This is a genomic window from Paenarthrobacter sp. 10L420 (genome assembly GCF_056395385.1).
Genome location: NZ_JBFTJK010000001.1, coordinates 228,430 through 285,309, shown reverse-complemented (window position 1 = coordinate 285,309; position 56,880 = coordinate 228,430). Strand labels below are relative to the sequence as shown.

Here is a 56,880-nt window from a genome sequence, read left to right as displayed (position 1 = left end):
GCTCGGGGTGAGTAATTTTCGGTTGCGCAGCGAGCGTGCCGTCGGTGATGGCTATTCCGCTGCGGACGAGCGAGGCGGCACCTGCATGCACTGGGTATCGTCGCTGTAGTGTCCTCTCGGAGACGTAGATTGCGCCGTCGACGCTGGAAACTTGTCGCGCTACAAGTAGTTTCGCCAGCCATGCCAACTTGACTCCCGGCTTCCCCGCGACACCAGCCTTGAGGACGTCATAGGGGTCGCCCACCACGTGCGCGAAGGTCCGGGCTCCCAAGCGGCGACCCGCGCTAACGGTGATTCCACCGATTACACCGGGGAACCGGCCCCCGTAAACAGCACTGGCGTCGGTGGAAAACCGGCGCACAAGTTTGCGTATCTGCATGAACCGGGTCACCATGCCTCTTGCTCCCTGATACGAGGGGACCGCAAGGACCTTGACACCGTCGCCTTCAACGAGGCGGCCGCTGTCCCGAGGAATGTCTTCGACCCTGGCGACAACGATGACTTCGTCAAAGCTGTTCAGCCACAGCAGATGGTTCTCGTACCAGTCCTGCGAAGCATCCGAGTAAACACGGCCATCCAAGCCTCGGTGCAAACGCGCTTCCGTGGCATAGAAGACCGTTCGTTTACTGGCAGTCATGGGGTGGGTCCGATCTCAGTCGCAACAGTGATGAGTGAGGAAGTCATGGCTTATTCTTGCTTTCTGGTCATCAAGCTGCTTGTCCGAGTGTTCTTGTCGCCAGCGTAAAAGTGGTATTGGCGGTTCCAGAGCCGCTCTCTGTCAAAGTCGCGGAACACTACAGCCTGGGCATTGAGAGCAATTGCCTTGGCCTCTTCAGGGTTTATCAAGACTATGCGTAGTGCGGTTTCAAGTGCCGACGAGTCATCGATGGGCACAATCTTCCCGCATCCCGGATGTGGAATCACATCGCGGACCCCCGTGGCATCGGTTGCCACGATTGGGGTCCCGGAAGCCGCTGCTTCCAGAAGTACGGTCGGAAGGCCTTCACGGCGGGACGGAAGGCACAGCAGGTCTAATGCCGCGTACACCGTCGCAGTATCGTCCAAGTTGCCCGTCCTGTGTACCCAGGGCTCATCGAACGCAGCTACTGTCTCTGGGCGTAGCGATTCGATCCCATCGTCCGGTCCCACCAGGACGAGGTGGACGTCATCCATGTGCTGTCTAAGTGACTGCACTGCGTCCATGAGCGCGTCGATGCCCTTGTCAGCTGTGATGCGGCCGACGAAGCCTACAACTTTGGCATCGGCAGGGATATCGTGGTCCGCGCGGAATGATGTGCGCAGCTCAGGGTCCTGTCCCTTGAGTTGATAGCTCTCGAGATCGATGCTGTTAGCAGAGCCCTTTCCGAAAACTGTGACGTCAGCCGTGAGTCCTGCCTGGATCATCTGCTCCTTCAGAGCATGGCCGACAGCCACGACGTCTGTGGAAAGCCTAATGATTGTCTTCTCGATGAGAAGCATCATCTGTTTGCTGGCGCCGGTCATGGTCTCTGATCGAAGCCCATAGACGCAGTAAATGCGCCGAGGCTTCTGCAGCACCCAGGAAGCGATTGCACCCAGCAGTGAAGCCTTCGGTGTGCCGTACACAATGACATCAGGCTGGAGCTTTCGGATGAGCCTAAAAATCCGCCAAAGTGCGCGCAGATCAGACAACACCGACGGGTCACGTTCAATCGGCAGGGCGTGCGACGATACATTGTCCTGCTCCGCGAGGGAACTCAAAAGACCGGTATCGCCTGATGCAACCGCAACGCGCAATCCCCGACGCTGCAGGTAACCCATCTGGCCGCTCAACTGGGAGCTAACCGAGATGTCAGTTGTCTGGATGAAAAAAATGTCTGTCTTGGATTTCATTCTTGAGCCCGCTCCTCTGCCGCCAAAGTACTTTCCCCCATACCTAAGGATTGGCCAGCGGACGTTTGGCTGATCCGCTGGCCAAACCACAGCACCTCGGCCCTGCGGACGACGCTATCCATTTTGGGTGAGCCGAATTTCGCAAGCCAATAACCAACCTTGAGCATCAAACGGCACAATGCAGGAGGCAGCTGAAGGGGTTCCTTGTGCCCGTGCTGGAGCACAACGTCGCGCACGGTCAGTCCTTCCCACGGTTGCACACTGACAGTCGGCACACGTTCCGGCGCGTCGCCTACGGCGAGCACGTACTCCGCTAGACCGCCAAGACTGGACACCGGTGAGGGAGCGGAACCAGGTGCGGCCACGCTGGCAAGTGGTGAACGCGCGTACCTGATCAGACTCCGCGTAGTGCTTCGGCTGGGGTCCTGAATCGACGTGGCCCGGACAATCCGGACTGTCGACGGCCTCGTGAGGGTCTGATCCATGAGCAATTGCAAGGCTCGTTCGCCTAGGGCTTTGGACTGTGAATAAGGTGAGAAGGGTTGATGATCCCACGAACCGTCAAGCACAGGCCGCCGTCCCTGCACAGCAGCACTACTTATGTGGATGTACGTCGGGACACCGGCCTGCTGTGCCGCCAGCCAGATGAGGGCTGGCAAGACCGCGTTGGCACCAAAAAGCTCCAGACTCTGGCCGCTACCTGGGGTAGCAAGTCCAGCTGCATTTACCACGACATCCTTGTCCGCAAATGAGGCGGCCAGCGCGACGATCTCCTCGACGTGCTTGGAAGCTTCCGCTATGACCTCCTGAGCAGACCACTTTGGATCAGCCACCACGCGTGGGGCGACCTGCTTCAAGACGCCGTGGCCCGCAGAGGCCAAAACGTCGACCAGAGCGCCGCCAACAAATCCACTGCCCCCGACCACAATCCAGTCAGCCATCGAGACGGCTCCTTCCCACGTCGGCGTGACGGTTGCTCGCCCAGCGTCGAATCGCTGCCGGGGTCATGAGATACCCTGCGATAAGCACCCCGGCGATGCCCAGATATAGGACTGCTGTCCAGGGCGCTGCCTGGGCGGCAAGTATTCCCAGGGCACCTGTGGCGCAGCTGCCAGCAGCGACGATGGCGGCAACCTGGAGGTGGGTCAGACCGAGGTCTTCGAGCTGATGGTAGGTGTGGCTGCGGTGGGATTCATACCAACGCTGGCCTCCGGCAATTCTGGACAGCAGCGTGTACGTTGCGTCTGCCAGGTAGATGGCTATTGGCCCAAGGATTGCGAGGAGCGGCGCTCCCGAGCAGAAAGCTGCAAAAGCCATGACAGAAACTGCTGCGCCGAGCAGGTAGCTGCCGCTGTCGCCAAGGAAGATCCGATTCCGCCCAAGATTCCAAGGCAAGAAGGCGGCATAAACGGCAGCAAGTACCAATCCGGCCGCAGTCAGCCAGGGCTGCGACGTCAGCATTCCAGTCACCGCGTAAGTCCCACCGAATACGGCACCGTTCAAGCCCGAGATTCCGTCGACGCCATCCATGAAATTCGCGACATTTATGAACCCTGTTATGAACAGTCCTCCGAGCGGGATGATCCACGGTTCCGCGCCGGAAACGGCAACCACTGCCGCCGCGGCGGAAAGCCCGATCAGCAGTTGGCTTGCCACCCGATATTTGATGGAAATTCCTTTGAAGTCCTCCAGCCAGCCGGCGCCGGCCGCTGCCGCGGACGCAAGAAGAACACAAATGACTAGTTTCGGCGCATGTCCTCCCGCCAAGATGACCAGACAACCGGTTATGAAGCCAACAAGGGTTGCAAGACCAGCCCCACGAATCGCCGGGGACGAATGCGAGGAACGGGCTGATGGGATGTCGACGACTCCCAGTCGCCGCAGCAGGGGCAGGACCACATATGGAGCAAGAAGGCTGGCCAGCAGTCCGAGACCCGCCGCCGCGAACTCAAAGCTCACGCTGGCCCCTTCGAAGCGAGTTTGTTCGTTCCCGTTTCAAAGTCATCCGCAAAGAGCTGATACCACGCTTCGACGTCGAGGTCATCGGGCTCAAGTTGAGCGGCCATAGTATGGGAGATCTTTGGATGGATCGGACGCACATCTGATTCGTTGTGGCTGACCAAGACTTCGTGGAGCTTCTCGCCTTCGCGAAGGCCTGTATATACAATTTCAATGTTCTTGCCGCTGGCTGCAATCATCCGCTCAGCGACATCCTGGATCCGGACAGGCTCACCCATATCCAGGATCAACACCTCTCCTGGGCTCCCGATGCCGCCCGCCTGCACGACAAGCTGACACGCCTCGGGGATTGTCATGAAGAACCTAGTAACTTCTGGATGTGTGATGGTCAGCGGACGACCGGCAGCAATAAGCGTCTGGAACGTCGGAAGCATAGATCCCCTGCTGCCGATGACATTACCGAAGCGCACGGATAGGTACCTTCCACCACAGTTGGCGGCGGCCCAGGCGGTAAGCTGCTCAGCCAGCCGCTTTGAGTGCCCTAGTACACTCGTCGGGTCGGCGGCCTTGTCAGTAGAAATGTTTACGAAGGTCGAAACACCAGCTTCGCGAGCCGCGTTCAGGACGTTGAGCGTGCCGAGAACGTTGGTCTTCCAAGCCTCGCCCGGGTATTGCTCCAACATTGGCAAATGCTTGAGCGCAGCCGCATGAAACACCACCTCGGGTCGCCGCTCCCGGAAAATTTCCTCCAGTGCCTGTGGGTCACGGATATCGGCCAGGACGACATCCTTGGTGTCGAGGAGCCCGTGCCCCGCGATTGATATCTGCGCGCTTTGAAGACCGGATTCATCGCGGTCCAGCATCATCAGCTCGGCCGGTTCGAACCTGACAATCTGTCGGCACAGCTCAGACCCGATGGAACCGCCGGCCCCTGTCACAAGAACACGTTTGCCTTTAAGGTAGCCGGCAATGGAGGCCACCTCCGTGTCCACGGGATGCCGTCCAATAAGGTCTTCTATGGCGATGTCACGGACGTCGGCAGGCGCGGCTCTGCCTTCCATGATCTCGCTTAGGCTCGGTAGGACCTTGACTTGAATGCCGCAGGCTGCTGCTGCATCGGAAATGGATCGAAGGAGTTCCGAATCAGCCCTGGCAATCGACACGATCAGGACTTCAACTTCGGATTCATTGACGATCTGCGAAAGCCGGCTGCTGTCGCCCAGGACAGGGACACCTGCGAGCCTAAGGTTACGCTTCAAAGGATCGTCGTCGATTAATCCGACAGGCTGGTAACCGGAATGAGCGTCGGCATACATATTCCTGATCAACAACTGGCCCATGTGACCCGCGCCGTAGATGAGCGTGCGCTTCGCGTCCGTTTGGGGCTTGAGCAGGCGATCGGAGTTCAGTCGGCGGAGATATCGTGAGGAACCCATGAGCAGGAAGGCCAGAGGCAGCGCCATGAGCGTTGCGCTGCGGGGAATTCCGAAGCTCTCGCCGAGGAAGACTACGGGAATGCCAACGAGCATGGCAACGGAAATAACGGTAACCAGCAGGGCCGCAGCTTCTTCAAAACTCGCAGAAGTGTACCGACCCCGGTAGAGCCAGAATAGCCAGCCGACGAGTAGTTGGGCGATGACCAAGGCAACACAAACGGCTAGCAGCGGAGGCAAGCTCATCTGACTGCCATCAAACTCATAGCGGAAGAAAACACCGGCAATTAGCCCGATAATCCAAGACGCGGCATCCAAGCCAAATTGAAGGCGGTGGCTGAATGGGTTCAAATGCGAACTATTTTGGGGAGCGATCTCCGTCGAAGGCGTCCCCATAAGGTCACTTACGGTGTTGATCCGGTTGTTGTGTTTCATCGACTATCCCCAATGTTGTGCAAGTCGGGACTGAGCTAGTCCCTAGAATCTTGAAGCGCTGAAAGGCTGGTGAAACCGACATTGACGACTGAAGTCTGCAGCGGGATTCGATGCGCCAGGCATTGTGAAATTTGGATGCGAGGGGCAACGAAGCGTACATTCCAGTTCTCTCGGACCGGCTACGGCTTTACGCTGCCGTGGCGCATTTCTTGCCGATTCTTGGCTTCAGTCGAACGCCTCTTGCCTTTGTCGACTTGAGGTTTGTAGTCGTAGTAGTTGTGATCACCCTTGGTTGCCGGAAGACGGTTGATGACCACGCCCAACATACGGGCACGAACCGCTTCTATATTCGTGACAGCCCTGGCCAAATCCGCCTTCTTGGTTCGACCATCAACACTCACGACCAGCAGGATGCCACTGGCGTTAGCCGCAAGGACCGCAGGGTCCGTGACTGGGAGCAAAGGTGGGGCGTCAATAATGACCACTTCATACTCAGATTCCAAGTGAGTGAGCAGCTTGTCCATGGTCGAAGACCCAAGCAACTCACTTGGGTTCGGTGCCAAACGCCCCGATGCCAAAACGTGAAGCTGGCCAGCTGGCCCCCATGTCTGAATTGCGTCCTCAAGCGCCACGCTGCCCGTAAGGACGCCAGTAAGCCCCACGGAACCTTCCAAGCCCAAGTAATTGGCGACACGCGGTCGCCGCAAATCGGCATCGATGAGAAGAACTCGCGTCCCGCTTTCAGCGAGCATAATCGCCAAATTGACAGCGGTAGACGTTTTCCCTTCGCCTGGGATCGACGAGGAAACTACGACGCTCTGGTGCCCGCCACCGAGGTTCGTGAATGACAGGTGTGTCCGCAGCTGACGGAAGCCCTCTGCCCGCGGACTATATGGGTCTCCCTGGGTTAGTACAGGGGTCTTTTCCAAAGAAGGATCGCCGACGAATGTGCCCAGAACGCCGGCGCTGACGACTCGCTCGATGTCGTCCTGGGTCCGCAGCCGTGTATTGAGAACTTCACGTACGAACGCGAAGCCAAGGCCAAGGACCAGCCCTGCAACCAAGCCTAGAATCAGGTTCATCATGGGTCGAGGTGAAGAAGGACTGATGGGTGGCTCTGCCCGTTCGAAGACGCTCAATTTCACCAGTGAAACATCCTCGACGGACGCAACGCCTTTAATTAATTCGTCCGCCGTGGAGTTGGCAATCCTCGCCGCGAGTTCAGGGTTTGCGTCGGAAGCCGTAATGTCGATCAGCACGGTTTGGGGGGGCGCAGAGGCTGCAACGCGGCCTGCCAGTTTCCTTGATCCGCCTGGCAGATTTAAGTCATCGGCAACTGCCTGAAGGACGCGGGGGCTCGTTGCGAGACTTACATAGGACGTCACCCGGTTCTGTGCGAACATGTTCCCCTGCGTTACGTCAGTTGCTGAATTGCCGCCCTTGACAGAGACGAACAATTGTGAATGCGCGTCATAGGTGGGCGTCTGGGTCAACGTTTGTCCCAATGCCACGAGAACGGCCACAGCCGTGACAAGCAGTATGGAAATCCAGCGCTTGCGGATGACATGCAGGTAAGTACGCAACTCCACGGGGTTCCCCAATATTTTCGTGAGCGATATCCAACAAGGCGGCGAACCGAGGCGATCAGTCCGCTCACCGTTATTAGATCATGCCGTATAACCGATGTTGCAACATCGGTAGACGTGCGTAGTCATATGCTTACGCTTGTTAATTTTGACGCTATCATGCATCACTCATGCAGGTTTAAATGCTCTTGCCGCACGCACGTAATTCTCAACTAAAACTGGTTGACAAACTGTTGAGAGTGGGCTTAAGCGCTTCAGGGGCTACGGAATGAGGACAGCTTCCTGTATGGGTCCACACCGGCCAGCTGCTGCTTTGAGCCATCCAACTGCGAACACCCGAACGGCCCCTGACGCCGTCATACTTGCTCATCAAACGGAACGTTGTTCCGTCCATTGGAGCTGCGCATAGCGAGGATGGACGAAGAGCGCGGTCCGTTTTAGCGCGCGCTTCTCGGAAGAAGTCCGCCCAATGGGAAACCAGTCGTGCGGCTCCTCCGCACCTCGCAACCTGATTCCCCGGTACACCCTCTAGCCTTATTCGTAGGCTGGTCAGACGTTTGTATAACTTACTCAGGCCAGGTTCCTCTCGCGAACAACTACTAGTTCTATTGATATTCAAATCCCCTCCTGTGAATTAAGATTTTGGCCTCGGTCGGCAAGGGGTCACTTGCCAATTTTTTACACTGCCGTCGTCGCGCACAGGCAGCCTACCTCAGCTGTTTTTTGATCCGCCAAGTTCGCAGGTAAATAACTGGGACCGTGGAGAAAAGGGAATTGACAAGCATGAATCAAATGAGTGGTAACGGCCAATTGGGAGCAACCCCAACAGACGGGGCAACCGTGCAAGACCCAGAACTTCAGGCCAGCCAGTCTGGCAGGGTGTCCCGCTTGGCACTGTACTTAGATCGCTTGTGCATATCTCGCTAGACCACTAAGGGATCGACTGCAATACTGCTGCGCCTCGGGCCGACCCCAGCAAGCCGACCACGTGTCGTGGGATCACTTAACGAAGGCCAAGATCGGGAGCCTAACTGCAGTAGGCGAGGTGTGACCTCCCCCTCGGCACGACCCGGGAGTTTCACGCGAGTAGGTGACGCAAATAATCCGAGTAGTCGATGCAAGTAATACAAGTATTCTCGGTTGAGCAGATGCAAGTACGGCAAGTAGTAAACGCGCATCGTGCCCAACTAACTCGAGTACTAATTACTGTTGTTAAGGACCCACATTACACACTATTTTCGGATTGTGATGGACGCCACTTCAAGAATGAAAGTTCACTGCTTGGCGGGGTTTCCGTTCACTAATTCTAGAATTGGCGAGTAAGACCTTTCTTCCCGGTTCGCCAGGTTCATCGGCAGAGGTTGTTTTTTCGAAGCAACCGCCCGAGATACTACCTCACGGGAACCACCGAATAGGGGTGTCTTCATGAGTAATGACAAAGAGCATGTGGACGGCTCGCTGACAGAACGCAATACCGGCATCGGGCGTAGGGGGATTTTTAGAATCGTCCCCTTGGCAACTGCTGTAGCCGCCAGCGAGGGTTTGTTGGTTCTTAACTCAGGCGCAGCTCATGCTGCCGGAGTCGGGTCAACAGTGTCAGTCACAACTGATCCTTCGGTCCAGTATGCACTGCGCGCTAACGAACCAGTCAACGCCAGAGACTATGGTGCGGTCGGGAACGGCATCGCCGACGATTCGGCTGCCATTAGCGCAGCACTGCGCGCGGCGGGAGGAGGTTCTGTGGTCTTACCAGTAGGGACCTATTTGATTCCGTCTGCGACCCGACTCCAGATGTCGGCGAGTTACTCATCCCTTGTTGGCGATCCCTCCGGTTCGTCCGTGCTTAGGTTTACTCACCCAAGCGGGGGTATCGATGTGGGTAATGGAACGGATTTCATCTACCAGAACCTGATACAGAATCTAGTCATCGATGGGTTCAATATTGCCCAAACCCCTTTGCGCCTACGCAAGTCCGAAGAGATGGGCATGGTCAATGTCAGGATTCACCAAGCCGTTGTTGCCGCGATCGAAACCACCGACACAAGCCTGTTTCATTCGACGCGTCTTCAACTCGCCCGGACCCCAATCGGCATCAAGACTCTCGGCTACCTAGGAACGGCTGGGCTGCACGACGGCAACTTTTATCTCCTGGACAGCATCATTTCCGTGGAAGGTACAGGCGTCGCACACTTGGTTGTGAGCGGTGTGACTTACATTGAAGGCGTCAAGGCCGGCGTCCGATTCAACCGACTGGGCGGTCCTATCTCAGTCGGTACGATCCATTTTCGTGATTGTTACGTGACCAGCAGTCTGAATGAGTTTTCACTCTTCAAGGGCGTGGCGGCAACTGGCATAAATGCTGCTGCTTTGGTGGCGACGGATCTCAATGCCTACCTGCCAAATGTGGCGACACCACCCTTCGTGGACTTCAGAGGTTTGAACAACTCCGGTTCGACATTGAGAGCACGCCTCACGGGCGGAACCTTCACGCTTACGTCACTTGGATCCGGAAAACTCGTGGCCGTCCACAAATCGCAGAACTGGTTCCAGTTTTTCGTTACCTTGGCCAGTATTACAGGTGCTGCTACGACCCAATTCGCCAACCCGTATGTCGCTGGAGGCGTGGCACTCAGCCCACTTCAACTAGTTGGCTCCGGGAGCCCGGAGAGACGCGAAATGGCACCGGTCGGCTCGACCTACCAAAATTACGGAGGCGGTGCCGGAACGACGTTCTACGTCAAGCAAACTGGAAACGGAAGCACCGGCTGGGTGGGTAAATGACAAGGGCCGTCACGAAAGCTCGGCGCGGGCAGCACCGCTTTGAACGCTCGCCTAGGTCTCGAATTTGTAAGCCCGACCGGAGCTCACGGGTGGCTGCTCCTACGCCACGATCCAATTTAGAAATGCCCTTACATCGTCAGCAAACTGTTTCGGGCACTCCCACAACACAAGTGACCCGTCTTCTCGTAAATCTTCAACCAAGCACCGTGAATACGACTGGATAGGGTTTCATGGTGCCGCGGGACCATGTGGTCACGTACGCCGTATTCACGCATCTTGTACTGACCCTCGCTGCGAAACACAAGCCGCCATCTTCCACCTGGCGCAGCGGCAGACAACGCCGTGTACGCCTTGCAGAGACCTCGCGAGGCGCTGTCACGTCAACCCCCAGGGAAGATTTCGTGGCGGCTGTTTCAAGTGATTGGCACGGGTTTGGAGCGAAAAACACGGGACAACGGAGGCGTACACAGCGGCGGCATAGCAGACGTCGTCTTTGTAGGTGCAGCGGCCGCCAAGTATTGCATTTGATTCCCGACCGACACGGCCTACTTGGCCGAAATGAGGGTGTCTACAGTGTTGAGGCCGGCGGGAGGAGCCAATAGGACTTATGAAACCTTCCTGTCCACGACAAAGGAGTAGGCAAGGGGCCCGACCGGGAATTGAATTCCCCGGTAAGGGAAATTTTGATCGTGGCGACCAGTGATCGCCGTGGCGCACTGGGTTCACCCCGCGGCGGCAACAGCGACTGCCTGCCCCGTATATGGGCCGATTCGGCTTGGCCCACAATGTCTGAATCACCGGCGTCCATGACTTCACGACGATGGCCCCCCGACGGTCTGGCCGGTGCTGCAGGTCCAGCTGTGCCTCTGCGCCCTAACGGCGGAGCATCCTGGCCTACAGCAAGCAGGGTCAGCTCAGGCTGGAATGGCATAATCGCGATCCACTAGTTCAGCTCACTTCGAAAATCTCAGACCACCGCCAGTCCGGATCGTAATCAGGGCTGGCCGTTGCTCTACCCGCTATAGAATCCGACTATCGACGTGCAATTGCGTCACGACTTCGGGGGAATCTATGTTGGCTATTTTGGATGGACCGCGCGCGCTCAGGAACATGAACCGACGACGACGCTGGGCAGCGGCTCCATCCGTCGCCCTCGGTATCGCACTGGCTTTGGGGCTGGGAACTATTGGCGCACCGGCCAGGGCTGACGTCGTCAGTGATGTCATACATCTTCAAGGGGATGCGAATTCCATCTCAGTAAACACGACGACAGACACAGCTTATGTAGTGTCGTCCGGCGCCGTTCAGAGGCTTAAGGCAGGCGGCTCAAGTAACGTGATGTTCCCGGGGGACACCCCTGGACGGCTGGCCATCAATTCAGCTACAAACAAACTTTACGTAGCAAGCACAGATAAGACCATGGAAAAGAATTCCCTGGCAGTGATTGATGAAGCAGCACAGAAATCCATGTTGATCCCGTTCGACTCGATCATTGATTCGATTGCTGTCAACGAGGGGGCAAACAAGATCTACGTCAGCACTCAGGAGCACGTGACAGTAGTCGATGGATCCACCAATACTGCCAGCGTCGTGCCCGGTTCCACAGGAGCTGGCAACATCGTCATCAATGCAGGCACGAATAAGGCTTACGCTATCTCTGACAGCAGCGTGCAGGTCATCGATGCGTCTGGACTCATCAGCTCGACGGTGTCCGTCGGCGAGGGGCTCATCCTTGGCGCGGCAGTTAACCCAAGCAAAAACAAGATCTACGTCACAACCAAAACTACGTCCGGTTTCAGCATCAAAGTCATCGATGGCGCCAGTGACACTGTCTCCACGACCATGCCATGGTCTGGCCCCCTAGAGACCTGGGCCCTCAATCCGGCTACTGACATGCTGTACATAGGCGCGACTGCTGCATCCACGGCCGGCGCGGTCCGCGTTGTCGATGGAGCAACTATGACGGAGACGGCGCAGATAGCCACCCCAACGCAGGTGAAGAAAATCGTGGCGAATCCAGCGAATAACAAGATCTACGCCTCGATGGCTGACCGCGGGACCACGGTCATCGAGGGAAGGAATAACGCCAGCAGCGCCGTCAAGGTCACCCCGTGGCTTATTGCCGCCGTAAACACGTCCAACAACAAGGTGTACACGGCTGCCTCGAACTTAGTGACAATCATTGATGGGAATGCACAGCAGCCGGTCAAGAACGACTTCAACGGTGACCGCACGACGGATATCGTCTCCAGGGACTCGACAGGGTTACTTTGGCTCTACCCCGGCAACGGCTCAGGCGGCTGGCTTCCGCGAAAGCAGATAGGACAGGGCTGGAACATCATGACTGCCATGGTCGCGCCTGGAGATTTCGATGGCGACAGCAAGGCAGATCTATTGGCCCGCGATGGAAGCGGGATTCTATGGCTTTACCCCGGCAATGGCTCGGGGGGCTGGTTCTCACGCGTCCAGGTCGGCAGTGGTTGGGACAGCATGACAGCAATTGAGAACATCGGACAGTTCGACAGTGACAGGTTTGTAGACGTAGTTGCTCGTTCCAGTGAAGGTTTGTTATTCGTTTACCGTGGCGACGGCAAGGGCGGTTGGCTGCCTCGCATGTACGTAGGTTTCGGATGGAACGCCATGTCCGAGATTAGGGGGATAGGTGACTACAATGCAGACAGCGCTCCTGACGTCGTTGCTCGCGACGCTGCAGGGGCACTGCGGCTCTACCGTGGCAGCGGGGACGGAGGCTGGCTCGCCACACAGCAAATAGGCCAAGGCTGGAACTCCATGAACTCCCTCATAGGACCTGGCGACTTCAATGGTGACGGCAGAGCCGACATCCTGGCCCGGAATGGAGCAGGCGAGCTCTGGTTGTACGCAGGCAATAGCGGTTCGGGCTGGCCCACGGCCACCAAGGTCGGAACAGGTTGGAACGGCATGACGGCGATTCTTTAATTCCTCCGTCCTGAACAGTAACGCGGCTAGCTCTTGAATGATGGGGGCTAGCCGCGCCATATGGGCTGCAGAAACGCCCCCGCATCCTCAGCAACCCGTTCCGGGCACTCCCACAACACCAAGTGGCCCGTCTTCTCGTAGATCTTCAATTGAGCTCCAGGGATACGGTTGGCAAGGGTTTTTTGGTGGTGCCGCGGCACTATGTGGTCATGTGCGCCCCACAGGATGAGCGTCGGGGCTGAGATGGTTCCGGCTTCGGTTGGCGGAACAGCCTCGTAGTAGCCCCGCAAGGAAGCCTTCCAAACGGCTGACGGCATGGCCAAACCGTCCCGCACCCTGTCCTCGATGTAGGCAGCGGGCACATTGTGCAGCAGCCTGTACCAGGACAGAGATTCCCGAACCCAGTCCTCCGAAATTGGATCAGTGAGCTCCTCCACCTCGTTCGCAAACGGTGGTTTCCCCTGGAGACTCAACGGAGATCCAACAAGAATCAGAGATGCCACGAGTTCCGGATGCGTCGCAGCGAGTTGTTGGGCCACGTATCCGCCGCTGGATGAACCCAAGACGTGAGCCCTCGCTATACCCAAGGCATCAAACATCGCGACTACATCTTCCACAACCACTGTCAGCGAATACCCGGTTTCAGGTTTGTCGGCCCCACCATGGCCGCGTAGGTCAGGCGCGGCCAGAGTCAAGGATGGCAGCGAGGCAATCAGCGGCTCAAAACTCCGCCAGGATTCACCCCACGCATGCAACAACACCAAGGGCGCGGCGCCGTCGTCGTTCGCTTCACCAAGGTTCCCCCGCACAAAGCAGGGCACGTTGATCCCGGTACGCAGGGCGAGCATCCTGACCTCGGACTCCATGCGGTCAGCGTACGCCCGAGGTGACTACTGAACGACCGTCTTGGGTGAATCCGTTGCCGTCTGGTATTCCGCGCAGCAGCCCGAGTCTTCGGAGGACTCATCGCTGACTGTTGCAGCAGGCACAGCGCAGCAAACGTCGCCACGCCATGCGTTGATTCCTTCGCGCACGGCGACGGCGGCAATCACCAGAGCTGCGCCGGCATCAGCCCACCACCAACCCAGCGTGCTGTTCAGGACCAGGCCAATGAGCAGCACAGCAGAGAGATACGTACACAACAACGTCTGCTTAGAGTCAGCTACGGCCGTCTTGGAACCGAGCTCCCGTCCGGCTCGGCGCTGCGCCCAGGACAGCACAGGCATGATCGCCAGGCTGAGGGCCGCGATCACGATGCCTGGCGTCGAGTGCTGGGCCTCTCCCCCACCGGTGAGGGATCTGATGGCATCGAACGTGACGAAGGCGGCGAGGGCGAAGAAGGAAATCGCGATGATCCGCAGGGTTAAGTGCTCGCGCCGCTCGGGGTCCTTGGCGGAGAACTGCCAGGACAATGCCACCGCGGAGGCCACCTCGATCACCGAGTCCAGCCCGAAACCAATCAGGGCCGACGAATCCGCCGCACCACCAGCCCACAGTGCCGCTGCCGCCTCGATGACGTTGTAGGTGATGGTGGCGGCAGCGAAAAGTCTGATCCTACGTGTCAGGACGGTTCTGCGTTCCGACGCTTCCTGCAGGGCTGTGCTCATGCCAGGCACGTCCCATCAGGAGCACAGCAGTTGGGGTCCACCGCCAGGACCACACCGATCAGGTCCTTGATGGCGTGACCCAGACGTGCGTCGGCCAGTTCATAGCGGGTCCTGCGCCCGTCGGGAACCCCGACCACAAGGCCGCACCCGCGCAGGCAGGTCAGGTGGTTGGACATGCTCTGGCGGGAAACGCCCAGGGAATCTGCAAGTTCGGAGGGGAAAGCCGGCGCATCAGCCAGGGCAAGGAGTACGCGTGCCCTGGTGGCGTCCGAGATCGCATAGCCGAAGCGGGCCAGCACCGGAGCGTGGGTGAGGGTTTCCATGTCGTTAAAGTACAGCCGACGCTGTATTCATGCAATCGTGTACTGAATCTCCAAACGCCAAAGCCGCAACCTCCCAGACCCGCCGGCGGCAGCTCCGCCGTCGTACGCTTTACCGACACGACAGAGGCGGAGCCACCCCGTTAGGTGGCCCCGCCTCTGGTGCGTTGGGATTATCCAGTCCTGCGCCCGTCTTTCGGGTTACCTGTTGCGTTGGTATGCAGGGCGGGTCCCTTCGCGTGCCGACCTGGAGTTGCCGGCAGTCATGTGAAACGTTGCGGTTTAGAGGATGCCGGTCGGAACCAGGAGGGCCCATGCCAGGGCGGGCGCAACCAGGACCACTCCACCGGCGTAGATCATCAGCTGCTTGTACACGCGCTGACGGTCCGAATCCTGGGCGTTGGCCACGATCAGTGCGCCGTCGGTGGAGAAGGGCGAAACGTCCACCACAGTTGCTGCGATTGCAAGGGCTGCAACCGTTCCTGATGCACTCAACGTGCTGGAGGCCAGCAGGGGCCCGGCGAGCGGGATGAACGCGGTCAGCAGCGCGGTGGACGAGGCAAAGGCTGAACCGACGCCGATGACGTAGCAGAGAACCAAAGCGATCAGCAGCGGTGCGCCGAGCGCCAAAGCCATCTCTGCAAGGGTGTCGATAACGCCCACATGCTGCAGCAGGGAGACGTAGGTGATCATGCCAGCCACCAGAAGGACGGTGGACCAGGAAACGCCGCCGATGAAGGTGCGGTGCTCCTTGATGTTGACCAGCGCCAGCAGCAGGCCGGCGGAAAGGGCAACAAAGCCAATCGGCATCCGGAAGCCCAAGGTGCAGACGAGCATGACAGCGATCAGCAGGAGCGTCAGGATCTGCTGGCCATGAGGCCGCGTGGTGCGGGGAGTTTCCAGATCCACGTTCTGGACCCCTGCGCCGTCCTTCAGCTTTCCGAAGACGGCGAACAAAGCCAGGGAGAGTGCCGAGAGAAGCAGGTTGATGGCGAAGCTCGCCGCGAAGAGTCCGCCCTGGGAAATGGGGAAGCCGTTGTCGTGTGCGATGTTGTGGACCAGGACGCCGGCAACCGAGAGTGGCGAGAATCCACCGGCGTGTGCGCCATTGATGACGAAGGCACCCATGAGGACGGGGTGGATGCGTGACTCGTAAGCGAACCCCATGGCGGCAGGCGCCAGAAGTGCGACGGCGGCTGGCGAGAACGTGCCCAGCGAGGTCAGCGCGGCAGCGATAAGGAAGAAGACCCATGGCAGCAGCATCGTCTTGCCCCTGACGAGGCGCGCACAGTTCTGCACGATGATATCGATGGTTCCATTGCGGTTTGCCATGCTGAAGAAGTACGTCACGCCGATGATCGTCAGGACGATGCTGGCCGGGAAGTCCTCCAGGATCTCCTTATCGGACATTCCCAGCATGAAATACCCGACGCCGAACGAGGCTACCAGCCCCATCACACCGATGTTCAGTGGCCACTTGGTAGCGACAACGAACATGAGGACGAGGATGACCAAGGGAATGATCTGCGTAGCGGTCAGGGTCTGCTCCGTTCCCGAGGTGGCCGCCGGGTTGAAAATGGCGCCTCCGAACATCAGAGCGGCCAGACCCAGGACAGCAATCACGGCTGCTGTTATCAGCAGGATACGGCGACTGCGGTTAGGACGTTTGGAACCAGCCTCCTGAACATCATCCACTGATGTGGAGGCGGCTTGGTAATCGGTCTTAGTCATGATCTTTTACTCCTCGTTGAGTGGGCTGATGTCACTGAGCGGCTGATGCGAAGGAAGGCTCGACGGCGCTGCCGAGGAGTTCCGGGAGATGCAGGGTGGTGGTGGCGATGGTGCGTGCCGTACGGTCCACCCCGACCAACAGGGACCCGTTGCGTTCTTCGCTCCAGGTCTCGATCACGCCCGCAGGAGTACGAAGCCGCAGGATGGATCGCGGTTCACTGCCCGTGATGCTGTTGAGGACAGTTCCTGGGGTACTTGCTGCAAGCGTCAGGGCGATGCTTCCGGTAATTGCCAGGGCCGGGTGGGGCTTGCCCATGGAGAGCATCATGACGTTGACGTCGGCAGTGTCGCCTGTGCCCGTGTCCCCTGGGCCGGGGGCTCCGACTATTGCGAGCTTGGGGATAGCGCGGGCAGCGTCCTTGACTGTTGAGGCCAGGCCCATTCGGACGGCAGCCTGCCGCCGGATCTGGTCCAGGGTGTCCAACTGCAGCTTCACTCCGGCCTGCCAACTTTCGAAGCGGGCGGTGTCCAGGCCCAACTCCTCGGCCTTGACGATCACAACCGGGGCTCCGGCGTCGACCATTGAAACTGTCCAGCGCGTCCCGCCGGCGCTTATCGTGTCCGTTGCTTCACCGGTGGGAAGCAACTTCCCGGTCGTCTTTCCGGCGGGATCCTTGAAGCCCAGGCCCACCCGGTAGCCGGGAAATACGACGCCGGGCATCTGAGCATCCGGGACGATCGGCAGGGCGCCCTCTGGGGTGGCAACGCGCTGGATGATGATCTGGCCGGTATTGGTGTTGCGCGTGACGATCCGGGTGTTGTCGCCGCTGGGCGTGACCCAGCCCTTCTCGATCGCGTACAGTCCAACAACCGCGGAGCAGTTTCCGCAGTTACTCCCCCAGTCCACGGCCGCTTCCTCGATGCCGACCTGAGCGAAGGTGAACTCGACGTCGACATCCGGGTCGGAGGGACGGCGCAGAATCATGGCTTTGCTAGTGGTGGAGGTTGATCCTCCGACGCCGTCAATCTGGCGGTGGTCCGGGCTTCCGAAAAGCCGGGGCAGCAAAGAGTCCAGGTCCTTGTGGGTTTCGTCCAGGTGTTCACCTTCGAAGACCCAGCACTTGCTGGTGCCTCCACGCATCCATTCCGCTTCAATCTTCATGGCAATCCGTCCATCTCCTCTGCCGCGCTGGGTTTCAGGGGCCTATTAGAAGAATGATTCGGATCACAAATGAAGACAATGTTGGATATTTGATGGGGTGTGTAGAGACGCTTCATTCATTGAGCTTCAGGCTGCTTCTTGCTGTGTGCCTTCTGTTTATTGGTTGTCTTCTGGGCAAAAGCTACGGGAAATCACGCAGGATTGCATAGAATGAACCAAAATCAGAGGAGAGTTAACTGATGCTTAATGATCATGGCCAGGAATTATTCGACATTCGACGGTTGGCTCTGCTGGTTGAGGTGGTGGAGCAGGGATCCATCACTGCTGCGGCCGATCTGATGCTGTACACGCCATCGGCGGTTTCCCAACAACTGAGGAAGCTTGAACAGGAAGTAGGGCAGCCGCTTCTTACCCGCCGTTCCCGTGGTGTGGTGCCGACAGAAGCCGGTCAGGTGCTTGCCGGGCACGCCCGGAAGATGGTGGGACAGATGCGCGCCGCCCGGAACGATCTGGACCAAATCGCCGGACTCCGCCGCGGATCCCTGACCGTCGGCACGTTTCCCACCCTCGCCGGATCGTTCTTACCGCTCGTGATCCGCGCCTTCAAAAAGCGATACCCGGCCATCAGCCTGTCTGTCCGCAGCGCGCGTTTTGAGGAACTGGTCTCGGACCTCGAATCCGGGGAGACCGGCCTATGCCTGCTGTGGGACTACCCTTGGAATCGCTTCCATGACGACGCCATCCGGACAACCGAGGTGTTCCAGGAAAGCACGGTAATCCTCGTCGCCAAAGGCCACCACCTCACCGACCTCGATGAAGTAAAGATGGAGGATCTGAAAAAGGAATCCTGGATCGTCCGCGCGGATGCTCATCCTGTGGTGGAAGTTCTTAAGCGCTCCGCCAACGAGGCGGGCTTCGAGCCGACGATCGGTTTCCTGGCCAACGACTACCAGGAAGCGCAGGCCATGGTCAGCGTCGGAATGGGCGTCGCAATGGTGCCCAAAACCGCCGTCGCACTCCAGCACCCCGACGTCCGGGTGCTGAGCCTCGGCGCTGCTGCCCCGCTACGCCGGGTACTCCTGGCCCAACGTCAGGACAAGGTCTACGCGCCGGCCGAGATCGCTTTCCACACCACGCTGTTGGAGATCGCCCGGGAGCATGTTGGGGATTACCTCTAGGGCTCTTCCACCAACTGCGATTCATCAAAGAGGCTGGTCAGGCCAAGGACAGGAAGAGCTTTTCCAGGTCTTTCCTGTCCATGCTTGCGTCCTTCTGGGCAATGCACTGCTCCAGACCCGTGGCAATGATGGCGAACCCTGCCCGGTCGAGGGCTTTGGACACGGCGGCGAGCTGGGTGACGACATCCCTGCAGTCCCGCCCCTCCTCCAGCATGCGGGTGACAGCGGCGAGCTGACCCTGGGCGCGCTTGAGCCGATTGATCACCGGCGTGAGTTCTGAGGGGTTGAGTTCCAAGGGTTTCTCCAATACGTGAGGGACTCCAACAATCGTATACCCCCTAGGGTGTTTTGCATACCCGTGGGGGTATAGGCAATACTGGGTGGGGTATCCATTAGACGACGTTTTGAGAGGCCAGCAATGACTTCCCCCTCCACAGCCCGGGCCGTTATCGCCCTTGCTCCAGAAACCCTGCGCACCTGGATCGAGCAGCACCAGGACCTCTTCGTGATTGACGTGCGCTCCGCTGCTGAGTTCGAATCCATGCACATCCGCGGCTCCTACAACGTGCCGCTGCCGCTGCTCGCCGAGCACGCCGACGAACTCGCCGCCCGTCTCGGATCCCGCGTGGTGCTGGTCTGCCAGTCCGAAGCCCGCGCAGAACAGGCGCGACAGCGCCTCGGCAAGTCCGGCGTCGAGGGAGCCTACGTGCTGACGGGCGGGGCGCCCGGCTTCGCTGCCGCTGGTGGGGATGTCGTCAAGGGCAAGAACCGCTGGGATCTGGAGCGCCAGGTCCGCCTCGCTGCAGGCTCCTTGGTGGTCCTGGGCCTGGTCGGGGGCAAGTTCATCTCCCCGAAGATCCGCATGCTCGCCGGCGCCATTGGAACCGGGTTGACATTCTCGGCTACGACTAATACCTGTGCCATGGGCAAAGCCCTCTCGGCCATGCCGTGGAACAAGGCCGCCACGGAGCCCACCCGCGAAAGCGCCATCCTGCAGCTTCCCCTGCAGGCCGCCGAGGGCGCCGCGGCATGATTCCGGCCCTGGCTCTGGGGCTGGTCGTCGGCATCGTCCTGGGTGTTGTGGGCGGCGGCGGGTCCATCATCGCCGTGCCAGCCCTGGTGTACGGGGTGGGCATGACCCCGGCGCAGGCGGTTCCGACGTCGCTGCTGGTGGTGGGTGTATCCTCGCTGGCTGCCCTGATGCCCAGGGGCCGGGATGGCTTGAACTGGCCTGTGATCGCACTCGTAGGGGCTGCCGGCATTCCGGCAGCCTGGGCCGGCGCGTCCTTGGGCAGGCTGCTGGACCCGAACATCCTGATGCTGGCATTTGCCGTGATTATGGTGGCAGCAGGGATCAGGATGTTCATGAAGACCCGCGAAACCGAGGGATCCTGCAGCACGGGGCCACGCCGGATGCTCCGGACCTGCGCCCCGAAGGCCGTGGGAGTGGGCCTGCTCGTCGGGTTCCTCACAGGACTGCTCGGAGTGGGCGGCGGCTTCCTCATCGCCCCCGCGCTGACCATCTTCCTGGGCCTGCGCATGAAACAGGCCGTCGGAACTTCGTTGGCGATCATCGTGATCAACTCCGCAGCAGGGTTCAGCGCCCACGCCGCCGGATACACCATCGAGTGGACCACCACCCTGGCTTTCGCAGCCCCGGCCATCCTGGGATCCGTCGTCGCGGGCCGCCTGGCGCGGCGCCTGAAAGACAGGCACATCCGCATCTCATTCGCGGTACTCATCTTCGCCGTCGCGGCGTGGGTCACCGCCGGCACTTTCACCGCCTGGACCAGCGCCGCCCCCACCTATGGGGCCGCGGCAGAACGGCACCCGGACATCACCTAACACCTACTCGACGAAGGAGAGCACCAAATGCTTATCGAGCGCATTTACGATGAAGACCTCGCCCAGGCCAGCTACCTGATCGGCTGCCAGGCCAATGGCACCGCCGTTGTTGTGGACGGCCGCCGCGACATCGCGGTCTACCAGGAACTGGCTGAGAAGAACGGCATGAAGATCGTGGCCGTCACCGAAACCCACGTCCACGCCGACTACCTGTCCGGCACCCGCGAACTGGCCGCGGCCACAGGGGCGAAAATCTACGTCTCGGGCGAAGGTGGCCCGGACTGGCAATACGAATTCGACGGCGAACGCCTCTACGACGGCGACAAGATCACCATCGGCAACATCAGCATCCAAGCTGTGCACACCCCCGGCCACACCCCCGAGCACCTGTCTTTCCTCGTGACCGACGGCGCGTTCAGCGACCAGCCCGGTTACCTGCTCTCGGGTGACTTCGTCTTCTCCGGGGACCTTGGCCGACCGGACCTGCTGGACGAGGCTGCCGGCGGCATCAACACCCGCTTCGAAGGTGCCAAGCAGCTCTTCGCGAGCCTGCGGGACAAGTTCCTTACCCTGCCGGACTACGTCCAGGTCCACCCCGGACACGGTGCGGGCAGTGCCTGCGGCAAGGCCCTCGGTGCCATCCCTTCCTCCACGGTTGGCTATGAGAGGCTCTACTCCTGGTGGGGCCCCTACCTTGCCGCCAACGACGAGCGGGGTTTCATCGACGAACTCCTTGACGGCCAGCCCGACGCCCACGCCTACTTCGGACGGATGAAGCGGGAAAACCGCGAAGGACCTGCCGTCATGGGCGAACGCACCCCGCTGCCCGAGCTCGCCGTCAGCGTCGTTGCTGCGGGTCTGGCAGAAGACACCCTGACCTTCATCGACACACGCGCCAACAGCGAGGTCCACCAAGGCACGGTAACCCGCTCCCTGAACATACCGGCAGGCAAATCCGTCGCCAGCTACGGCGCCTGGGTAGTTAACCCTGAGACGGACAAGAACCCGCTGGTGCTGCTGGCACCGGATCGGGACGCTGCACAGGACATGTGGGACCACCTGGTCCGTGTCGGCATCGACAACGTTGCCGGCTACGTCACCAGCGTCGAAAGCCTACCCACCTTCACGCCGAAGCTCATCCAGCCCCCGGAACTCGACGGATTTGACGCCGTCATGGTGCTGGATGTCCGCAACAAGACCGAGCACGCGGCTGGGCATGTCCCCGGCTCGCACCAGCTCAGCGGCGGGCGCCTCATGTGGCACCTTGACGAAATCCCGGCCGAGGGCGCCATCGTCACCTACTGCCAGAGCGGGGTCCGGAACTCCGTGGCAGCCAGCGCGCTGCGGCGGGCCGGGTACAACGTCGTCGAACTCGAGGGCAGCTACGCAGCCTGGACCGCCCAGCAGAACTCAGTCGCCACGGCCTACCAGCCATAACCCCCTCCAAGTCCGCTCGGGCCGGTCGCCCCTCCGGCCCGAGCACCTCTTGGAAGTGCTGGGGCAACCGTAGTTCTCGTAGCTATGTCTCGCATCACCTAGACCACTGGAACGGATATCCTTTGTTATGCCCATCCCGGACCGACCGTCGTCGAACATCCCCGGAGACTCTGGAGACATATCCGGAGACCTTCACGACAAGCTCACTATCCCAGAACGATACGTAGCGCCCCGGAGTCAAAAGGTCCTCTATGTCATCGCGGTTATCCTTGCGGTGGTTGGCGCGGGAACCTTCTTCCTCATCCTCGCCGAAGTAAAGCAAAAAATTGATCTGGCCACAGTGGATGAAACAGTCAGCACGTGGTTCGTGAGCCAACGCTCGCCGACGGCGACGACGATCATGGCTGTCCTCGCCACGATTTTCGGCCCAATAGTCATGCCCATCATCGTGGCGGTCGTGACGGGGATCTGGATATTAAGAGCGCGAAAGCTCTGGCGACCTCTCTTGCTGGCCGGCGCCATGCTCACAGGAGTGATCCTCGCCCAAGTCATTACGCGTTTGGTCGAACGGCCAAGACCGCCCATGGATCTCATGGTGCTCGGCGCCGACAGCACCTACTCTTTTCCGTCGGGCCACGTACTCGGCGCCTCCGACTTCCTCCTCGTCGGAGCGTTCCTCGTCTTTTCCCGCCGCCGCAAGATAGGTGCTGTCATTGCCGGCTTCAGTGCCGCCGTCGCAGGGATCGCCACCCAAGCCATCAGCAGGCTTTACCTCGGCTACCACTGGCTCACGGATGTCCTCGCTTCCGTCTCTTTGTCACTCATAGTGCTGGCCGCAGTGATTGCCTTGGATACGTGGCGCACCACCAAGGCCCTGCCCGGACCAGAGGAGATGGCTGTGAAAAAGCGCGGCTGACGCATGACACACTACTCCGCCCGGTGCTCATAGACTTCAGAACACGTTCTGAGTTAGTGTTTGTACATGAGCGCAGCAACTCGATCACGAAAGACTGTCCAGTCTTCCAAGACCCCACTGCCAGTCCAGCCTTTCAAGACCCGGACGTCGTTCCAGTCGTCTGAACTGAGCCGCTCCTCCGCAGATGTTTTTGCAGCAGCCGCAGACCACCCCGTCCGGGTAACCCGCCGTGACGGCGAGGCTCTCGTTCTTATGTCCGAGAGCGCCGATGCGGCACGCATTTCACTGCTTGAACTGGCAGCCCAGCTGGTTGCAGTCTCAACAAGCACGGAGGGAACGCTTGCCGCCCGCATGAGCGATCGCTTCCCATGGATGCTTGCTCTGAGTCCAGCTGACCGAGAGGCTTGTGCCGATGATGTCCTGGCTGCAGCTAGAGCGTCCTTCGCTACCAATCAGCCCCATCTGGCCATTACAGAACTGACCTCATGGCGTGAGACTGCCACGGCGATCGCAGCCGGCCTCGGCAAGGAACCTTTGGAGTGGCTCGACGAATCGGAAGCCGTCGAGCGTCCCTAGTACATGGCGAAGAGGGAAAAGAGCCGCAGTGATTGCCTTGGACACGTGGCGCACCACCACGACATGTTGATGACACGGGACGAATAAAATGAAGCCATGGTGACTTTCGTTCCGTGGTTCAAAGGGTGAAGAGCGCTGGCGGTCGTTTGCTCGCCGGGCTCGCGCTCGAACGGTCCGGGAACCAGCCCCTGCACCGGCAGTTGTATTCGCAGCTGCGCACGCAAATCCTGGCCGGATCGCTGCCGAACGGGACGCGTTTACCCTCAACCCGCACGCTCGTTTCCGAGCTGGGTGTATCTCGGATCACTGTAGTTACCGCTTTCGAGCAGCTCACCGCCGAAGGCTTTCTGCGCTCCCGGGCAGGAGATGGCACCTATGTCGACACGCTGTGGAGCGACAACACTCCGCCGCAGCCCACATCCCGCCCGCCGTTGTCCGAACGCGGCGCCGCCACGTCCTCCCGCGGCACGGACCTTTTCAGTGAGGCACCACGTGCATGGTCCCCGGACGCGACCGAATCATTCCTGCCGAGCCAGATCGCGTCCTCGGCTTTTCCTGCATCAACCTGGAAGCGCCTGCTGGGCCGTCACGCCGGCCGCACCGATCAATCCTTCATCGGGTACAGCGATCCCAACGGCTACCGTCCGCTTCGGGAAGCAATCGCCGATTACGTCAACGACACCAAAGGCCTGGACTGCACCGCAGACCAGATCGTGATCACCTCGGGCGCACAACAAGCATTCAACATCCTGGCTGTCCTCCTGCTGGATGCAGATGACCCAGTCATCGTCGAGGACCCAGGACACATCGCCGGCAGACTCGCCTTCCAGTCCCAAGGCTGCCTCATCCAAGGAGTCCCCGTCGACGACGAAGGGGCAGTCCTCCCGGATGATCGAGGGGACGCGCCTGCGGCCCGCCTGGCCCTCCTGACTCCGGCTCGCCAACACCCACTCGGCACCGCCATGAGCCCAGCGCGGCGCTCAGACTGGATCACCTGGGCCCAACAAAACGACAGCTGGATCGTCGAAGACGACTGCGACAGCGAGCTGCGGTACCGCGGGAAACTCCTGCCCACACTTTTCGGCCTGGACCTGAGCAGGCACGTGATCACCGTCGGCTCATTCAGCAAAGTCCTCGCCCCCTCCATCCGCCTCGGATATTGCGTCCTGCCCGAGGATCTGGTCCAACCCTTTGCGTCCGTGTCCTCGGTCATCGGTCGCGCACCCGCCGTGTTACTCCAGGCCGCTCTCGCGGACTTCCTGACAGAAGGACACATGCACGCCCACCTGCGCCGCACCCGTCGGCTGTACTCAGCGCGCCAGGATGCCCTGCTCAACGCGATTCAACACCAGCTCAGCCACAGAATCGTACCCGCCCAGGTCGACGCCGGCCTGCACGTCATGGGCTGGCTCCAGGAACAACTGGACGACATCGACGTGGCGAGGGGGCTCGCCGCCAGCGGCGTATACACCTACCCCCTGAGCGAGTACCGGCTCACCCACCAGCTTCCTCCGGCACTGCTGATCGGATTTGCCGGAACCGCCGAAGAGCACATGCCCGCCGCCGTCGGCAGGATGGCCACAGCCTGGGACCGATGGGCCGACAGCAAACACCCCTGAATGGACTTAAGCGCCAAGCGCTTAATGGCTATTTTGTGATGTCCATTACCGGCGTACAACTAATGAGTGGCAGCAGCCACCACCTTTGATACGCCTCCCAGGAGCCCACCGATGCCCCCAGCAGATGCCCGATTCCGGGCCCTCCTCAGTCCGCGCCTGAACAACGCGGAAATCGAATCCCTTCCCCGCCTGACCGATGAGCTGGCCCGCACCCTGATCCAACGGATCGACGCGGCGCCCCTGTTCGCCCATGCATACGCTCTCCTGGGCAACCTCACCTACGGCGCGTACGGGCCCCATGACGTGCTCGACTTCGCACACCGCCACGGCCTCGCCGGCGTCTGCATCCATCTCCTCGACGGGGAGGACCGAAGCCTGAGCAGGATGAACGAGGACCAGCTGCGCGGATTCGCCGAGCGGGCACGCCACCTGGGCCTGAGCATCCACCTCGAGATCAGCACAACACTTCGCGCGGACGTGGACGAGGCGGTCCGCATCGCGGAACTCCTCGGCGTCCGGCACATCCGCGTCTACTCACGTTTCGCCGGCACCCTCACGCAGGTCATGAACCTCATCGAGCAGGACCTGCAGCGGCTGGCAGCCACCGCTGATGAGCACGACCTGCACTTCTCGTTCGAACAGCACGAAGAGCTGCGCTCAAGCGAGATCGCCGAGCTCTTGAACCGCCTCGCCCATCCACGGCTCCACGCCATGTTCGATTTCGGAAACATGATCAATGCCTGCGAACGTCCCATGGACGCCCTCTCCACCCTCGCCCCGCACATCCTGCAGGCACACCTGAAAGGCGTACAAGTCCTCCCCGAAGGGGACGGCTTCGGCCACCGCGGCGTACTGCAGGGAAGCCCCGACGACGACCTCCCCGGCGCGCGGATGCTCTTCGAACTCCTGATGCTTGGCGAAACCGAGCCCCAGGTCATCGCCCTGGCCCTTGAACAGGAAAACCTCTACTACGCCCCCGCCTTCCGCCACGCCAATGAGGGCACGAACCCATACATCCCCTACCGCGACCTGAGCACGACGGGCATCCCCTCAGGCTGGACCCAGGAAGAGCTTTTGGCCGCAGAACCCGGCTGGGCCGACCACCAGGTCAACTACGTGAAAGACCTCCTCAAGTCCCTGCGCGACATCGCCGTCGCACAGCTCCACACCACAAACTCCCTGGCAGGTGCACAATGACCACGATGACCAAAACCGCCACGAAATCCGCGAAAGCCCTCAACGCGAGCAAATGGATCCGCTTCGCGCTTCTCGTCATGGCTGGCGGCACGATCTACAAGCTCGCAAACCTTAAAGACGCCTTCTACGTTCCCATGCAGGAGGCCATGAGCCTCAGCCATACAGAGATCGGCACACTGCTAAGCGTCAACTCGATCGTAGCCACAGCACTCTTCGTCGTCGGCGGCTTCCTCGCCGACCGGATCTCCACGCGAATCCTCATCCCCGCCGGCCTGATCGGCACCGGCGCGCTGGGCCTGTTCCTGAGCACCTTCCCGGGCTTCAACACCTTGCTGCTGGTCTTCGCCCTGCTCGCCATATGCTCAGACTGCCTGGTCTGGCCCGCCCTGCTAAAGAGCATCCGCCAGCTCGGCGGGTCCAAAGAACAGGGACGGCTATTCGGCCTCCTCGAAGGCGGCCGCGGCGTCGTCGATACCGCCGTGGCATTCTCGGCACTGGGAGTCTTCGTCCTGATGGGTTCCGGTTCCGGTGGATTCCGTGCGGCCATCGCCTTCTACGCCATCATCGACATCGCCGTCGGCGTCCTGCTGTTCCTGCTGCTGCGCAACAAAACAATCCAACAAACCAACGACCAACCCGCACCGGCCAAGCAGAAGGCAGGACTGGCCGAAATTTGGCGGGCAGCGAAGCAGCCGCAGCTGTGGTGGGTGAGCTTCACCGTGTTCATGGTCTACGTGGTTTACTGCGGTCTCACCTACTTCATCCCCTACCTGACCTACGTCTACGGACTGCCCGTCGCGCTCGTCGGCGCCTACGGCATCATCAACCAGTACGGACTGAAAATCCTCGGCGGTCCCATCGGCGGACTGCTCGCTGACAAAGTCTTCAAAAGTGCAAGCCGGTACATCCGGCTCGCGTTCCTGTGCCTCATCCCGGTCCTGGCCGTGCTGCTGCTACTCCCCGCCGACCCAGGCACCCAGATCCCGGCCATGATCGTCACCCTTCTGTTCTCGCTCATCGTCTTCACCATGCGCGGTGTGTTCTGGGCACCCATGGACGAAGTCGGAATCCCCGAGGAAACCAGCGGCACCGCCTTCGGGATCGCCTGCCTTGTCGGCTATGCGCCCGGGATGTTCGCATTCATGGTCTACGGCTCAATCCTCGACGCCAACCCGGGCGCCAGCGGATACCACATCGTGTTCATCGTGCTCGCGGCCCTCGCGCTCGTGGGAACACTCGTAGCCAGCGGGCTCACCCGCGCCGCCCAAACCCGAAAGGCCGCAATCAACATCTAACCTGGCCGCCGGAGCCAACCGGCCCCCGTCCTCGCCATGGCTAAGGCCCGTACCGAAGAGGTACGGGCCTTAGCGGCAACAACACCAGTTTGTGGGCGTGGGCTGGTTCTGAAGTTAGGACCTATTTGGCGATCCGACCCACAATCCCGCGGGCCACCAACCTGTCTACTCCGGGAAGATGCGTTGCCCTGATGATCCATCGACGCAGGAGGCGTTGTGTCCGGTTTTTGGGCAGGAATGATGTCGCTGCGCGCCTCCCGGCTGCCTGGGCCTCGCGAACGACGGGTCGCCAGCGTCGCTCGAATTCGCTGAGGGCCGCACTGATTCCCTCGGGTGAAGTCACGGGTCCGAGGACGTCGCCCAGGAGCGCAGCCCCCGCGATCGCGAGTGAGCCACCCTGACCGGCGAGGAGCGACACTGCGCCGCACGCGTCCCCAAGAAGAACTGTCCGTCCTTTTTGCCAGCCCGGCATGATGATCTGCGCCACGACATCGTCGTACGGATGTTCAGGGCACAGTTGCAGCACACGGTCGACCGCGTCGCTGAGTCCTGCGAATTCTTGGCGCAGCCGATCCCGCGCACTCCCGGATCCCACGAAGCCCGCCGGGTCTGCGGTATCACGGTAGACCATCAATGTCGCCACTTCGTCCGAGCGCAGATTGTAGAGCCCGGCCATCCTGTCTATGGTGTCGCTAAGGACGAACCGGTTCCGGAAGCGGTTATTCAGGAAAGGCTCGGTCACGATGAACGCGGCGGCACGCATGCCGAGAGGGCGCAGGTACTCTTCTTCGGGCCCGAACACCTGGGCACGCACGCTGGAATGGATCCCGTCCGCGCCGATGAGGACGTCGGCACTGACTGCGCCGCCCGGGGAAGCATCCATTGCGACCCGCACGCCACCGCCATCGCTCCACACTTGGGTAACCGGCGCCCCGTAGCGGATCCGGACCAAGCCGCCGTCGACGTCGTCGAGGGCAGCGAGTGCCACCCGCTCCATGTCAGGGCGCAGCAGGCTCAAGACTTTCCCGCCGGCAAGTCTGGCGAACCGGTCGTAGTCGAGGCTGGATGTGGGGCGACCTGTTGCATCGACGTACTCGGCGGCCTCGACGTGGTAGGCCACGTCTGCGAGCCTCGGGTAGAGGCCGATCCGCTCTGCCGCTTCTACCCCTGGGCCAAAGAAGTCCATCATGTACCCATCGCGGCGCGGAGCCGAGGATTTCTCGAGGAGTTCAACGTCCCAGCCAGCCAAACCGAGCTGGCGGGCAGCGACGAGCCCCGCAATGCCCGCCCCGACAACCACGGCTTTCATGTTTACCTCGAATGATCAGCTCAGCCGGGCCAAAGGTCACCCAGCAGGAGCTCCAATGTCCCTGATCGCTTATTCTTGGCCGTTCCCCCGGTCGCTGTCCAGAGCGAAAGATTCGGATTGGTCTCCAGCTGTGCTCTGCGGGCGAGGCGTGTGACGGTCTCGCAAAGGTGGCTCCTGGTAATCGCTGATAAAATGGCGGGCGCACCGTCGTCGCGCGGTGTTATGAACTGGGTTTCATTCGCATCCTGCGCAGGGCGGCTACCGCGAACACCCCGGCGAGCGGCAAGGCGACGACGACGGCGCTCAGCCACGCGCCTGTGCCCTGCCAGCCTTGGACGGCGGCGTTGAGGGCTTGGACGCCGGTCGCCGCGGCGGCGAGCAGGAAGGCCGCGGCTGCGAGCGCCGGCGCGAGGCCTGCCGGGAGTACGGCTTCGCGGGGCAGGAGTCGCCATACGAGCAGGAGGACAAGGCCCAGCACCCCGAGGACTACGCGGTATTCGACGACCTCGCCCCAGTGATGCTCGGCGGCGGCCTGGGCGCAGTCGAGCCCGGGGTAAGGCGCCTGCAGGACCGCACATCTGGCGGCCGTGTAGGCGACACCGGGCAGGTCGCCGGCTACGAAGCCCGCACCCCAGATCCGGCCGAACAGCTCCGATATGGCGCCGCTGACCCCGACGGCGATTGCGCCAATGGCCGCGAGGCCAACCACGGGGCGCAGGAACGCGCGCAGGGGCAGCCGGGCGACGTCGTGAAGTGACGGGCGCAGGACTGGCGTCACAGTGTCGACTGGGCCGAAGCGGTGGACAGCTTCGCGCTCGGCGTCCTCCGGGCTCATGCCCTGCCCGCGGAGCCGGGCGGCGCATTCGCGCAAATGCGCCTCTGTCTCGGCGAGGAGCCGGCGCCCGGCGGCGGGATCACCGTCCCGCGCGGCGATGAAGAGCTCGTCAAGGTAAGCGTCGATGGGCCCCCCTTCAGTCCCGGCGCCGTTCTCCGCGCTCACGACGCCGCTCCAAGAACACCGCGGACTGCCGCGGAGAAGCCTTTCCATTCCTCCACCATGCGGGCTAGTTCGGCGTGCCCGGCCTCGGTGAGCGCATAGACGCGCCGGCGGCCGCCGGGGTCATCTGCCCAACGGCTCGCGACGCACCTCGCCGCCTCGAGCTTGTGCAGTGCGGGATAGACCGAACCCTCCTGGAGCTCGATCCGCGCGCCGCTGCGCTCATGAATGCGTGCGATCAGCGCGTAGCCGTGTGCCTCGCCCGCACCGAGCGAGCTGAGCAGAAGAAGGTCAAGCTGTCCGTTCACTGAACTACGTCCCATACCTAGGCAGTCTAGGTATGGGACGTAGTGCTGGCAAGAGCACCCGCATTCCTATCGAAGTCAGCATCGCGTTCTATCAGTTTTGGGTGTTTCAAGATTTTCCAAGATTCTCGTTACAGTTTGTTGGCTGCCGGACATTAACAGGGCATGAGGAACGAGCATCAACAATTCCTTCGGCCAAACGATTTACTACACCACCGTCGACGGTGACTCTTTCGACAGCCTCGGCTACAAATTCCGGTGCACCACCGACCAGTTGCTCCGGTGGAACACAACCCTTACGACAGATCGGCCCATCCCCGCAGGGACCAGGGTAAGACTCATGCCCGGCGAAGTCGCAATCGAGGGCGCCCATGGCACATTCACCACCGACGCCGAAGGCGTCCCCCTGACCTACACCACCGCTCCAGGGGATACTGAGCGGCAGATCGCTTTCCGCTTCGGCGTGCCTGAAATCGCGGATCTGGAATCGGCGAACCGCCCGCTCACCGGCACCGACCGTGTCTGGTACGCCTTCTCAGACCTGCCCTCCGGAGAGTTGGCCCCAGGCCAGACAATCAGCCTCAACCTGACCAAGCCCATCCACAAATGACCCCGCAAGCTACGCCGGCGAAGCCTTCTCAATAGCAGAAGGGGGGCAAGTTGAGCGTCGAACAACCAGGTTTGCCGGGCAGACGATTTGCTGGTCGGTTAACTCCCCTTTGATCAGGCTTAGCGAGAGACGGCCGGCAAGTACGCCTTGCTCAAACGGTGTTTGATGGACGGTTGTGAGGTCCATCGTTTCTGCCATCGGGTGGTCGTCGATCCCGATGATTGACATATCCTGGGGGACGCGAAGGCCAGATCGCCGCAGGCTTTGAAGAGCGCCGTAGGCAACTTCGTCAGAAAAGGCAAATACTGCGGTGGGCAGGCGAGACAGGGTCAGAATTTTGTCCATGCCCTGGGAGCCGCCATCAAGGCCCCATGGAACGGAAACCACGAGTTCCTCATGAGCGTCAAAACCTGCCGCGGCGAGTGCACTCCGGTATCCTCGCTCGCGGCCAACATCGGCGGAGTATTGTCTGCCTTCCGGGTCAACACTGCTGATCATCGCGATCCGCCGATGTCCCAGCCCCAGCAGATGATTGACGGCGTGTCGCGCCGCCAACTCCTCATCGATCCCGACCGAAGGACGCCCAGGCGTAATGCTTCCCGCCACAATGGCGTGAACCCCCATGGCGTCAAGACGCTCCCACTCCTCCTCTGTGATGGGGAAAGCAATATTGATGATGGCATCTACTTTTCGACGCGCGGGGAGTTCCTCGAAAAACCGGCGCCTGTCTTCGGAGCTATCGAGAGGGTAGAGGAGCACATCGATACCGGCGGCCGTTAGTTCTGCAGCTACGCCGGCGATGACAGCCGAATAGAACCACTCGTTGATCATGGGAGTGATAAGCCCAACGCGTCCGGTTCGCCCGCCGGCGAGTTTCGAGGCTTCGGGTGAGACGACGTAGCCAAGTTGTTCGGACAATTGCTGGATCTTGAGGCGGGTGCGTTCGGACACGCCTTTGCCCCCTGCCAGGGCGCGCGAGACTGCGCTCACCGAAACGCCCGCCTCCCGGGCTACGTCCACCATGTTCACTGAATGTCGATCCCCATTGGCCATTCTTCAATAGTACTGGATTGAACGCATACGTTTGCGTAAATTTTGCTCAAAAACGAAGCATGTTCACTTGAACGCGAAGGCCAGCAACTCCTGGTCCCAGAAATTAACGCTTGACCGTGCAGATCTGAGCACCTATCTTTAACTCAAACGTTTGCGTAAGAGACTCAAGTCACAGCTGACGAGTCGCGTCGACGAATCGCTTCGACCAATCCCGCCCGTCGAAAACCGGCAATGATGCCCGGAAAGCAGAACAGGAAGCACCCTCTCTTGAGCACCAAAACCCCAACCATGCATGCCGACGTCGAGGACGTGTCGAGTGCAGACTGGTGGCGGCAAGCCGCCGTGTACCAGATCTATCCGCGGAGCTTCTCTGATTCCAACGGTGACGGCCTGGGCGACGTCAAAGGCATTACGGCCAAGGTCCCGTATTTGAAGTCACTCGGGATTGACGCCGTTTGGTTGAGCCCCTTCTACCCGTCGGCTCTCGCAGACGGCGGCTACGACGTGGACGATTACCGCGACGTGGACCCCAGGCTGGGCAGCCTGGCGGACTTCGATGAGATGACCGTTGCGCTCCACGCCGCGGGCATCAAGCTGATCGTGGACATCGTGCCCAACCACTCCTCTGACCGGCATGAGTGGTTCAAGGAGGCCCTCGCAGGATCCAGGGGCTCCGCCGCCCGGAACCGCTACATCTTCCGTGAAGGCAAGGGCGCGGAGGGCGAGTTGCCGCCGTCGGACTGGGAATCCCTTTTCGGCGGCCCGGCCTGGGAGCGCATTACCGAACCGGATGGCACTGCCGGGCAGTGGTACATGCATCTGTTCGCCAAGGAGCAGCCGGACTTCAACTGGGACAACCCGGACGTGCGCGAGGACTTCCTCAAGACCTTGCGCTTCTGGGCCGATCGCGGTGTTGACGGTTTCCGCATCGATGTGGCGCATGCCCTGGCCAAGGATCTGACCGAACCGCTGCCGGCAAAGGCTCAACTGGCGGCCGAGAACGAGACCGTGGACGGTAAGCACCCGTTCTGGGACCGGGACGAAGTCCACCAGATCTATGCAGAATGGCGGGCCGTGTTCAACGAGTACACCCCGCCGCGCACCGCCGTCGCCGAAGCCTGGGTGCATGCTGACCGACGCAGCCGTTATGCCAGCCCCGAGGGTCTGGGACAGGCATTCAATTTCGATCTTCTGCAGGCAGCCTTCGACGCCGGACAGTTCAGGGAGATCATCACCCGCAACCTGACCGAATCCGAGATCACCGGCGCGCCCTCCACCTGGGTGTTTTCCAACCACGACGTCGTCCGGCATGCCACCCGCTATGGGCTGCCCAAGGGCCCCGGGCGCAACGGACCCGCCCAGGCGTGGCTGATGTCCGGCGGCAACGAACCTGCCCTGGACCGTGAACTGGGCCTGCGACGGGCCAGGGCCGCATCCCTGCTGATGCTTGCCCTGCCAGGATCCGCGTACCTGTACCAGGGCGAGGAACTGGGCCTGCATGAAGTCGTCGAAATATCCGACGCCGACCGTCAGGATCCGACTTTCTTCCGCAACCCGGGCGTCGACGTCGGCCGTGACGGCTGCCGCGTCCCGCTGCCTTGGACTACCGAAGGCATCGCATTCGGATTCGGTAAAGCCACGGCGCATCTGCCGCAGCCGGAATGGTTCAGCGCCTACGCCGTGGCAACCCAGCAGGACAACCCCGGATCCACGCTTGCCCTTTACCGTGAGGCCTTGCGGCTCCGGGGCAGCCTTCAGACCGAGGAACAGCTCAAATGGATCAACCACCGAAATGATGCGGTGCTGCACTTCATCCGACCCAACGGCTGGCAGTCCATAACGAACTTCGGCGTTGAGCCGGTCGACTTGCCGGCGGGCACCGTCGTCGTCAGCAGCGGTCCCCTTGTGGATCGAAAGCTTCCCGCGGACACCACCGCGTGGATCATCTGAACCCGTTCACACCCCTCGACCCACCGGCGTCCCTGCCGGGGTTCACTTACGAAGGAGTAATCATGAAAGTAAAGCTGTCCGCCACGGCGGCACTAATAATGGCAGGCGCCCTGGCGCTCTCCGCCTGCGGCGGAAACGCCAACGGCGGGACCACAGCCGGTGGCGGCGACGCCGCAAACAGTTTGGACGGCCGCGGGCCTATCACTTACGTCCAGGGCAAGGACAACAACAACGTCGTCCGCCCCCTGATCGAGAAGTGGAACGCCGCACACCCGAACGAGAAGGTCACGTTCAAGGAGCAGACGGATCAGGCCGACCAGCAGCACGACGACCTGGTCCAGCACTTCCAGGCCAAAGATGCCGGGTATGACGTCATGACCGTCGACCTCGTCTGGACCGCGGAATTCGCCGCCAAGGGGTGGCTGCAGCCGCTCAAGGACAAGATGGCGATCGACACCGCCGGAATGCTCCCTTCCACGGTCAACGGGGCTTCCTATAAGGGAACGCTGTACGCAGCACCGGAATCTTCCGACGGCGGCATCCTGTACTACCGCAAGGACCTCGTCCCCACGCCGCCCAAGACCTGGGACGAAATGATGAGTATGTGCTCCATCGCCAAGGCCAACAACATCGGCTGCTACGCCGGTCAGTTCAGCAAGTACGAGGGCCTGACCGTCAACGCGTCTGAGGCCATCAACTCCGCGGGCGGTTCTGTGCTGGACAAAGATGGCAAGCCCAGCCTGAACACCCCCGAGGCCAAGGCCGGACTTGAGAACCTCGCCAAGGCCTACGCAGATGGCAACATCCCCACGGAAGCCATCACCTTCCAGGAGGAACAGGGACGCCAGGCCTTCCAAGACGGCAAGCTTCTCTTCCACCGCAACTGGCCCTACCTCTACAACCTGGCCACCACCGAAGGCTCCTCCAAGGTCGCGGACAAGCTCGGCATGACGGCACTACCGGGCAAAGACGGTCCCGGTGCATCCTCGCTTGGCGGCCACAATGTCGGAGTAAGCGTCTACTCCAAGAACAAGGCCACCGCAGCTGACTTCCTGAAGTTCATCACCTCGGAGGAATCCCAGAGGTTCTTCGCCACTCAAGGCTCCCTCGCCCCCGTACTCACCAAGCTGTACGAGGACAAGGAACTTGTGGCAAAACTGCCGTACCTGCCGGTCCTGAAGACTTCCATCGAGAACGCCGTTCCCCGCCCAGTCACCCCCTTCTACCCTGCCGTGACCAAGGCCATCCAGGAGAACGCCTACGCAGCCATCAAGGGCGAGAAGCCCGTGGACACTGCGCTGTCAGACATGCAGAAGTCCATCGAATCCGCCTCCGCGGGATCGTAGTTCTGCCATGACAACCCAATTAGGTCCGACGCCGGTCAAGTCACCGGCGTCGGGCGGTACCCCCAGCCATCGCGGCTCCAAGAGCGTAGGTGAGGACAACAAGATCCTCAGTCAAGGCAAGTGGGCTTCCTGGCTCCTGGCCCCCACCGTCATCGCCTTGGGCATCGTCATCGTTTACCCGATCATCAGCGCCATTGTCTTGTCCCTCCAGAAGGACGCCGGACTCGATCCCGCCACTGGACTCTTCGCCGCGGGCGGCCCGGCAGGCCTCCTGAACTACGTCAACTGGATCGCCCAGCAGTGTTCAGCCCCGGGCGGCGGGACCGTGGCCTGTCCGGCGGGAACCCTCGGCGGCCAGTTCTGGTCAGCCACTGCAACAACCTTCTTCTTCACCGTTGTCACCGTGGCCCTGGAAACCGTAATGGGCTTCTGGATGGCCATGATCATGGCCCGCACCTTCAAGGGCCGGAGCTTGGTCCGCGCCGCCGTGCTCGTGCCGTGGGCCATTCCCACGGCCGTCACGGCCAAGCTGTGGTTCTTCATCTTCGCCTTCGAAGGCATCGCCAACAAGCTGTTCAACACCACCATCCTGTGGACCGGTAGTGAATGGCCGGCAAAATGGGCGATTATCATCGCCGACGTGTGGAAGACGACGCCGTTCATGGCGCTGCTGATCCTCGCCGGCCTGCAAATGATCCCGGCCGAGGTTTACGAGGCTGCCAAGGTGGACGGTGCCACTGCCTGGCAGCGGTTCCGGATGATCACACTCCCGCTGGTGAAGCCGGCGCTTATGGTGGCCATCCTGTTCCGCACGCTGGACGCACTGCGTATGTTCGACCTCCCGTACATCCTGACCGGCGGCGCGAACAACACCACCACACTGTCCATCCTGGTGATCAACCAGATCAGGCAAGGGTTCAACTCGGCGGCAGCGCTATCGACCATCACGTTCATCATCATCTTCATCGTCGCGTTCATCTTCGTCCGCTTCCTGGGCGCGAATGTCGTCGAACAAAGCGGCGCGACCCGGAAGGGGAAGAAATGAGCACCCTGACAGCCACAACTGCCCTGAGAGCAGAACAGGACAGGGGCCGCAAGATGGCCCAGAACCGTGAGAAGTGGGCCCAGGGGCGCACCTACATCAGCGCCGCAGTCATCCTTATCTGGTGTCTGGCGCCCGCGTACTGGATGGTGGTCACGGCCTTCCGCGATGTCGGCTTCACCTACGACACCTCGATCCTTCCCACCCACGTCACCTTGGATAACTTCAACACCGCCTTCGATACCTCCTTCGGCAACCGGTTCGGTCAGGCACTGCTGAACAGTGTGTTTATCGGCGTGGTCGTCACGGCTGTCTCGTTGCTGATTGGTGTATTCGCCGCCTACGCACTGGCGCGGCTGAACTTCCGATTCAAGTACCTCGTGCTGGGCTTCATTCTGGGAGCCTCCATGTTCCCGGGCGTTGCCCTTATCACCCCGCTCTTCCAGCTTTTTACCAACATTGGCTGGATGGGCACCTACCAGGCGCTGATCATCCCGAACATCTCGTTCGTGCTGCCGCTCACCGTCTACACCATGACCTCCTTCTTCCGCGAAATGCCTTGGGAGCTGGAGGAATCGGCCCGGGTGGATGGCTGCACGCAGGGCCAGGCGTTCCGCAAAGTGATCATGCCTCTCGCGGCGCCGGCGATCTTCACCACGGCAATCCTGGCGTTCATCTCCTCCTGGAATGAATTCCTGATCGCCAGCCAGCTCTCCAGCGATGCAACCCAGCCGGTCACAGTGGCCATTGCGAACTTCGCCGGAGCGCAGCCGAACCAGATTCCCTACACCGCGATCATGGCTGCCGGAACCATCGTCACGATTCCGCTGGTGATCCTGGTCCTGGTCTTCCAGCGCAAGATCGTGGCCGGCCTCACCGCGGGCGCAGTCAAGTGACAGGTACGGAAGTGCACGCGAATCAGAACGATGGAAGGGTCCGCCGTGAACACCGGCGGATCCGCTCCGGGGAGGACTTCGACATCATCATCGGATTACTCGGGTTCTGGGCCGTCGTCCTGCTGGTCGTCACCGTCTGGATGGAGGTGACCGCCCAGCCGGCCCTCGGCTGGGCCTTGGGCCTGCTCGGCGTGCTCCTGGCCCTCTACGGCATGGTGCGGCTTCGCCGGCGTCTGCCCGCAAGGACTGCCACCCGGCAGAACTAGGAACCTGCACGGCAGAAGGTGTCGGTGTTGAGGACCCGGACTGAGCGGGGCCGCCTCGGAGCGGTGGCAGCATGAGCCGAACACTCACGCCCCTTCCTGCTGCTGGTGCACTGCCGTAAAGTCAGGCCATGAATGCTTCGGCTTCCGATCCGGATCCAGTCCTGGATCCCACCGCCGGGTTCCGCCGCCGCAGCGCCGCGATCGCCTTGCCGGTTGCCTTCGTCTGTCAACTAGTCTGCAATGCGCTCTACGCCGGCGCATCAACCTCGACCGGCCTCAGCGACACCGGCAGCTCCGCCGGTGGCCTCGAGCTGGCCGCTGCGGCTCCCGGCCCGCTGTTGGCAGCCGTCATGTTCGCCCTCGTCGGATCACTGCTGGCAGTGCTCGGGCTTCCCGCTGCGCTGCGACTGCTGCGTCCGGCCCGTCCGCGGCTGTCCTTGTGGGCGGTGGCGCTGATGGTCGCCGGTTACATCAGCTACTTCGGCATTAGCTTCGCCAACCTGGACAGGATCGCCCTGGCCACGAGCGGCGTGGATGCGGCCGCCGCCCTGGATGCATCACCCGCCGGGACGTGGGGCCAGCCGTTCTACCTGCTCTTCGCCATCGGCAATATTATTGGCACGCTACTGCTCGGCCTCGCGGTGATCCTGGCCGGCCGCGCCGTCGGGGTGCCGTGGTGGGCTGGCGCGCTCATCATCTGCTGGACCATCGGCCACGTCACCAACATCGTCGTCGGCAACGAGTGGTTCGCCGTGGCCGGTGGCGCGCTTGAGATCGTCGGGCTCACATTCGTTTCCGCGGCGGTGTGGCGGTCGACGAACGCGGACTGGGTGGCGCGCGGCTGACCCATGGTCTCCCCTCTCATTGATCCAAACTTGCCGGGTCGAATTCGCTTGGACTGAGAGACGATGGAGGAGAAGGAGGAGCCATGTCAGCACTCACGCACACCATAGAAATCGACCGTCCGCCAGATGAGGTTTTTGCGTATGCGAGCGACCCGCTGCGCTTCCCGGAGTGGCAGGCTGACGTCATGGAGGTGCACTTCGAGGGCGCGGGCAGCCGCGAGGTCGGGTCGCGGTTCACCACCACCCGCCGGATCGGCCCCAACGAGCGCACGATGACCCAGGAGATCACGGAGGTTCAGCCGCCGCATCGATTCTCCGCACACGGCGTCGAGGGCCCGATCCGCCCTCACGCGAGCATCGACGTCGAACCGCTCGACGACGGCGCGAGGTCGCGTGTGACGTTCGAGCTCGATTTCGAAGGGCACGGCTTCGGCAAGGCGCTCGTGCCCGCCGTACGTCAGCTCGCCTCGCGGGGTGCCCCAGCGAGCCACCGGCGGCTTAAGGAGCGGCTCGAGGGCCCCGGATAGCAGCCTTGAGGGAGCGGATACCTTCTTGCCGAAGGATTCTGATCGTCATAACAATGACAAGACCGTGGAGAAGGGACCACGCAACTTTGGGTGGGTCAGCTAATGGACCGGGGAAGAAGACCAAGGTCATGGCGATGGAAGCCGCGGAGAAAACGATAGCTGCGATCAGCGGCGCGGGGGTCATTGTTTTCAAATCACTCAGATTCCAGATCCCAACAAAGATGCCGGCGAGAGCAACCACGCCGAAGGCTACGCAGATGGCAACGACGGCAGCGATCCATCCGGCGGGTACGAATGTGCCGGCAGTCTGGTAGTCCTGAAATTCCCCGTTCCCCGCTACCGTGTACACGACTGTAATCCCCGCAGTTAAGAACCCTGATATCAGGTCGAAGAATCCCAGACAATAGCGCCTGAACCTTGTAGCACCGTCAGGAATAAGTGCGGGCGCTCCGCTTGTTGGCACCGTCACAACGTCGTACTGACCTGCAGAATCTGACTGATCGGTCTGCGGCTGTTCTTGTCCCATTGGCGCGCCCTCTCGCATGCAACGGGGACGTCCCCCACGTTGCCATCACGAAGTGTATCCCGGCCCCACTGACATTGCCGCGGGAAGGGCGTTATCTACGAGGACGGCTGCAATGGCGGCGGCGGTGGCGAAGGTGTCGGTGTTGAGGACCCGGCTGCGGGCTGAGGCGCCGTCCAGGAGCAGCGCCAGCTGCTCACCCAACTGCTCGGGGTTGTTGGCGCCGGCGTCGCGGGCGGTATCGATGAGCCGGGCGGCAAAGTCTTTCTTGTAGTTGCGGGCGTACTCGCGTGCCGGGTGACCGGGGTCGGGGATTTCGACGGCCGCCGCGATGAACGGGCACAGGGGCGCATGGATGTCGAAGATGGCGAGGAGCCGTTCGCGGGGTGTGAGGTCGGTGCGGTCGAAGACCTCGGGCAAGATATCGGGATCGAACTGGCGGAGGCACTCGGCAATCAGCTCGTCCTTGCCGGGGAAGTGCTGGTAAAGCGTTCGCTTGGACACCTCAGCCACCGAGCAGAGCTGGTCCATCCCCGTGCAGTTGATGCCTTGATCGCGGAACAGCTGTTGCGATGCGCTGAGGATGCGCTCCCGCGCACCTCTACCGCGGCGCATTCCCCTCGGCCCCTTCTCCAACTCCGTCATACCTCCAGCTTAGCCCAAAAACGGTACTGATCGGTGTACTTAACTTGCGCTCCATCCAATGACGTGGATACGTTAAGCACTCAGATCGGTGTACTTAGCATCGGCGCGGCAATGAATGGAGCACTCATGGGAAAGCTTGATGGCAAGATCGCTGTGATCACCGGCGGATCCACCGGCATGGCACTGGCAGGCGCAAAACTCTTCGTCGAGGAAGGAGCACACGTCTTCATCCAGGCCCGACGGCAAGAAGCGTTGGATGACGCCGTCAAACTGATCGGCCGCAACGTCACCGCCGTCCAGGGTGACGCGGCCGACTTGGACGACCTGGACCGCTTGTACGACACCGTCAAGCGGGAAAAGGGTTCGATCGATGTGCTGTGGGCAAGCGCGGGGATGGGCGAACCGGCCGCCCTCGGCGAGATAACCGAAGAACAATTCCACCGCGCTTTCTCGCTCAACGCCCGCGGCACGCTGTTCACGGTGCAGAAGGCGCTGCCGCTGATCAACGACAACGGCTCGATCTTCATGACCGGATCCAACGCCTCCCTCGGCGCCTTCCCCGGATGGAGCCTCTACGCGGGAAGCAAAGCTGTTCAGCAAGCCTGGGCCCGCGTCTGGCTCAACGAACTGCGCGACCGGAAGATCCGCGTCAACGTCCTGACCCCCGGGCAAGTGGCCACGGCCAAACAGGCAGAACTTTTCGACGACGCAACCAAGGCAGCATTCGAAGCCCTCATTCCCCGCGGAACGATGGGCCGTCCCGAAGAAATCGCCTCAGTTGCCCTGTTCCTCGCCTCCGACGACTCCAGCTACGTCAATGGCCTGGAACTGGTGGCAGACGGCGGCACCACCTCACTCTGAAACACACCTAGAGACCAAGAAAAGAGCACAACTCATGAGCAGCATCACCATTATTGGCACCGGAAACATGGCCCGCACCATCGGCACGCTCGCGGTGGCGGGCGGCAATACGGTCGAGGTCATGGGACGTGATCAGTCCAAGGCAGATCGCCTGGCCAAGGTTCTGGGCGGGGGTTCGACGGCGGGTACGTGGGGTGCCGCACCTGCCGGGGACATCGTCATCACCGCCCTGTTGTACGACGGCGTCGTTCCGGTGGTCGCCGAGTTCGGAGACGCCCTCGCGGACAAGGTCATCGTGGACATCAGCAATCCCTTCAACCCCACGTTCGACGGGCTGGCCCATAAGGACGCGACCTCAATCGCGCAGGAAGTCGCCAAAATTGCCCCTGTTGGCTCCAGCGTGGTGAAGGCATTCAACACGATCTTCCGCAATGTCCTGGAGAAGGGTCAGCCCGACGTCTTCATCGCCGGTGACAATGGGCAGGCAAAGGAGGACGTGGCGGCATTCATCAAGAGCCTCGGGCTGCGCGCTCGGGACGTCGGCGGCCTGAAAATGGCTCACTGGCTCGAAGGAATGGGCCTGGTCACGGTGGGCCTCGCTGGCAACGGGGTGGGCCACTGGGACTTCGCTCTGGGCGCCAACGAATTCACCGGCTGAACCACCTGGGCACAGGGACCTTCACCTAGTCCTGTCGGATTTGCATCATCAGTCCGAAGAGGTCCGGGAGACCGTGCTCTTCACTGATTTGACCGTTTGTGAATCGATAGATGTTCATTGCCTGCGTTTGGATGGGTTTGCCTGTCGCAGGTACGCCGAGGAAGTCTCCTCGGTGTGTGCCACGAAGGATGAATCGTGCGGCAACCGTGTTTCCTTCAATGATGGTTTCCTCCAGTGACCACTGAACGTCGGGAAACGCCTGTCGCATTATCCCGATGATTTCGAGGTAGCCGCTTGGACCCTGCACTGGCTCTGGCAGAAAGGGCACATGGAACGTTGCCGACGGTGAGATGATCTCATCACCAATCTTTTCGTCGGCTGAATTGATGAATTCAACGAATCGGTCCATGCGTCCGCGGAGCTCTTCAGTCATTTTGCTGCTTCCTTCACGTCTCTATTGGGTACGGCATATACCGCTGGTTAGCGGCTATTGATTGATGAACCCGGGTCCCGCAAGCGTGTCAGCTCGCTCGCTCGGCAGCCGCCGTCGACCGATTGGCATTTCGCAGCCGGCCCAGCAGTTCCACGAGATCATGCGTGTCCTGCTCGGTAAGCACGGGATTCAGCCGCAGATCCAGCTCGGCTTCAACAGTCTTCCTGGCCCGTTCCAGCAGCATGCGGCCGTCCGCCGTTAGCTCGATGAGGGAGGATCTGCGATCGTCCGGATTATTTCTCCGACGGCAATGTCCGGCCTTTTCAATCCGGTCAATGAGCTTGCTCGTGCCCCCGACGGTAATCGCAAGAGCCGAGGCCACATCGAAAACCCGGCACGCACCCAGGCGATCGACGACGGCCATTGGTTCAAATCTGCTCATAGGGAGGCCATGCTCTTTGCGCAATCTGCTATCGAGCGCGTCCCACAGCTCGGTTTCCAATCGGGTCAGTTCGCTGAAGAGAGGATATAGAGACCCAGTTTCGATGCCCTTGATCATGAAGAGACTCTAACACTTTGCTTCCATGGAATATAGTTCTACGGAAACAAAGAAGTGGAGTTACAAGCGGCTGCTGGGCAGAGACTACAGCTTTGCCCAGCCTCCGCAGCCTTCGGTGATGAACCTCTGGCCCCGGACCAGTTTCACCAGGGGGAATCCACTCGTCACAGCTCCCTCGGAGCTGTCAATGCTGTCTGGGCGCGTGATCTGCCAGGAGCAGGCCCGTGTGACTTCTTTTGTGGTTCGGTACGTGCCCGGCGCGATATCCTTCCCAACGATCCACGTCCCGTCTTGGATGATCCCGTCTTGGAGGGTGCTCGGACCTTGCGGAGCAGCTCCTGGAGCAGCGGCAACGGCCGAATCACGAACGGCTTCAGTCCCGGCAGCAACCACGCCGAGGAAAAGCGAGGCCGCTCCCGCGACCGCAACCACTATCGCCGCCTGTTTGCTTGGTAGCGCAACCCAAGAGGGCCTCTTGAAAATGAGCGAATAGAGACCAGTAAGCAACGCTGCCAGGCCGATGAAGATCAGGATCGATTCGCCATTCCCCGTAACAGCATTGGCCAGGGCAAGTACGGCAAGCAATGCCCCGACGATCCAAAAGGATGGACCTAAGCGCTTCCTGGAACCGCTGGACCAATTTTCCGGCGCAGGATTCTGCGGAAAGGGTGGGGGTCCGAAGCCAGGATGTTGGAATGGCTGCTGCTGGTAATACGGCTGGTACTGAAAAGGTGATTGCTGGAACGGCCCCTGCTGGAAAGGTGGCTGCTGGTACTGGTGTGGCGCCGGAGCAACAGCGGGTGCTGCAAAGGGCTGCGACGATCCATACGGAGGCGAGCCCGGCGGCGCGAAGGACTGCGGCTGTTGCAGCGGCATCGCCGGCACGTTCAACTGGCCGTAAGACGCACCATCCGTGTCATTCGTCATCAAATCCCCCACTGAAAATAACCCCCAAGGCACGTTCGTTAGCAGCTGGCCCAACTACGCATCAGACTACGACACGGAGTCCGCCTATCACGGGCTTGCCAGGACATTTTCCTGGCAAGCCTGAACGCCAATGCCCTATCGGCCGAAAGGGCGCGCTGCCTAAACTGAGGGAGCACGAAGCAACCACGGTTTGCGGGGTTGAGCGTGCTTAAGAACGGAGAGCGCCATGCTCAAGATGCTCATGTGCAAACTGAACTTGAGCCACGCCTGGCACGTGGAATCAGCAGAGGATGGCAGCGGCCGTTACAGGCGATGCGCGCGGTGCGGTAAGTACGACCGTGACTGGGACGGCAGCGGCTTTATGCACTGAACCGGCCTATGCCTTCACGTTCTCCTTGGATGCCGTTGCCGGAAGCGACAAAGTAAAAGTGCTGCCCCTTCCGGGTGTACTGGTGCACGTGATGCTGCCGCCGTGCCGTTCCACGATGGACTTTGTAATGGAAAGTCCAAGGCCCACGCCTGGGATGGCGGCCTGCCGGGCAGCACCTGTCCGGAAGAAGCGCGTGAAAATCTTGGACGTCTCCTCTGTGGTCATACCCATGCCGGTATCTTGAACCTCCAGCTGGATCCACCCGTCGTTCCGGGCGGCCCTCACGGTGACTCGTCCACCACCCGGGGAGTACTTGATGGCATTGGAAACGAGGTTATCCAGGGCCTGCCCCAACCTCAATGGATCAGCATCTGCCCACAGCGGCGAAGGTACATCGGCCACAAGCCCCACATTGGCAAAATCGGCCTGCGCGTGGGCTGAAACCAAGCTGTTTTCAACCAGGCCCGCGACGTCGGTACGCCGCAGGTGGATGCTCTCCACTGCCGCGGCTGACATGAGCAGATCGTCCACCAGAACGCGGAGCCGCTCCGCATTGCGCTCGGCGACTTCCAACCGGGTCCTCGCTCTATCCGAGAGCTCTTCATCGCCCCGGAGCACCAAGTCCAAGTTGCCAAGGATCGAGGTCAGCGGGGACCCGAATTCGTGCGAGACGTTGGCAACCAGTTCATCCTTGGCTGCGAGGGCCTGGACGACGTCGGTCACGTCGCGGAACACGATGACGGCTCCGCCAAAACCTTCGTCGACGCCGTATTTCATGCTGCGTGCGGCGGTCGAAATTGCCCGCTGTTCGGTTCCCGTACCGAACCACACCAGGTAATCCGAATACGTTTCCCCCTGGGCGGCCCGTTGAGTGGGGCTTTTTTCGGGCGGAAGCGGTGTCAGCCGATCCTGGCCAAAGATCAGGAGCTCGTCCCGTGTGGGAGCTGCTCCAGACCGGGATGGAGTCGCCACGCGATGGAATTCTTTTTGTTGGTTGTTGGTCAAAAGCGTCTCGCCCTTGGAATCGACGGCGACAATTCCGACGTCGATTGTGTCCAGGATCGTCCCAAGCAGCATTTCGCGATCCCTGCTCGCCGCGAGCAATTGCCGCAAAGCTTGGTCACGCTGCCTGACACGCTGTTGCTGGATCCTGGCATTCGAGCCGGAGAGCCGAATGGTGACTGCAACGGCAAACATCACCAGGGGCAAGACGATAACCGAGAACATGTCGGACGATGGGGGTTTTGGCAAGTGCGAAATGAACGGCGGGAGGGCAATGATGAGGGGACCAAGAAAGCTGATGATAAGGCTGGACCTGGTTCGCAGGCCTGACGCGGATAACCAGATCACAGGAAAAAGTGCAAGAACGACGAGGCCTGGCAGCGAGCCATAGGCACCATTTCGCGTGAATGCGAGGGCAACCAGATCCAGGACGGGGATGGCCAGGCTTGCGCCCGGCGCCAGACGCTCCCACGGCACTAGGAAGCAACTCAAGAAAAGCATCCCGTGCATGAAGATTCCGGTGACAAACTGCCCGTTCTGTATGAGATTTGGCCAAAGGGCAGGGGCAGAGACGAACAATCCTCCGACTACCAGGGTCAAAGGCAATTCGCAGACGGCTACCCGGGCCCTGGGCGTCAGTTTTCTAAAGATGCGGGCGGCTGTGCGGAGTAAAGGCTGCTCAGTCAAGGCAGAGTCCTTCGTTGGGGGGACACGGACCAAATATCGTTTCGCGCCGATTCCGGGAAGAGCTCGGGGCGGAGCGTAAAACCGGAACGTTGGGACGACGCATATTGCACATATTAGGTGCTATAAAACTTGAATGCTTGTATCGTACGTATTGGGTGACGCTTCCCGCTTTGCGCTGGGCTTGCGGGGATGTGCGCCGACTCGAGGGAATCAATGAACGAGCCTGGGGTTGCTGTAGTCATTGAGGATGATGAAGACGTCCGAAACTTGGTGGGCGCCATCCTAAAAGAGGCGGGTTTTGTGGTCCACTCCGCCGCCACCGGACGTGAAGGCGTCGAAGTTGTCCGACATCATCAAGCCGTGGCGGTCACATTGGATGTCGGACTTCCTGACATGGATGGTCACGAGGTTTTACGGCGAATCCGACAATTCAGTGATGCCTACGTCGTCATGCTCACTGCACGCAAAGACGAACCGGACACCCTGACCGCTTTTCTGACGGGCGCGGACGACTACGTGAAAAAGCCGTTCCTGCCCCGCGAGCTAAGGGCAAGAGTCACAGCGATGATGCGGCGGCCGCGCGTGGGCGTTGGATTGTCTTTGCCTGAGGATGCCGGCGACACTGGCTTGGCCCGTTCGAATGGACGCAATGATGCGGTCATTGAACACAATGGATTGTCGTTGAATTACAAATCCCGGACAGTTGCCCTGGATGGTTCTCCCCTGACTTTGACCAGAAGCGAATTCGATCTGCTGCTGGAGTTGCTTCGCAACCCGGAGGAAGTGCGGACAAGGGCTGACCTGGTCCGTGCTGCCCGTGGTGATTATTACGACGACGACGCTTATATCAGCGAGGCCGACGAACGGGCCGTTGAAACCCACATTGGAAATCTTCGCCGAAAACTGCGCGAAGATTCACAATCTCCGCGGTTTCTGCAGACGATCCGGGGAGTCGGCTATCGACTGGCACCGAAAAGACCGGATTAGGAAATGGGGTCCGGTTCCGGACTTTCATTCCTTAGTACGTAGCTTTTCCTTAGCTCCTTGACCGTGCGCTGACCACACTCGGCAATCTCATCAAGGAGAGGCTGGGCATTGCGTAATTCACCGTTCAGAATGTGTTCCTCAAGCAGGGCTGCAAGAACCGAAAGGCGAACGCCGCCCACCATGGCAGAAGAGGTTCTGAGGCTCAAGATCGTGTCCAGTGCCGCGGCTTCGTCGCCATGTTCGACGGCGGTGGCGAGGCTTTCGTACCGTACTCGCCAGAGCCGGGCAAAGTCGCTTGCAAACTTGCGAGCTATGCCAGGATCGCCCACCTGATCTTCCAAGAGCTGGAATTCCGCAAGGTCCAATATCGGCCGCCGATCGGCGTCGGGCTTCCACGTGGAACCCTCCGCTGGGCCGATATGGTCGGAGTCCCCACGCTCGTCGACCTCACTGAAATCTGAACTGAACATAACCCGATGCTACTTCCTGAACTCAGATTTAAACCGATCTTGCGCTAATCTTGAGCAAATCCTCAGCCCCTCCTGATTTCTTGAGTTACTTTTAATATGCAAATTAACTGCGCTGCTTCATCCACCACTGAGCGTTGTTATAGTGTTGATGACCGCTGGTCCCAGAATGGCAATAAACAGGACCGGAAAGATGAAGAATAGCAGGGGAAAGAGAATTGTTACCGGAAGCTTCATCGCTTTCTCCTCGGCGCGTTGCCGGCGCTTAACCCTCATAACCTTCGCCTGAACTTTTAACACGCGACTAATGGCAATCCCGTACGTGTCGGCCTGGATAACCGCCTGCACGAAGCTTCGGAGTTCAGGAATGTTGGTCCGTTGGGCCAACGCGAGATAGGACTCGCGGCGGCTCCGCCCAACCTGCATGTCCTGGAGTGTCCTCACGATTTCTTCCGCCAGCGGTCCCTTGCCGTTTTCTCCCGCGCGGGCCATGGCGCCTTCGAAGCCGAGGCCAGCCTCAACCGAAATGAGCATCTGGTCCATCGTGTTGGCCAGTTCCAACTGTATTTTCTTCTGCCGTTCCTGACCTTTGCTATAAAGCATCAGGTCGGGAATGAAATATCCCAGCAGGACCACAAAGATCCCCACAAGCTTGATGAGTCCGCTCTGGCTGGTGGTAGTGATAAAGAAACCGAAAATCGCGCCGAGAAGGCCAAGCGCGGGCTTGGCTGCGAGGACACGTCCAAGCGGAAGCGAGGTCGGACGGCCGGCCAGCGCCAGCAGCCTATCCAGCTTCTGGACGTAGCTACCAGGGGTCAGCCTGTATCCGAGGCGCTCCAAGCCCCCGCTCCTGTTCTGCTGCTCCACTTCAATAGCGATTTGACCCCTGGAGAGCAGCTCGCGGACTGCCCGCGGGGTCCTCCGGTCAGTTGAAAGGAGGGACCACGCGAAATAGGCGCTCGGCAACGGAACCAGCAACAAGGATAAAAGCAGGAAAGGGTGCAAGGTTCACCTCAAAATTTCAAATCGATGATCTTGCGCATCCACAGACCACCGATGGTCATCAAGATGACGGAAGCCACGATCATCACCCAACCGAGCGGATTGGTAAACATTACGTTCATATAGCCGGGGTTGACGATCATGAGCATGATGACGATTCCCACCGGAAGAGCCATCAGGATGTACGCGGAAAACTTTCCCTCTGCAGCCAGGGACTTGATGTGTCCTTTGATTTCACTGCGTTCGCGAATGGTGTCGTTCACCTGGTCCAGCACGTCTGCGAGGTTCCCACCCACCTCGCGGTTGATCTGGATCGCTTGGGCTATCCATACGAAATCCTCGCTTCGCATTCTCTCCGCCGTATCGTTCAGGGAAGCTTGCAAGTCCCGTCCCAGGCTTGTCTCCGTGATGACCCTGCGCATTTCTTCGGATGTGGGGCTGACTGATTCCGCAGCCGCGGCGTCGATGGCGCGGAGGATGCTGTGGCCAGCCCTTAGTCCACCAGAAAGCAGCTGTAGTGTGTCACCCAATTGATCCTCGAATTTGTCACGTCTTTTGCCCGCGCGGAACTTCAGGACCAGCCGGGCCACGAAGGGTGCCAGGACACTGAGGAGAATCGCGACCAGAATGCCGCCGACAACCAACCCGATCAAAGCTCCTACCACCGCGCCTGCAATCACCAAAACGACGAAGTCCGCCTGGCTCATTCGCACACCCGCGTCGTCGAGCTGTTCCCGGTTGAAAAGCCGAACGTTGCGCCGCGTCAATACACCATGAATCATGTCCGTGGCGGACCCGGTAAATCGCGTCAGATGGGAACCGGGAAGCACCTGGTAGGGCCTCCTCCGGTCCAGCGGAACCTCGGGGGTCTTAGGCAGAATGACGGCTACTCCGAACAGCACGATGGCTGACAGCATGAGGGCCAGCCCAAAGAAAAGAATCATGGCGCGCTCACGTCCTCGGCGTCGACGTCAGTGGAGCCGCAAAAAGCTCGGGCGAAACATGAATGCCCAAGTCCATGAAACGGTCGATGAACCGGGGACGGATGCCCGTAGATACCGGTCGGCCCAGAAACCTACCGTGAGCATCAACGCCGGCCGAATAGTCGAAAACAAACGCGTCCTGGAGTGTGACGATATCGCCCTCCATGCCTTGAACCTCAGTCACATGGGTAATCCGGCGGGTTCCATCGCGGAGACGCGAAATTTGGATGATGAGATTCACGGCGGACGCGAGCTGCTCGCGGATTGCCCGCAGTGGCAAGTCCATTCCAGCCATAAGAACCAGCGTTTCAAGCCTGGCCACGGCGTCTCGTGGAGAATTCGAGTGCACCGTTGAGAGTGAGCCGTCGTGCCCTGTGTTCATGGCCTGCAGCATGTCCAGCGACTCTCCCCCACGCACCTCGCCCACCACGATCCTGTCAGGCCGCATGCGGAGGGAGTTTCGGAGCAGCTCCCGGATCGTGACTTCGCCCTTGCCCTCCGTGTTTGGTGGCCGGCTCTCAAGCCTGACCACGTGCTGCTGCTGGATCTGCAGCTCCACGGCGTCCTCAATGGTCACTATGCGGTTGTCCTCAGGGATGAAAGAAGACAGGACATTCAACAAGGTGGTTTTGCCGGTTCCGGTACCGCCGGAAACAATAATGTTCAGTTTCGCTTTGACACAGGCATTCAGAAGTTCGGCGATTTCCGGGGTCAGCGTGCCAAAGTCGATCAAATTCCTGATGGTCAAAGGCACTTTGCTGAATTTTCGGATGGTCAGGGACGAGCCGCCAACAGCAAGCGGCGGAATCACGGCATTGACGCGTGAGCCGTCCTCCAACCGGGCGTCAACCAGCGGGGATGACTCATCGATCCGGCGTCCCACCTTGGAGACGATGCGTTCGATAACTCTTCTCAGATGATCTTCGGAGCTAAATCCCGAATCAGTGAGGATCAGTTTGCCGCGCCGTTCGACGTAAATCTGGTCCATCCTGTTGACCATGATCTCCGTGACTTCGGGGTCATCCAGCAGGCGTTGCAGTGGCCCGTAGCCCAGGACATCATCAGCCACGTCCGCCACAAGCCGACTGCGCTCTTCAGGAGAGAGCGGCACCTGTTCAGCGTCAATGATTCTGGTCAGCTCTTCCCGGGCAGCAGTCCGCAGCTCCTGCTCACTCAAGGCCGAGTCGTTGAACCTCGCACCGAGGCGCTCAAACAATGCCGTTGCAGCCCGTCGCTTGAGGGCAGCGAATGCGTCCACCGGCTGCTGGGCCTTTGGCATCGGAGCGTCCGGATGATCAGCCAATTTCACCGAGAGGTGAGGCTTCGACGCAACCGTGGCCTTCGTTTGAAGGTTTGGTTTGGCCTGCTGTGCGGCCTGCGCAAAGGTGGGGTTCGTCGTCGGGAGTGGCTTTGGTCCTTGCCCAAGCGCAGTCCCTGGACCGGCGGATTCTTCTTCGGCGTCACGCAGACGTTCGGACAGCTTCACTGGACTACCACCCTTCTGTGCAGTTTTCGCTGGGCCGAGGCCCGCCATGCGGGGTTGAAGCGTTCAACGAGATGGTTCAAGCCCTTGATTGCCGGGTCCTTCGCCCCCTCTTGAAGCACTGGAATTCCCCGGTTGGTGGAGAGCGCGACTGCTTTTGACCGGGGGATGCTCACGTCGACGGGGGCACCAACGGTGGATTCAACGTCCTGGACGGACAACCCGGACTTGGAATCGGCCATGTTGAGCACCACATGACGGGTTTCCGGGAGCAGATTGAGCTTGCGAAGGATATCCAGGCCGGAGCGCAGGCCCCGAACACTTGGTACATCCATCGCTGACACCCACACCGCATCGGTGCACTGCTCCAGCGCTGCGAGGCCGATTTCAGGCAGTCCAGGGGCTGTATCAACCACCACGTACTGAAACTCTTCGGCAAGTTGCTCAAGCAGCCGAGCCACCTGTTCCGGAGTAATTTCATCTGCTTCAACGGGGTTCTTAGGCGCACAAAGGGCATAGATGCTCGCCGGATGGACCGTGAGAAAGGCCTTGAGTACCAGGGAATCCTGGCTGGCCGACGGTGTGACAGCGTCGGTAACAGTGTGCTCCGGATTGAGGTAGAGCCCCGAGGCGACATCCCCGAACTGCAAATCCAGATCCACGATGACTACGCTCATCGGCGCTATCTTGCCCAGCCCCACAGCAATGTTCGTGGCGATGGTCGTCTTACCCACACCGCCCTTGGGAGAGAAGACGCCGATCACCAGTCCCTTGGGGGCGCCTGCTGGCTTAGGTTCCGAAGTCCGCTGACGGGTGGCGAACGACTGGCAGGCGCGCTCCAGGGTCACCCTGATCTCGGCCATGTCCGCCGCTGGGCTCATGATGTCGCGGATGCCGGATCGCATCGCCTGGAGGATGAAGTCCGGCTGCGGCTCCGCGACAAGAACCACGCTGAGCTCGGGTACCTGAACGTTAAGGACCGTAGCCAAGCGCATCGCTTCCTCCACCGGCACGTCCGGCCCCAGAATCAGCACCTCAAGCTGTCCCTGGTTCAGGGCGCCGAAGAGCTCGGCGGGGTCAACAGGCAGGACGCTGGTGAAGAAGGTCTGCACACTTCCGGGGAGGCCGCCGGCAACGGCTTGACGTAGCCGCTGATCAAATTCAGCACTGGGCGTTATCAGGACAAACCGGCTCACTTGTACACCTCGCTCCGTTGGATGATTCTGGGTCCGCTCTCCTGGGCGTCCACCGGTTCCTTGCTCAGCCAGATTTTGGCGAACTCGGAGGCGAAAACGATCTTGGTTGCGTCCGAGTCGCCCACTGCAACGGTCAGGAGCAGGGAACCCGTAGGCAGGGTGCTGTCCTTGGGATCAGGTGCTGTGGTCCCGGGACTGGGGGCAGGGCTGGGCTGGCTCGTAGGTGCTGGCTCGGGGGCCCGCTGCACTGCAGTCACAAGCACCTTGTGAATGGACAATTGGGTGGTTTCCTTATCGGGCTTGGACTCGATTCCACCGCTTTCCATGGAAATGAAAATCCCGACGTGGTCACCAGGAACCACCCGTCCGCCCACCACACGCACAGGCTCCACCTGGAATGAGACCTCTTGCATTCCGGGAGGCACTGCGACGTTCCCCGGAGTCTTCAGTGCCTCCGGAGCTACAAGGCGCTCGGCCACCAATGGTTCGCCCGGAACGAGGTCCACGGCAGCAACTTTTCCGGTTGAATCGCCCAGCGTCTTGAGTGCCGATGCGGGGACGGAAGACTGCGGAAGCTGCTGGGCAGCCAGGGAAGCCTTCATGGCCTCTACCGGGGTGCCGGCGGGAATCGGAGCCTTGACCATCAAGACCTCAACAGGGGCAAGATTCTGGACAGCCCGTTGATCCGCGCCCTGCGCGTAGACGAACACGAGGATCACCCCTATGACCGCCAGCAGCGCTGCTGCCGATCCTGCCAATAAGCGTGATTTCACTTAACACTCCTGTGCTTCAAAAATTGGAAAAGCTAGTTGGTCAGGCGTACTACGGTGACCCCGTTGGCATCCACCGGCCCCAACGTGTAGCCGTCTGCCAGCGACACGTATTTGACGAAGCTCCCCACGATCCCCCGGCAATTCCCGGTGCAGGACAGCGAGGAGGAAACATAGGGACTCTGGTTATGGAAAACGTCCGGAAGAGTGGTGCCGCCGCTGAACTTCCATCCCGTCACTTTGAATGCTGCAAACGAGATCAGGTGGTAAATGGCTCCGCTTCCCGTGCCGGTGACGGAATTGAAGACCGGAAGCAGCACAATGATGTCTTTTCCGGCGTTGATGGTGGCGGCCCAGTTGTTCAGGGTGGTGGAACAATTTGGCGGCGCACTGTTCCCCGGTGCGCTGCCGCCCTTGTTCAGCGCCAGGTCAATGGTGCCACCGCAGGAGCCAGGATCCTGGACAATCCATCCGAATCCACCCTCTACTGCCGCGCCTGAAGGCCCGTAGTTGCAGCTGGGGTTGGCGCCCGTGCCGTGAGCCTGCAAAAGCTGCTGGACGCCGCCAACGTAGCCCTGCACCTGGCAGATCGAAAACGTCAGGGGGAATGGAGTAGTTCCCTTACGTGGGCTGCCCCACTGTACGGTCGATGAGGTCACAACGTCCGCGGAATTCATGCCAAGGACACGACCGAAGACCAGCGAAACGGCATTTGGAGCACCACCCGCTTGCTGGGAGCCGGCGGACACGGTTACCTTCCGGTTAGTCAGATCAAGGTTTACCGAGTTGATGTTTCCAAGGCCGTCCACAGCATTCTTGTTGGCCATGTCCTTGGCGATCTGGGACGTACTCGAGCAATTCGGATCGCTGGTGCTGACGGCACACTTCTCAGCCACGGCCAGGGCGGCGGCATCGGATCCGTTCTGCGCTTGCGCCTTTTCCGAGTAGAGCTTTCCTGCATCCACAGCGAGGGCGGCAAAGCCAAGTAACGCAACCAGAATCAGAGCTATGAGGACCGCGACGGCCCCGCGTTCGCCGTCGTCGTCATTGCCCTTTATCCGCCACATACCATCACCCCTACGCCTTGCATCGGGAACGGTCCTGCGATTCCCGTGAGGGTGCTGAGTGTGTACTTGACGGTGACGGACATCTGCGCGCCGGACGTGCAGCTGGTAGCACTGAAGGTGAAGTTCGCATCTGCCAGCTTTGGGTTCAGAGTTACAGCCGCGTTTTTCGCCGCGGTCCTGGCTGCCGACTGATCATTCGCGATGGACATCACGCGCACGCCCTCGCGGGCGGCGTTCGTGAGCGAGACCTGCGCGTTGTAGGCGCGCCCGAATTCCATGATCCCCAGAACCAGGAGGATCAGGACGGGTGCGAGCAACGCGAACTCGACCGCTACGGCACCCCGTTCTGATGTCCTGTGCATGTGGATCTGCCTTCGTATCAAAAGTTGAAAGAGGAACGGGTGGGTGGGGCCACCGACCCACCCACCCGGGTACCCGCCGTGAGTCCGACTACTTTGAGCAGCTACCCGCGACGCCGGCGGCAGTAGTAGCGGTCCATGTGCCACCCTTGACGGCACAGGCTGAGCTGTTGAAGGTCTCGACGAGGTTACCGCCGAGCAGGGTTACAGCAACGATGATGACCACGGCGATGAGCGCAACCATGATGCCGTATTCGACGGCGGTAGCGCCGTTCTCTTCACGACGGGCGCGGGATGCGATGTTGGAGAGGGTGACAAACATTTGAAAACTCCTGAGCGAGTTGGGATTTGGGCTGGCCCGATACCAGCTCCCAATCAACGTAGCAACGGAGAGAGGCCCATCTCGGAGTCCTTGGGACTTCCTGTGGAAAGCCTCTGGAACCTGCGCATTTCCTGCGCTAATCCTAGGAATTCCCTTGCCTTACCCGCACAAAAAAGGCCGCGCCATCATTGGCACGGCCTTATCCTGGAGTTTTCGTCAGCCCATTGCAGGCGCAACCACGGGTGGTGCCGAGAGCTGCTTACGCGCCCACCGGGCCAACTTCTTGCCCTTGCCCTTCCACCAGTTGTCTTCATCCTTGTTGTAGTGCCAGCGGAAGATGATCATCACCAGCACGGCCATACTCATGGCCACCTGAATCCATGACCAGCTGACCGCTTCAGCGAGCGCGCTGATCCCCATCACAAGGATGGAAGGCACCGCCAACGTCCTGAAGATCGTATTAGCCACGTACCGGGGGCGTGAACTTGGCACGGACAGCGCACGCACCATATCGAAACACAGGCACACCACTACCATTATTTGCCCCACGGACATAAGGAGAAGCCCGGGCAGCGACCCCGCGAACATTGCGGCCGATTCCATTCCTGTACTCAACGTAAACCCCTCCAACAAACGTCATTTCAGATCCTCTGTGCTCCATTGAATCGGCTGCCGGAGGGGCCCGTCACGAGTAGTGGGTACTCGTTTCCGGCCAGCCCGACTACTTGGTTACTTGCCGGGTACTTGGTCCAGTACGGCCGGACTTTCCACAACGCGGGGTCAGTTACGGCCCATAAATCCCCTCGGAATGGGCCCGAAGTGACCCCGCGTTGGGCGATGTACACTCGCGGTGAGGGCGAAGCGCATGGCCAAGGATTTTCGGCACCGGTGTCAGCGAAGGGGCAGGATGTTCGGTTCAAAGAAGCAGACGCTCAACGATCTGATGGACGAGCTCAGGGCCCGACCTGAGTCGGGAGTCGCTCGGTGTCGGGCCCAACTTCCCGGGCGTCGCCGCGAATCCGCTCCTGAGCAGTGATGCCCGGAAGCGCAATGCGGAATTGCGCAATGGAGCGCTTGCGCTCGGCGTTCTCGTCGCCTGGCGGGAGGTCAACAGCAATCCACGCGTGGTCCTGATGTTCGACGTGGAGACCGCCGACGGCATATCGTTCCGCGGCATTGCAGACGAAGACCTCACGATCACCGCTCTCACCCGGCTCGCCCCAGGACAGACGTTGCCTGTGCGCTACCGGCCGGCGATCATGGATCACTACGTCGCCCTTGCCCAGGACGCGGACCCTACCCGAGTGCAGCAGCTCTCTGACGAGATCGCGAGCCGCAAACAGGCCTGACCCGAACGCATCTCCGCAACGCGGGGTCAGTTACGGCCCATAAATCCCGTCGCGACGGGCCCTAAATGACCCCGCGTTGGAGGTTTGAGCGGGACTATGCTTGGCAGCAGGGCTTGGTTTTTCAGATCTGGGGGATGGATGGTGCTTGGCTATGGGGGATAGCGTTTTCTTGCCGTTGGAGGATTACTTCAGCAGAATCGCAAGGCGCAGGGCGATTGTGTTGTGTCAGCTGCCGATGGTGGCGATAGTGACGTTGATTGTTTTCCTGGCCCTTCTCTTCAACCCCGCCAGCCTGTTGCATCCGGCGTTCTTCCTGGTCCTCTTTCTGCACATCGTGATCCTGGCGGCATGCCTCGTGCTTCCGTGGAACCGTCTCCCTTCATGGAGCTTCGTCTTCATCCCCGTGCTGGATTGTCTCGCTCTGGGCCTCTTGCGCGAGGTTGGCGGGCCCGTTCTCAGCGTCGTGGGATTGGTCATGGCCTTCCCCGTGATTTGGCTGTCGGTCAGCGCCAGGAAGGGCCACGTGGCCCTGGCCATCCTGGCACCGCTTTGCGCCACCGTGGCTTCGCCCTTGGTGTTGGGTCACGAGGTTGAACGGTCAGAGCTGATCCGCATGATTGTCTTCCCTGCCATCATGGGTGGTTTGGCCATCACCGGGCATGCTGTTGCTCGCGGGCTGATCAAACACAGCGACCGGATGGACCGAAAGGATCGCGAGTTGGTGCGGCTCCATGGTGCCACCAAAGAACATGCGCAACTCCTGGACACTGTCCTTGAAACCGTCAACGTTGGTGTCTGGGCCATGGACACAAACGGTGCTGACATTCTGACCAACCGTCGCCTTCGCGCCGACCGTTCATGGGCTCACGAGTCGACGGACGCCGTGAATCCGTTCACCGTTGGGACTGCTCACTCCAATGAGGAACGGAACAGTCCGGCCGATCTTGCTGTCCGAGGCGCCAGTTTCACCAACAGACTTGTGCGCGTAGGCGATGGCGAGAAGCAGCGCACCTTTTCCGCCGCCGCCCGCCCCCTGCTCGGCGAAGCGGGCCAGATGAAGGGTTCCATCATTGCTTTCACCGACGTCACAGCACTGGTGAAGGCGCAAACGGCCCGCGACAAGTTCGTTGCCACGATCTCCCATGAACTTCGAACTCCGCTCACGTCCATTCTCGGA

General features: G+C 60.6%; 56 protein-coding genes (2 of these 56 cut by a window edge). 24 read left to right on the top strand and 32 right to left on the bottom strand.

Features of this window, described 5'->3' with window-relative positions:
* The 6 genes from AC1DD5_RS01335 to AC1DD5_RS01310 all read right to left on the bottom strand — a co-directional run.
* Positions 1-637 carry the 5' portion of a glycosyltransferase family 4 protein gene (locus AC1DD5_RS01335; RefSeq protein ID WP_442016566.1) on the bottom strand. Its footprint begins 566 nt before the window's first position, so 637 of the gene's 1,203 nt are visible here — the first part of the coding sequence; it begins with the start codon at positions 635-637; its stop codon lies beyond the left edge, outside the window.
* Positions 638-687: 50 nt separating this feature from the next.
* Complete coding sequence (locus AC1DD5_RS01330) at positions 688-1,872, bottom strand: glycosyltransferase (protein WP_442016567.1); 1,185 nt, start codon at positions 1,870-1,872, stop codon at positions 688-690.
* Entirely contained in the window at positions 1,869-2,813 is a 945-nt protein-coding gene (locus AC1DD5_RS01325) for an NAD-dependent epimerase/dehydratase family protein (protein ID WP_442016568.1), read from the bottom strand. The genes AC1DD5_RS01330 and AC1DD5_RS01325 overlap by 4 nt, the downstream gene beginning before the upstream one ends.
* Positions 2,806-3,831, bottom strand: coding sequence for an MraY family glycosyltransferase (locus AC1DD5_RS01320; RefSeq protein WP_442016569.1), 1,026 nt, complete (start codon positions 3,829-3,831; stop codon positions 2,806-2,808). The genes AC1DD5_RS01325 and AC1DD5_RS01320 overlap by 8 nt, the downstream gene beginning before the upstream one ends.
* Positions 3,828-5,510, bottom strand: coding sequence for a polysaccharide biosynthesis protein (locus AC1DD5_RS01315; RefSeq protein WP_442016570.1), 1,683 nt, complete (start codon positions 5,508-5,510; stop codon positions 3,828-3,830). The genes AC1DD5_RS01320 and AC1DD5_RS01315 overlap by 4 nt, the downstream gene beginning before the upstream one ends.
* Before the next feature lie 368 nt (positions 5,511-5,878).
* Positions 5,879-7,288 (bottom strand): tyrosine-protein kinase domain-containing protein, encoded by a 1,410-nt coding sequence (locus AC1DD5_RS01310; RefSeq protein WP_442016571.1) that lies wholly within the window; start codon positions 7,286-7,288, stop codon positions 5,879-5,881.
* A gap of 1,443 nt (positions 7,289-8,731) precedes the next feature.
* Here AC1DD5_RS01310 and AC1DD5_RS01305 point away from each other — a divergent pair.
* Together AC1DD5_RS01305 and AC1DD5_RS01300 are read left to right on the top strand one after the other, a co-directional pair.
* A complete protein-coding gene (locus tag AC1DD5_RS01305) occupies positions 8,732-10,066 on the top strand; it encodes a glycosyl hydrolase family 28-related protein (RefSeq protein WP_442016572.1) in 1,335 nt (444 codons plus the stop codon).
* A 1,110-nt stretch (positions 10,067-11,176) separates the two neighbouring features.
* Positions 11,177-13,024, top strand: coding sequence for an FG-GAP-like repeat-containing protein (locus AC1DD5_RS01300; RefSeq protein ID WP_442016573.1), 1,848 nt, complete (start codon positions 11,177-11,179; stop codon positions 13,022-13,024).
* 47 nt (positions 13,025-13,071) lie between these two features.
* On the opposite strand, the gene AC1DD5_RS01295 is transcribed toward AC1DD5_RS01300, so the two are convergent.
* From AC1DD5_RS01295 to AC1DD5_RS01275, 5 genes are all read right to left on the bottom strand, one after another.
* On the bottom strand, positions 13,072-13,890 hold the full coding sequence (locus AC1DD5_RS01295) for an alpha/beta fold hydrolase (RefSeq protein ID WP_442016574.1): 819 nt from the start codon (positions 13,888-13,890) through the stop codon (positions 13,072-13,074).
* Positions 13,891-13,914: 24 nt separating this feature from the next.
* The gene (locus AC1DD5_RS01290) at positions 13,915-14,631 is read right to left on the bottom strand and encodes a cation efflux transmembrane domain-containing protein (protein WP_442016575.1); all 717 of its coding nucleotides are present in this window, start codon (positions 14,629-14,631) and stop codon (positions 13,915-13,917) included.
* Positions 14,628-14,954 carry an ArsR/SmtB family transcription factor gene (locus AC1DD5_RS01285; protein ID WP_442016576.1) on the bottom strand — a complete coding sequence of 109 codons (327 nt, stop codon included), beginning with the start codon at positions 14,952-14,954 and terminating at the stop codon, positions 14,628-14,630. Before AC1DD5_RS01285 ends, AC1DD5_RS01290 begins: the two co-directional genes overlap by 4 nt.
* A gap of 279 nt (positions 14,955-15,233) precedes the next feature.
* On the bottom strand, positions 15,234-16,682 hold the full coding sequence (locus tag AC1DD5_RS01280; RefSeq protein ID WP_477520415.1) for an SLC13 family permease: 1,449 nt from the start codon (positions 16,680-16,682) through the stop codon (positions 15,234-15,236).
* 31 nt (positions 16,683-16,713) lie between these two features.
* Positions 16,714-17,844 (bottom strand): PrpF domain-containing protein, encoded by a 1,131-nt coding sequence (locus AC1DD5_RS01275; protein WP_442016578.1) that lies wholly within the window; start codon positions 17,842-17,844, stop codon positions 16,714-16,716.
* Positions 17,845-18,083: 239 nt separating this feature from the next.
* Here AC1DD5_RS01275 and AC1DD5_RS01270 point away from each other — a divergent pair, with 239 nt between their 5' ends.
* Positions 18,084-19,022 carry a LysR family transcriptional regulator gene (locus AC1DD5_RS01270; RefSeq protein WP_442016579.1) on the top strand — a complete coding sequence of 313 codons (939 nt, stop codon included), beginning with the start codon at positions 18,084-18,086 and terminating at the stop codon, positions 19,020-19,022.
* Between the two features lie 37 nt (positions 19,023-19,059).
* Here the strand turns inward: AC1DD5_RS01270 and AC1DD5_RS01265 are convergent, their stop codons facing one another.
* Positions 19,060-19,317 carry a metal-sensitive transcriptional regulator gene (locus AC1DD5_RS01265; RefSeq protein WP_442016580.1) on the bottom strand — a complete coding sequence of 86 codons (258 nt, stop codon included), beginning with the start codon at positions 19,315-19,317 and terminating at the stop codon, positions 19,060-19,062.
* A 123-nt stretch (positions 19,318-19,440) separates the two neighbouring features.
* Here AC1DD5_RS01265 and AC1DD5_RS01260 point away from each other — a divergent pair, with 123 nt between their 5' ends.
* From AC1DD5_RS01260 to AC1DD5_RS01225, 8 genes are all read left to right on the top strand, one after another.
* On the top strand, positions 19,441-20,055 hold the full coding sequence (locus AC1DD5_RS01260) for a rhodanese-like domain-containing protein (RefSeq protein ID WP_442016581.1): 615 nt from the start codon (positions 19,441-19,443) through the stop codon (positions 20,053-20,055).
* Positions 20,052-20,867 carry a sulfite exporter TauE/SafE family protein gene (locus AC1DD5_RS01255; protein ID WP_442016582.1) on the top strand — a complete coding sequence of 272 codons (816 nt, stop codon included), beginning with the start codon at positions 20,052-20,054 and terminating at the stop codon, positions 20,865-20,867. The genes AC1DD5_RS01260 and AC1DD5_RS01255 overlap by 4 nt, the downstream gene beginning before the upstream one ends.
* 27 nt (positions 20,868-20,894) lie before the next feature.
* Positions 20,895-22,304 carry an MBL fold metallo-hydrolase gene (locus AC1DD5_RS01250; protein ID WP_442016583.1) on the top strand — a complete coding sequence of 470 codons (1,410 nt, stop codon included), beginning with the start codon at positions 20,895-20,897 and terminating at the stop codon, positions 22,302-22,304.
* Between the two features lie 127 nt (positions 22,305-22,431).
* Positions 22,432-23,220, top strand: coding sequence for a phosphatase PAP2 family protein (locus tag AC1DD5_RS01245; protein ID WP_442016584.1), 789 nt, complete (start codon positions 22,432-22,434; stop codon positions 23,218-23,220).
* A gap of 66 nt (positions 23,221-23,286) precedes the next feature.
* Positions 23,287-23,796 (top strand): prevent-host-death protein, encoded by a 510-nt coding sequence (locus AC1DD5_RS01240; RefSeq protein WP_442016585.1) that lies wholly within the window; start codon positions 23,287-23,289, stop codon positions 23,794-23,796.
* A gap of 125 nt (positions 23,797-23,921) precedes the next feature.
* Complete coding sequence (pdxR, locus tag AC1DD5_RS01235) at positions 23,922-25,415, top strand: MocR-like pyridoxine biosynthesis transcription factor PdxR (protein WP_442016586.1); 1,494 nt, start codon at positions 23,922-23,924, stop codon at positions 25,413-25,415.
* 111 nt (positions 25,416-25,526) lie between these two features.
* Entirely contained in the window at positions 25,527-26,612 is a 1,086-nt protein-coding gene (locus tag AC1DD5_RS01230) for a sugar phosphate isomerase/epimerase family protein (protein ID WP_442016587.1), read from the top strand.
* A 5-nt stretch (positions 26,613-26,617) separates the two neighbouring features.
* A complete protein-coding gene (locus AC1DD5_RS01225) occupies positions 26,618-27,907 on the top strand; it encodes an MFS transporter (protein WP_477520414.1) in 1,290 nt (429 codons plus the stop codon).
* Positions 27,908-28,028: 121 nt separating this feature from the next.
* Here AC1DD5_RS01225 and AC1DD5_RS01220 read toward each other — a convergent pair whose 3' ends face one another.
* From AC1DD5_RS01220 to AC1DD5_RS01210, 3 genes are all read right to left on the bottom strand, one after another.
* A complete protein-coding gene (locus AC1DD5_RS01220; protein WP_442016589.1) occupies positions 28,029-29,216 on the bottom strand; it encodes an FAD-dependent monooxygenase in 1,188 nt (395 codons plus the stop codon).
* A 220-nt stretch (positions 29,217-29,436) separates the two neighbouring features.
* Positions 29,437-30,216 carry a permease prefix domain 1-containing protein gene (locus AC1DD5_RS01215; protein ID WP_442016590.1) on the bottom strand — a complete coding sequence of 260 codons (780 nt, stop codon included), beginning with the start codon at positions 30,214-30,216 and terminating at the stop codon, positions 29,437-29,439.
* Positions 30,213-30,536, bottom strand: a complete 324-nt coding sequence (locus tag AC1DD5_RS01210) for a PadR family transcriptional regulator (RefSeq protein ID WP_442016591.1) — start codon at positions 30,534-30,536, stop codon at positions 30,213-30,215. The genes AC1DD5_RS01215 and AC1DD5_RS01210 overlap by 4 nt, the downstream gene beginning before the upstream one ends.
* A gap of 322 nt (positions 30,537-30,858) precedes the next feature.
* On the opposite strand from AC1DD5_RS01210, the gene AC1DD5_RS01205 reads away from it, so the two are divergent.
* Entirely contained in the window at positions 30,859-31,128 is a 270-nt protein-coding gene (locus AC1DD5_RS01205) for a hypothetical protein (RefSeq protein ID WP_442016592.1), read from the top strand.
* A gap of 9 nt (positions 31,129-31,137) precedes the next feature.
* On the opposite strand, the gene AC1DD5_RS01200 is transcribed toward AC1DD5_RS01205, so the two are convergent.
* Positions 31,138-32,181, bottom strand: a complete 1,044-nt coding sequence (locus AC1DD5_RS01200) for a LacI family DNA-binding transcriptional regulator (RefSeq protein ID WP_477520413.1) — start codon at positions 32,179-32,181, stop codon at positions 31,138-31,140.
* Positions 32,182-32,469: 288 nt separating this feature from the next.
* On the opposite strand from AC1DD5_RS01200, the gene AC1DD5_RS01195 reads away from it, so the two are divergent.
* The 7 genes from AC1DD5_RS01195 to AC1DD5_RS01165 all read left to right on the top strand — a co-directional run bounded on the left by AC1DD5_RS01195 (position 32,470) and on the right by AC1DD5_RS01165 (position 39,053).
* A complete protein-coding gene (locus AC1DD5_RS01195; protein ID WP_477520733.1) occupies positions 32,470-34,131 on the top strand; it encodes a glycoside hydrolase family 13 protein in 1,662 nt (553 codons plus the stop codon).
* 62 nt (positions 34,132-34,193) lie between these two features.
* Positions 34,194-35,477 carry an ABC transporter substrate-binding protein gene (locus tag AC1DD5_RS01190; RefSeq protein ID WP_442016594.1) on the top strand — a complete coding sequence of 428 codons (1,284 nt, stop codon included), beginning with the start codon at positions 34,194-34,196 and terminating at the stop codon, positions 35,475-35,477.
* A gap of 7 nt (positions 35,478-35,484) precedes the next feature.
* Complete coding sequence (locus AC1DD5_RS01185) at positions 35,485-36,522, top strand: carbohydrate ABC transporter permease (protein WP_477520412.1); 1,038 nt, start codon at positions 35,485-35,487, stop codon at positions 36,520-36,522.
* On the top strand, positions 36,519-37,415 hold the full coding sequence (locus AC1DD5_RS01180; RefSeq protein ID WP_442004637.1) for a carbohydrate ABC transporter permease: 897 nt from the start codon (positions 36,519-36,521) through the stop codon (positions 37,413-37,415). The genes AC1DD5_RS01185 and AC1DD5_RS01180 overlap by 4 nt, the downstream gene beginning before the upstream one ends.
* 11 nt (positions 37,416-37,426) lie before the next feature.
* Positions 37,427-37,681 (top strand): hypothetical protein, encoded by a 255-nt coding sequence (locus tag AC1DD5_RS01175; RefSeq protein ID WP_477520411.1) that lies wholly within the window; start codon positions 37,427-37,429, stop codon positions 37,679-37,681.
* A gap of 128 nt (positions 37,682-37,809) precedes the next feature.
* The gene (locus AC1DD5_RS01170) at positions 37,810-38,526 is read left to right on the top strand and encodes a hypothetical protein (protein ID WP_477520410.1); all 717 of its coding nucleotides are present in this window, start codon (positions 37,810-37,812) and stop codon (positions 38,524-38,526) included.
* Positions 38,527-38,609: 83 nt separating this feature from the next.
* Positions 38,610-39,053 carry an SRPBCC family protein gene (locus AC1DD5_RS01165; RefSeq protein ID WP_442016604.1) on the top strand — a complete coding sequence of 148 codons (444 nt, stop codon included), beginning with the start codon at positions 38,610-38,612 and terminating at the stop codon, positions 39,051-39,053.
* Here AC1DD5_RS01165 and AC1DD5_RS01160 read toward each other — a convergent pair.
* Together AC1DD5_RS01160 and AC1DD5_RS01155 are read right to left on the bottom strand one after the other, a co-directional pair.
* Positions 39,025-39,402, bottom strand: a complete 378-nt coding sequence (locus AC1DD5_RS01160) for a hypothetical protein (protein WP_477520409.1) — start codon at positions 39,400-39,402, stop codon at positions 39,025-39,027. The genes AC1DD5_RS01165 and AC1DD5_RS01160 overlap by 29 nt on opposite strands.
* Before the next feature lie 222 nt (positions 39,403-39,624).
* A complete protein-coding gene (locus AC1DD5_RS01155) occupies positions 39,625-40,221 on the bottom strand; it encodes a TetR/AcrR family transcriptional regulator (RefSeq protein WP_442016606.1) in 597 nt (198 codons plus the stop codon).
* 126 nt (positions 40,222-40,347) lie between these two features.
* Here AC1DD5_RS01155 and AC1DD5_RS01150 point away from each other — a divergent pair, with 126 nt between their 5' ends.
* Together AC1DD5_RS01150 and AC1DD5_RS01145 are read left to right on the top strand one after the other, a co-directional pair.
* Positions 40,348-41,082, top strand: coding sequence for an SDR family NAD(P)-dependent oxidoreductase (locus AC1DD5_RS01150; RefSeq protein WP_442016607.1), 735 nt, complete (start codon positions 40,348-40,350; stop codon positions 41,080-41,082).
* Positions 41,083-41,116: 34 nt separating this feature from the next.
* Positions 41,117-41,740, top strand: coding sequence for an NADPH-dependent F420 reductase (locus AC1DD5_RS01145; RefSeq protein ID WP_442016608.1), 624 nt, complete (start codon positions 41,117-41,119; stop codon positions 41,738-41,740).
* A gap of 25 nt (positions 41,741-41,765) precedes the next feature.
* Here AC1DD5_RS01145 and AC1DD5_RS01140 read toward each other — a convergent pair whose 3' ends face one another.
* The 4 genes from AC1DD5_RS01140 to AC1DD5_RS01125 all read right to left on the bottom strand — a co-directional run bounded on the left by AC1DD5_RS01140 (position 41,766) and on the right by AC1DD5_RS01125 (position 45,718).
* Positions 41,766-42,173: an ester cyclase gene (locus tag AC1DD5_RS01140; protein WP_442016609.1), complete on the bottom strand. Its 408-nt coding sequence runs from the start codon at positions 42,171-42,173 to the stop codon at positions 41,766-41,768.
* An 88-nt stretch (positions 42,174-42,261) separates the two neighbouring features.
* Entirely contained in the window at positions 42,262-42,732 is a 471-nt protein-coding gene (locus AC1DD5_RS01135; protein WP_442016610.1) for a MarR family winged helix-turn-helix transcriptional regulator, read from the bottom strand.
* Positions 42,733-42,816: 84 nt separating this feature from the next.
* On the bottom strand, positions 42,817-43,659 hold the full coding sequence (locus tag AC1DD5_RS01130; RefSeq protein ID WP_442016611.1) for a hypothetical protein: 843 nt from the start codon (positions 43,657-43,659) through the stop codon (positions 42,817-42,819).
* 376 nt (positions 43,660-44,035) lie between these two features.
* Positions 44,036-45,718, bottom strand: coding sequence for a sensor histidine kinase (locus tag AC1DD5_RS01125; RefSeq protein WP_442016612.1), 1,683 nt, complete (start codon positions 45,716-45,718; stop codon positions 44,036-44,038).
* Positions 45,719-45,931: 213 nt separating this feature from the next.
* Between AC1DD5_RS01125 and AC1DD5_RS01120 the strand changes: the two genes are divergently transcribed.
* Positions 45,932-46,705 carry a response regulator transcription factor gene (locus AC1DD5_RS01120; RefSeq protein WP_442016613.1) on the top strand — a complete coding sequence of 258 codons (774 nt, stop codon included), beginning with the start codon at positions 45,932-45,934 and terminating at the stop codon, positions 46,703-46,705.
* Here AC1DD5_RS01120 and AC1DD5_RS01115 read toward each other — a convergent pair.
* The 10 genes from AC1DD5_RS01115 to AC1DD5_RS01070 all read right to left on the bottom strand — a co-directional run bounded on the left by AC1DD5_RS01115 (position 46,702) and on the right by AC1DD5_RS01070 (position 54,957).
* A complete protein-coding gene (locus tag AC1DD5_RS01115; protein ID WP_442016614.1) occupies positions 46,702-47,175 on the bottom strand; it encodes an Hpt domain-containing protein in 474 nt (157 codons plus the stop codon). The genes AC1DD5_RS01120 and AC1DD5_RS01115 overlap by 4 nt on opposite strands.
* A gap of 117 nt (positions 47,176-47,292) precedes the next feature.
* Positions 47,293-48,177 (bottom strand): type II secretion system F family protein, encoded by an 885-nt coding sequence (locus AC1DD5_RS01110; protein WP_442016615.1) that lies wholly within the window; start codon positions 48,175-48,177, stop codon positions 47,293-47,295.
* 8 nt (positions 48,178-48,185) lie between these two features.
* Complete coding sequence (locus tag AC1DD5_RS01105; RefSeq protein ID WP_442016616.1) at positions 48,186-49,118, bottom strand: type II secretion system F family protein; 933 nt, start codon at positions 49,116-49,118, stop codon at positions 48,186-48,188.
* Between the two features lie 7 nt (positions 49,119-49,125).
* Entirely contained in the window at positions 49,126-50,436 is a 1,311-nt protein-coding gene (locus AC1DD5_RS01100; protein WP_442016664.1) for a TadA family conjugal transfer-associated ATPase, read from the bottom strand.
* Between the two features lie 203 nt (positions 50,437-50,639).
* Positions 50,640-51,836 (bottom strand): CpaE/TadZ family protein, encoded by a 1,197-nt coding sequence (locus tag AC1DD5_RS01095; protein ID WP_442016617.1) that lies wholly within the window; start codon positions 51,834-51,836, stop codon positions 50,640-50,642.
* Positions 51,833-52,609 (bottom strand): Flp pilus assembly protein CpaB, encoded by a 777-nt coding sequence (gene cpaB, locus AC1DD5_RS01090; RefSeq protein ID WP_442003595.1) that lies wholly within the window; start codon positions 52,607-52,609, stop codon positions 51,833-51,835. Before cpaB ends, AC1DD5_RS01095 begins: the two co-directional genes overlap by 4 nt.
* 32 nt (positions 52,610-52,641) lie before the next feature.
* Positions 52,642-53,673 carry a Tad domain-containing protein gene (locus AC1DD5_RS01085; RefSeq protein WP_442003594.1) on the bottom strand — a complete coding sequence of 344 codons (1,032 nt, stop codon included), beginning with the start codon at positions 53,671-53,673 and terminating at the stop codon, positions 52,642-52,644.
* A complete protein-coding gene (locus tag AC1DD5_RS01080; RefSeq protein ID WP_216926392.1) occupies positions 53,661-54,035 on the bottom strand; it encodes a TadE/TadG family type IV pilus assembly protein in 375 nt (124 codons plus the stop codon). The genes AC1DD5_RS01085 and AC1DD5_RS01080 overlap by 13 nt, the downstream gene beginning before the upstream one ends.
* An 88-nt stretch (positions 54,036-54,123) precedes the next feature.
* Positions 54,124-54,354 (bottom strand): Flp family type IVb pilin, encoded by a 231-nt coding sequence (locus AC1DD5_RS01075; protein ID WP_442003593.1) that lies wholly within the window; start codon positions 54,352-54,354, stop codon positions 54,124-54,126.
* 216 nt (positions 54,355-54,570) lie between these two features.
* A complete protein-coding gene (locus AC1DD5_RS01070; protein WP_442003592.1) occupies positions 54,571-54,957 on the bottom strand; it encodes a hypothetical protein in 387 nt (128 codons plus the stop codon).
* Positions 54,958-55,412: 455 nt separating this feature from the next.
* On the opposite strand from AC1DD5_RS01070, the gene AC1DD5_RS01065 reads away from it, so the two are divergent.
* The gene (locus AC1DD5_RS01065; protein WP_477520408.1) at positions 55,413-55,703 is read left to right on the top strand and encodes a hypothetical protein; all 291 of its coding nucleotides are present in this window, start codon (positions 55,413-55,415) and stop codon (positions 55,701-55,703) included.
* A gap of 247 nt (positions 55,704-55,950) precedes the next feature.
* Positions 55,951-56,880: the 5' portion of a sensor histidine kinase gene (locus AC1DD5_RS01060; protein ID WP_442003590.1), read on the top strand. It continues 579 nt past the right edge of the window; the window shows 930 of its 1,509 coding nt (coding positions 1-930); it begins with the start codon at positions 55,951-55,953; the stop codon falls past the right edge of the window.

Excerpts from the sequence above, each read along its gene's own strand:
- AC1DD5_RS01300 (WP_442016573.1), top strand. The coding sequence starts at position 11,177 with ATGAACCGACGACGACGCTGGGCAGCGGCTCCATCCGTCGCCCTCGGT.
- AC1DD5_RS01150 (WP_442016607.1), top strand. The coding sequence starts at position 40,348 with ATGGGAAAGCTTGATGGCAAGATCGCTGTGATCACCGGCGGATCCACC.
- AC1DD5_RS01280 (WP_477520415.1), bottom strand. The coding sequence starts at position 16,682 with ATGACTAAGACCGATTACCAAGCCGCCTCCACATCAGTGGATGATGTT.
- AC1DD5_RS01200 (WP_477520413.1), bottom strand. The coding sequence starts at position 32,181 with ATGGCCAATGGGGATCGACATTCAGTGAACATGGTGGACGTAGCCCGG.
- AC1DD5_RS01250 (WP_442016583.1), top strand. The coding sequence starts at position 20,895 with ATGCTTATCGAGCGCATTTACGATGAAGACCTCGCCCAGGCCAGCTAC.
- AC1DD5_RS01100 (WP_442016664.1), bottom strand. The coding sequence starts at position 50,436 with ATGCCAAAGGCCCAGCAGCCGGTGGACGCATTCGCTGCCCTCAAGCGA.
- AC1DD5_RS01070 (WP_442003592.1), bottom strand. The coding sequence starts at position 54,957 with ATGGAATCGGCCGCAATGTTCGCGGGGTCGCTGCCCGGGCTTCTCCTT.
- AC1DD5_RS01170 (WP_477520410.1), top strand. The coding sequence starts at position 37,810 with ATGAATGCTTCGGCTTCCGATCCGGATCCAGTCCTGGATCCCACCGCC.
- AC1DD5_RS01165 (WP_442016604.1), top strand. The coding sequence starts at position 38,610 with ATGTCAGCACTCACGCACACCATAGAAATCGACCGTCCGCCAGATGAG.
- AC1DD5_RS01220 (WP_442016589.1), bottom strand. The coding sequence starts at position 29,216 with ATGAAAGCCGTGGTTGTCGGGGCGGGCATTGCGGGGCTCGTCGCTGCC.
- AC1DD5_RS01105 (WP_442016616.1), bottom strand. The coding sequence starts at position 49,118 with ATGATTCTTTTCTTTGGGCTGGCCCTCATGCTGTCAGCCATCGTGCTG.
- AC1DD5_RS01115 (WP_442016614.1), bottom strand. The coding sequence starts at position 47,175 with ATGTTCAGTTCAGATTTCAGTGAGGTCGACGAGCGTGGGGACTCCGAC.
- AC1DD5_RS01135 (WP_442016610.1), bottom strand. The coding sequence starts at position 42,732 with ATGATCAAGGGCATCGAAACTGGGTCTCTATATCCTCTCTTCAGCGAA.
- AC1DD5_RS01330 (WP_442016567.1), bottom strand. The coding sequence starts at position 1,872 with ATGAAATCCAAGACAGACATTTTTTTCATCCAGACAACTGACATCTCG.
- AC1DD5_RS01185 (WP_477520412.1), top strand. The coding sequence starts at position 35,485 with ATGACAACCCAATTAGGTCCGACGCCGGTCAAGTCACCGGCGTCGGGC.
- AC1DD5_RS01285 (WP_442016576.1), bottom strand. The coding sequence starts at position 14,954 with ATGGAAACCCTCACCCACGCTCCGGTGCTGGCCCGCTTCGGCTATGCG.
- AC1DD5_RS01225 (WP_477520414.1), top strand. The coding sequence starts at position 26,618 with ATGACCAAAACCGCCACGAAATCCGCGAAAGCCCTCAACGCGAGCAAA.
- AC1DD5_RS01260 (WP_442016581.1), top strand. The coding sequence starts at position 19,441 with ATGACTTCCCCCTCCACAGCCCGGGCCGTTATCGCCCTTGCTCCAGAA.
- AC1DD5_RS01255 (WP_442016582.1), top strand. The coding sequence starts at position 20,052 with ATGATTCCGGCCCTGGCTCTGGGGCTGGTCGTCGGCATCGTCCTGGGT.
- AC1DD5_RS01140 (WP_442016609.1), bottom strand. The coding sequence starts at position 42,173 with ATGACTGAAGAGCTCCGCGGACGCATGGACCGATTCGTTGAATTCATC.
- AC1DD5_RS01155 (WP_442016606.1), bottom strand. The coding sequence starts at position 40,221 with ATGACGGAGTTGGAGAAGGGGCCGAGGGGAATGCGCCGCGGTAGAGGT.
- AC1DD5_RS01120 (WP_442016613.1), top strand. The coding sequence starts at position 45,932 with ATGAACGAGCCTGGGGTTGCTGTAGTCATTGAGGATGATGAAGACGTC.
- AC1DD5_RS01275 (WP_442016578.1), bottom strand. The coding sequence starts at position 17,844 with ATGAAGATTGAAGCGGAATGGATGCGTGGAGGCACCAGCAAGTGCTGG.
- AC1DD5_RS01210 (WP_442016591.1), bottom strand. The coding sequence starts at position 30,536 with ATGGGACGTAGTTCAGTGAACGGACAGCTTGACCTTCTTCTGCTCAGC.
- AC1DD5_RS01230 (WP_442016587.1), top strand. The coding sequence starts at position 25,527 with ATGCCCCCAGCAGATGCCCGATTCCGGGCCCTCCTCAGTCCGCGCCTG.
- AC1DD5_RS01245 (WP_442016584.1), top strand. The coding sequence starts at position 22,432 with ATGCCCATCCCGGACCGACCGTCGTCGAACATCCCCGGAGACTCTGGA.
- AC1DD5_RS01240 (WP_442016585.1), top strand. The coding sequence starts at position 23,287 with ATGAGCGCAGCAACTCGATCACGAAAGACTGTCCAGTCTTCCAAGACC.
- AC1DD5_RS01315 (WP_442016570.1), bottom strand. The coding sequence starts at position 5,510 with ATGAGCTTGCCTCCGCTGCTAGCCGTTTGTGTTGCCTTGGTCATCGCC.
- AC1DD5_RS01190 (WP_442016594.1), top strand. The coding sequence starts at position 34,194 with ATGAAAGTAAAGCTGTCCGCCACGGCGGCACTAATAATGGCAGGCGCC.
- AC1DD5_RS01295 (WP_442016574.1), bottom strand. The coding sequence starts at position 13,890 with ATGGAGTCCGAGGTCAGGATGCTCGCCCTGCGTACCGGGATCAACGTG.
- AC1DD5_RS01195 (WP_477520733.1), top strand. The coding sequence starts at position 32,470 with ATGCATGCCGACGTCGAGGACGTGTCGAGTGCAGACTGGTGGCGGCAA.
- AC1DD5_RS01145 (WP_442016608.1), top strand. The coding sequence starts at position 41,117 with ATGAGCAGCATCACCATTATTGGCACCGGAAACATGGCCCGCACCATC.
- AC1DD5_RS01290 (WP_442016575.1), bottom strand. The coding sequence starts at position 14,631 with ATGAGCACAGCCCTGCAGGAAGCGTCGGAACGCAGAACCGTCCTGACA.
- AC1DD5_RS01180 (WP_442004637.1), top strand. The coding sequence starts at position 36,519 with ATGAGCACCCTGACAGCCACAACTGCCCTGAGAGCAGAACAGGACAGG.
- AC1DD5_RS01270 (WP_442016579.1), top strand. The coding sequence starts at position 18,084 with ATGCTTAATGATCATGGCCAGGAATTATTCGACATTCGACGGTTGGCT.
- AC1DD5_RS01325 (WP_442016568.1), bottom strand. The coding sequence starts at position 2,813 with ATGGCTGACTGGATTGTGGTCGGGGGCAGTGGATTTGTTGGCGGCGCT.
- AC1DD5_RS01085 (WP_442003594.1), bottom strand. The coding sequence starts at position 53,673 with ATGTGGCGGATAAAGGGCAATGACGACGACGGCGAACGCGGGGCCGTC.
- AC1DD5_RS01130 (WP_442016611.1), bottom strand. The coding sequence starts at position 43,659 with ATGACGAATGACACGGATGGTGCGTCTTACGGCCAGTTGAACGTGCCG.
- AC1DD5_RS01075 (WP_442003593.1), bottom strand. The coding sequence starts at position 54,354 with ATGTTTGTCACCCTCTCCAACATCGCATCCCGCGCCCGTCGTGAAGAG.
- AC1DD5_RS01205 (WP_442016592.1), top strand. The coding sequence starts at position 30,859 with ATGCCCGGCGAAGTCGCAATCGAGGGCGCCCATGGCACATTCACCACC.
- AC1DD5_RS01080 (WP_216926392.1), bottom strand. The coding sequence starts at position 54,035 with ATGCACAGGACATCAGAACGGGGTGCCGTAGCGGTCGAGTTCGCGTTG.